Origin of the sequence: Arthrobacter sp. OV608, assembly GCA_900110595.1 — a bacterium.
Classification (GTDB): domain Bacteria; phylum Actinomycetota; class Actinomycetes; order Actinomycetales; family Micrococcaceae; genus Arthrobacter.
In genome coordinates, this window is the sequence record FOEZ01000009.1 from 115,344 (window position 1) to 171,179 (window position 55,836).

Below are 55,836 nucleotides of genomic sequence, written 5' to 3' on the forward strand. Positions count from 1 at the left end.
ACTAACTGGGGTGGCCGATTGCGCGACTCTGAGAACTACTCGATCTGAACAGTCAAAGCGGTGAAGCCATGGAAATTGAAGCCGAGGCGTATCAATCTACAAAGGGATCAGAGACGGTCGCTGACGTTGACGTCTCATTGCGAAGCGCACCGCCGCCGGGAGAACCCGTCATCCAGATCGACCGCATCATGGTCGCGGTTGATGGGGTGCACCGCTACGTCGTTTCTCGGCTCGCGCGGATTGGGCGATCCTGCGATGTCGACGACGTCATGCAGGACATCCGAGTGGCCGTTTGGGACGGAGTTGCGCGGGGACGCTACCGGGAACTGCCCGGCATCCCGTTTGAAGCGTGGGTCCAAGGTGTCTGCAACAAGATCTGCGCTGCCCATATCCGGCGCGAGCTTAGCCATCAAACGTTGCCCCTGCTTGTCGACTTCACGACGACGGAAAGCTCGCCGCAGCTTCTTGCTATCGTCCATACTGGGGCGGCGGGAAACGACGTCGACAACTATGTTGATCAAGCTTGGGCACACGCCATGCTGGGCCTGGTCCAGCGTAGCGTCAGTGAGGACACCTGGAGACTAGCCGTATCCAGCCTTACAGGGCCGAGGCACTACGGACCTCCGTCTCCGAAGGACCGGCGGAGATGGCATGCCGTAACCGTCGTTCGGCAGACGGCCAAAACTATCAACACGGCCTTGAACTGCCACCCCGAACCAGGAATAGGCGTCGACGATCTCTGCCGCTGCGCTGCCAACTGCCTTCCCACAAACGTCCTCCGGACCGTCGCGGAGACTATTGTCCGTCCGGGACTTCGAGGACTGGACAGGTCCGTCCAGATGGCTGCTCTGGCTTGTGAGCTCGGCGTCACCGAGAGATACATCGCGGTGAATATCGGATTTGCCCGCCAGCTGTACCAGGCAGCTTGGCGCGTGCTTCAGCACGAAGTGAACAAACCGGCTCTTTAGTCATGGTTGTCGTTCACCGGAGTTGGCTATGAATTGGTTCCGTAGAGTTGGCCGCCGGGAGTGGTTGGCGGCCGGGCTGGTTGTCCTGCTCATGATTGGTGCAGTCTTCCTGCTTTGGCCTGCCGGCAGCCCCAGTGGATCGCTCCCGCCGACCACGTCCGTAACCGTGCTTCCAACGGCGAAGCCATCAGTTACATCCACCGCACCCGGCAGTAGGTCCGGTGTTGCGGACGAGGCGATCGTTACGGCGGAGGCAACGCCGGACGTTCTGCCACGTACCCGCGATTACCGGGCGCTCGCTCTAGCGGCAGCAAAGGGCATCTATAGCTGGGACAGCCGTTCGTCGTCGTACTCGGATGTATATTCCAAGGTGCGGTCGTGGTGGGAGTTGCTGCCGGATGGATCGAATCCCTTGTCAGTGCTGGTTCGAGAGTTTGAAGGGACAGGCGTGACAGCGGGGACGTTCACCACCCTGGCAGACCAGTCCGCTCGCCGAAGCGGCACCGCTGAGTCCCTGCGCTGCGACCTCGAGTTGGCCAAAGTGCAGGAGTATCCGGCCCCGTGGGAGGGCCTTCACGTGTGTACGGTGACGGTGCAAGTTGTGGACGAGTCCAGCAGCGGCAGAAGTGCCTATGCGGCACCCGTCACGGTGTTGGTCAACTGTCCTCCTGCCACCACCGCTCCATCTGGGCGCTGCGCCATGGTTGGTTTCTACGCAACCGCAGAGAGAATCGTCTACTAGTGGCTGCGCTGGTGGCCGTCGCAGGCCTCATGCGGGGCCGGGCATTGGTGAAGGTCGTATCGGCGGCCGGTTTCCTCGCTCTGCTTGTTGGCGCCATGGCATTTGCCGGAGGCGTGGCGGCGCTAACTGGTACGGCGCGCCAATCTACAGTTGCCTGTACGCCAGCGGGAACCGAAGTGGCCACTGCGCCTGGCATGGCTGGTACTGGCTTGGAAGTTCGGAATGCTGGGCGCTTGCTTTACGAACTGACGCCTCGGCAGGAGAGCGTTGCGCGAACATACATAGCGGTCGGCAAGCAGCTTGGAATACCGCGCTCCGGGCTCATCATTGCCATCATGATGGCGTTGCAGGAGTCAAGCCTGCGCATGCTCGCGAACCCCAGTGTGCCGGCTTCCCTGCATTTCCCCAATGACGGGCTGGGACGTGACCACGACTCGATCGGTTCAGCGCAGCAGCGCCCGGCGGCAGGTTGGGGGACTGTTGAGCAGCTGATGGACGCCTCCTACAACGCGCGCGCCTTCTACGGTGGGCCGTCGGGGCCGAACCGCGGCAGTCCTCGAGGGCTCCTGGACATTCCTGGTTGGCAGGCCATGGACAAAGGTCTGGCAGCCCAAGCGGTCCAGGTATCTGCTTTTCCTGAATTGTATGCACGTTGGGAGCCGGCGGCCACGGCAATCGTTACTGCGCTTGAGGGCGACACTGCTCCTGCCTCCTGTGCAGAATCGTCGTCAGCGCCACGGCCTGCTGGATCTTTACTCAACCTTAGCCAGCTCAGGCAGGAGATCCTGAAGTTCACGCAGGAAGGTATAGGTGGGCGATATGTATGGGGTGGCACTGCCTTCAAAGCCTGGGACTGCTCTGGCTACGTGCAGTGGATTTACAGGCAAGCCGGAATCGAACTCCCGCGAGTAGAACAATGGCGGGTTGGTGTCCGTATAGAGAATCCCCAGCCAGGAGATCTGGTGGTTCAAAATCCGCAGGGCCCCGACAACTGGGGCCACGTCGGCATCTACGCGGGCGACGGCATGATGTGGAGCGCGTTGAACCCTGCTGTAGGGACGTTGTTGCATCCGGTGAGTTGGAACCCTGGTGCGGCGTACTTCGACCTATTGAAGCGCTGACAAACCTACAGTTACCGTTGGCGTCGGCTAATCATGCATCTAACTCAGCAGGAATGGTTTCCGTCAGCTAATTGCCCTGGGTCTTCGTCAAGGGATGTGGTCTTGCCCGGGCGGGCAAGACCACATGCTCATTCCCATACGAGTGGAGGGTCAGGCTCGTGTGGGGCCGTTTTCGATCGGGGCGACGAAAACCTTGATCCCTCGCGCGTCTAACTCGTCAACGGTCCGGACAAGTGTGACCTGACTGAAGCTATACAGTGACTCGGCGCTCAAAGGCTTGCGTTTTCGCCTGGCAATGCCAAATACAACCGCCGGTGGCTTCGATTTGACCAGTTCCGGGTCGCCCCCAGCCTTCGTAACTAAGGCCCTGAGCTTGTCGCGGGCCTCGCTGTCAGACATCAATGTATGTGCTGAGTTGTGTCCCTGGGCGAAGAGGTGACTTGCGGGTGCGGAAGAGTCGATGTTCTTGACGTGCACGAGTGTTCCATCAGGGGTCAGGATGTCGCATGCTTCAAAGCCCCTCCTGTTTTGGCGTGTGTAGATCAGCTTCCGGTCTAGCAGCAGGCCGCCACATGCCTTCGCAGCTATGGCGTTGTAGTCTTTTTCGTGGCACTCATTCTCGCCGGAGTCTTCGGGCCAATGCGGAAGCTCCACATCCCACTGGCGGTCGAAGATTTCTTGGACCCGCTTTGCGAGATGGTTGGCGTAGTCGGAGTCCATGAGATACCAGGTCCCGTTATGCAGGAAGTATCGCTTGCCATCAAGAATGGTTTCGAACGCCACCCATTTACGAAGGGCGATATCGGTACTGATAGCGGTCTCAGCATCCGCGTCGCTGAAAAGTTGGATTTTAACTCGCTCAAGGGAATGAAGAACACCTTTCTGAGCTATAACTCCGATGATGTCTTCGAGCCCCGGGATGCCCGGTCGTATCATCCGGGGCCCGTTGCCTTTTATCACAAATGAGTCAGGAGTTCCGTTTTCGTCCACGTGCTCGTGGGGCCATGCAACTGAGATAGAGCTGTTTGCAGGGTCGACCAAGGCGCCGGCCAAGAGCGCGTCGAGTTTTGTCGCGGTATCACTGGATTTCTTGATAGCCACCAGATGCTCGAGGATTTCGAGTTCCTTGATCGCAGGTTTGGCCAGAACATCCTCGATAGCAGCCAGATCGGACAGGAGTTCTGTCGGATTTTGGGCAAGGGGAACGCTCAGGGCATCCGCCCCCCTTAGTTTGAAGGACTTGCCGATGCTGAGACCGGGGATTTCTGCTGTCGCCACCAGCCGAGTCACGAGCTCTCCGAAACCTCCGATACCGAAACCACGCAATTGTGCCCCCGAGGGAATGGATGAGCGGTCCACCTTTGCCCGATCATCCATGGTCTTGCGTGTTAGGGAGTTCAGATTCTCGCTGTCTGCAGCCCGTATCGCCACCCGCTGTCCGAATCCGGGGTCAATGTGTGCCTGCTCCAAAAGGAAAAAGCCCATGCCGTAGGACAGTGCCCACGTGACCCCACGTTCTGCTCTGATAAGCAGTACGGCTGCGGCGGTCGTGTTTCGTGCACTCACTTCTTGGTCAATGATTTTGCTTACACGCCCGGACCACTTTGTGCGTTCAGTTTCAATATGCCCTTGAATCAGGACGGCTGGGCAGTCACCGACCGTGCACTCCCAAGTTTCAAACCCTTCCATGTCTAGATACTTTTCTCGTATGGCGTTGTGAAAGTCTCCAACGTCTGTAAGGCGATATAGCGTTGTGGGGGTCGGGCGGGAGCCGGATCGAGTGGTCAAATAGCTTTCCGTTCTGGGTATGTCGGAGGGGTCTTGTTGCGGGACAAGGCAGAAGCGGTGGGCCGAGCAAAGTGCATCGCCCATGCTCCTGGGCTCCATCTTTGCGAATCATTATCAATAATGAATCTTACTTTCCGTCAAGGTTCCATCAAGGTTCGGGCGAAATTTTCGGCCGTGTCCAGCTAACGTCCTCGCAGCGACAGACGCCGCCACTAACATCGGTGCCAATCGAGCTTCACACGGTAAGTCATGTCGCTGAGCGTCGTAGCTTCCATGAACCCGTGAGCTCATCTGCTCACTCCATGGAATACAACGGACGGAGCACCCATGTACTTTGCAGCGGTGGACCCGGGGATCACCCCGAACGCGAGCTTTCCTTTCCTGGAATCGCTCAAACAGATCGGCGGCGGCATCCTCGTCGGCGCTTTCATCATCATTGCGATCGTGGCTATCATCGGTGCCGCGATGCTCCTGGCCGGCAAACTTAGCCAGTCGTCACGCCTTGCCTCGGGCGGGGGCGTGATCCTCCTTTGGACAGGGCCGGTAGCTGCCATTCTCGGCGGCATCAACGGCTACATCCTCTGGTCGCAGACCGCCTTCCCGCTTGGGTTTTAGCTCATGCCTGTTGAGTGCGACCTCAATGGGTGGTGGCCGCCCGGCTGCGGTTTGGTGTCACAAGCGAACGACAACGCCATGGGGGCAGTCACGTCTCTCTTCGCCGGCATCCTCCAGAACATGGCGTCCTGGCTTTGGGCCTTCATCACCGGCGCATTCTCAGTGTCGGACATCGACGACTCCCAATGGCTCTCCGTCCGAGGGCTGACGAGCTGGTGGGTGGTCGTCATGATGACGCCTCTCGTCGTCGTGATGATCCTCCAGGTCCTGTCGGGCTTGGTTAGCCAGCAGCCGAGACGGATCGGACGCGCGATGCTCGGTGGCGCGGCCGCCATTCCACTTGTCGGTGCTGCAGTCTATCTGGTCCGGCAACTCACGCGGGCGAGTGACTTAGCCTCAGCCGCGCTGCTCGAATCCATCGGTTCGGACCCTTACCTCGTGTTCATGAGGCTTTTCGGGTTTGAACGGGCACCAGAAGGAAGTGGTCGGGAATGGAACTTGGTCTCACTGGCACCTGGGACGACAGGGGGCCCAGCCGGGGCCGTCGTCGTTACGGTGATGGCAGTCATTGTCGTGTGGATTCTTGCCTTCATCCTGATGTGCTCAATGATCTTCCGCTCCTTTGCACTCGTCGTCTTGGCCGCCGTCGCGCCGGTGGCCCTGATGCTGCTGCCCTGGGACAAGACCAAGTCCTGGGCACGCCGCTGGTGCGAGGTGGTCATTGCCCTCGTATTGGCGAAACCCTTGGCCGGAACGGTCCTGGCCGTTGCGGTGAAGCTCTTCGCGGAGTCGAAGTCCTTTGCCGGATTGGCAGCCGGAACGGTGGGTATGGCGCTTGCCTGCGGCGCACCTTTGATGGCCCTGCGCTTGGTTAGCTTCGCGGGCGGGGAACTGGCGGCAGCTGCCCAAACGGCCGGTGGCGGCCACATCCTGTCCCGGAGCAGCAGCGTGGCCGCTCGCCAGATCAGCCGGCAGACAGGGGGGGCGCCTTACACTCGCGAGCCTGGTAAGTCGTTCCGCAATGACTCGCCCCATCAGCTCAAGTCGCAGTATTTTCCCTACTCAAGTGCTGGCACCCGCCGTCCGGTCCGGGTTGCCGTCACCCCACGGTGACGGCAACCAGTTGGCATCGAGAACCGGGACCGCCACAGGAGTCTCGAACACCCTGCAGGCACCCGCGTCAAAGCAGGGCCTCATTCGCATAAATCCTCAGGAACAAGGCGAGACTGCCCCAGCACCTACGCGGCAGGTCCAGTCAGGAGGCGCCGAACCGCGAGCGCATCCCAACGCGAGCGCACCGGCCCCTTCCAGGGCGAGGCCTCCGAGACCCCAACCACCAAGAATCAACCCTCCGAACGGAGGAAACCCACATGTCTGAAGATGCTCGTGCCCTTGAGGCCGTGAAATTCCCGAGATACGAGCGCCGCGGGTTCTTCCTTGGCCTCAAGTGGTACCAGTTGTTGATAGTTGCAGGGGGCGGGGCAGTTGCCGTCGTTGCTTCTGCGAGTAGTGGGCCGGCTGGCCTTTTTTCCTCCGGACCCCTCTGGCTTGGGCTTATGCTGCTCGGGCTCCTTCAGTATTCCCGTATCCCTTATCCGGTATGGGCGAAACAGTTGGCCGTCTTCTTCTACCGGGCAGCGGCAGGACAAACGCGCTTCCTTGCAAAGCCCCAGGCTCCGCAACTTGCTGGTCGGCTCGCTCTCCCGGGCGGCCTCGGCAATCTGGAGATTCGAACAACGGCCAGTGGTGAGTGCTTCATGGTGGACCGCCCCGGCCGGGAGGCAATCGCGGTGTTGCGCTGCAGCACGAGGTCGTTTGCACTCTTAGACGCAGACGATAAAGCCTGGGCGGTCCAAGCCTGGTCACGTGTACAAGCCGGCATGGCCCAACGGCCAGGCGTGGCCAGGATCGCGGTCCAGGATCACACAGTGCCCTATCCGTCGTCGGCACTCTGGGAGTTTTACAAAGACAACACCGTGCCGGCACAGGCTGGCGAGAACGCTGGGTGGGGACAACGCGCGTATGAGGACTTGCTCGGCGCAGCCGGATCAACCATGAGCCACGAACTCCTCGTGGCGGTTGTCCTGGACACGAGCAAGACTCGACGACGGATCAGGGAGTCGGGTGGGGGACTGGTTGGCCTGGAACACGTCCTGCGGCTGGAAGTGGATGCGATGAAAACGTCGCTCGGTACTCACAGCGTGAAGGTAGAAGAGTGGGTTCGTGAACCGGGACTGCTAAGCATCATCCGTGGGGCATTCGATCCCGCCGCTTTGCCGGCCGCCAAAGCGCCGGTGGCGGCAGCCCCGCCGTCGGACGAGTCGACAAGTAAGGAGATGGATTCCCTCCACCGCCATGGCCCAATGGCCGTGGAAGAATACTGGACCTACCTGCGGACCGACACCGGGTTCCATCAGACCTTCTGGATCGCTGAATGGCCTCGCCAGAAAGTCTTCCCGGGCTTCCTGCATCCGCTGATCTATGTGGGCGAATTCCGCCACACGTTCACGGAAGTCATACGGGCAGTGCCAACCGTTGAAGCCCTCCGTGACATCCGCTCCGCGCAGGAAGCGCACGAAACCCGCCGCCGCATCAACGCCCGCTTCGACAGGCCTCTCACACGGGAGCAAAAGGCGGAGGAAGAAGAAGTCATCCAGAGGGAGGAAGAGATCGTTGCCGGCCACGGCGACGTCCGCCCGGCGGCCTACATCACTGTCACAGCGACCTCACTGGAAGACTTGGCACGGCATCGCCAGGAACTTGAGTCCGCTGCCGCAGGAGCATTCGTTGAGCTGCGGCTTCTCTACGGACAGCAATGGGCCGCGTTTGTCGCCGGTGGCCTGCCGCTTGGAAGGGGACTGCGTTGAAACAAGCAGTGAAAAGCTTCGAGTATCTACCGTCGGGAAAGAAACGGACGGAAAGGAAAGCACGACGCCGACCCGCACCATTCGCTGCAGAGCGGGCGAGTGCCACAGTAGGGGATAGGCAGCGCGACCCCCAGGGATTTCGCCTCGCGGCTGACTGGGGGAGCAACGAGCCGAACTCCCTGCGGGGTCCACATCGCTTGCGGCCCGCGCCCCACCGCGCATCGACCATGACTTTTGCCGCCGCCTATCCATTCCTTACGGAGTCGGGCCTGGGGCACGAGGGAACCTACATCGGCACCGACGTCTTCGGGTCCGGGGCCTTCTCCTACGACCCCTGGATACTGTATGACAAGGGGATCATCAGCGGGCCTTCCATTGTTGTGATCGGGACGGTAGGCACCGGCAAATCAATGTGCGGAAAGTCGCTGGTGACGCGGTCAATCACCCTAGGGCGAAAGGCGGCAGTCGCGTCTGATCCCAAGGGCGAGTGGGTTGCAGTAGCGGAGGCTGTCGGCGGCAAGGTCATTTCCATCGGCCCGGGCCGACCCGCAAGGGTAAATCCCCTCGACGCCGGTCCTCGCTCCACTGCGCTTACCGAGGCTCAGTGGCAAGCGGTCGTGAGGCAACGGCGTCGGCATCTCCTCGGGGCCTTGGTTTCGCTAATGCGGCAGGGCACGCCCCTTCGCCCCGTGGAGCACACCGCCTTGGACATCGCCCTCATGGAAACCATGGCCGAGAATTCGAACCCGACCCTGCCAATGGTGCTGAACCACCTCCTCAAGCCATCGAAGGAGATGACAGCCCTGGTCGGACCTGACGGGGCAACGGCAGTGAGCCATTCCCTGCGACGTACGGTCTCCGGTGATCTCGAAGGTATGTTCGACGCGCCATCTACGGTGGCCTTCGACGCTGATGCGCCCATGATGGTGATGGATACCTCTGCGCTGATCGGTGCGTCCGAGCAGGCGCTTTCACTGGCGGCGGCCTGCGGAGCCACGTGGTTGGAAGCTGCCATCACCAACCCCGAGGGCGGCAAGCGGCTTGTGGTGTATGACGAGGGATGGCGCATGCTCGCCGATCCGTACATGTTGGCAAAGATGAGCGAGCAGTGGCGGCTCGCCAGAACCTACGGGATCGCAAACCTGCTCATCATGCACAAGGTGGCCGACCTCAACGAGATCGGTGACAGCACCAGTGGACACAGACAGAAAGCGCTGGGCCTGCTAACCGAGGCTGACACCAGGGTCATTTACCGGCAGAAGCACGACGCGATGCGGCTGACCAAGGAAGCGCTTGGGCTGACCGAAGCGGAGTGCGAGCATGTTGAGAATCTTCCGAAGGGCGTCGGGCTCTGGAAAGTCGGCAACCGCTCCTTCATCGTTGCCAACCGAGTGACCACTGACGAGCTTGCTGTTTTCGGGACAGATGACAGGATGCTGTGAGACGGCCGGTGAGCTCGCGCGCGGCAAGCGACAATCCACTGATCACCGCTGGCCTTGTGGGCGCTGCAGCCTATGTATGTCTGTGCGCAGTGGTGCAGGCAGCAGCGCATGTAGCCGGCTCTTGGCAGTGCGGCACCATGCCCCCGTCGCCCTTCAACCCTGCGGCCGCCGTCGGCCTAATCGCAAACAGAATGGAATGGATTGTTCTTCACCGGGGTGATTGTGTGCTCGGCACAGACAGCGTCTGGTGGGTTCTGGCTCCGGCTCTACTTCTGGTTGGTGCGCTCGCCGTCGGTGCGGTGGTCCTTTCGCGCCGATGGAAGCAGTCGGGCGGCTGGCTGCGCCAAGACATACTGAACCGCGAGGGCGTTGCCCGCCGGGCCGAAATTCTCCACGACTTTGGGGCGCGCGCCGTTCGGAAAAGAGGAAAGTTCACTCGCCCAGGGCTCGCAAACCCCTCTCTGCAGGATGTGTCGTGGACGCTGGGCCGCTCCCGCGGTGTCACCGTCCATGTCTCCACGGAAGAGTCGATGGTGATTCAAGGTGCTCCGCGATCTGGGAAGGGGCTTTATGTCGTCATCAACGCCATCCTTGATGCGCCCGGGGCAGTCGTTACGACGTCGACCCGCGCGGACAACCTCGTTGTGACGATGAAGGCACGGGGCTCTGGAGGCCGACCGGTCACCGTTTTTGATCCCCAGGGCATGTCAGGACTTCCGTCGTCGCTTCGCTGGTCGCCTGTACGTGGGTGTGAGGATCCTGATATTGCTACCCGTCGGGCGTTGGTCATTACCGCGGACACCGAGATGAAGGGGGAGAACGCAGCGTGGCAGAAGCGCTCGCTGATAGTCCTTCAGTGCCTGCTGCATGCAGCGGCGCTGTGCGGCGAGGGAGTGACGGCTTTCCGACGCTGGTCCTCCAGCCCTGTACTGGCGCGGGAAGCACTAGAGGTGCTGAGTCAGCCGGGGGCTGCACTTGGCTGGCAGGCCGACCTGATGGGCATCCTTGAAGATGACCCGCGGAACACTTCCAATTCGTGGATTGGAGTTTCGGCGGCGGTGGCACCGCTGTCGTCGCCCAAAGTGCTCGCCGCACTGAATCCGCAGGAGGAGTCGGAAGAGTTTGATCCCAAGGCCTTCATTAGGGATCGGGGGACTCTTTATCTCATTGGCACACGAGCCGGGGCAGCTGCTGCAGGACCGTACCTATCCGCACTGATCGATGACATCGACAACGCAGCGAGGGAAATGGCCTTCGTGTCCCCCGGGGGCCGGCTGGATCCGCCTCTTTCGCTGATCCTCGACGAGATCGCCAACCTGGCACCGTGGCCCGGGCTCCCAGTAGCGCTGTCCGACGGCGGGGGAATCGGGATCTCAACATTGGTGGTTCTGCAGTCGCTATCCCAGGCCCGCTCAGGTTGGTCCATCGAAGAGGCATCAACCATCTGGGACTCGGCCATCATCAAAGTGATCTTTGGCGGTGGATCCGACGAAAGGGACCTGCGTTCACTCGCTGGGTTGCTGGGGGAGCGGAACCTTACGCTCACCACCCGATCCTGGTCTTCGCAGGGCCGGCAGGACGGTGAGCAGATACGCGAGAGTCCGGTGATTGCCCTGGATGAGATCCGACGCCTTCCTGTAGGTACGGCACTCATGCTCGGCAGGCGCACCCGGCCCATCCTGCTAGACCTGCTGGAGTGGCACAAGCGAAAGGACGCGGGGGAGCTCCGCCGCCTGAAAGCCGAAATGGAACGGGTGTTGGCTAACGGTCACAGGGAGCGTCAGCAGAAGACCGAAAGGGCCCCTGATGCGCAGCCATAGCGACACTGATGAATTTGATGTGCCGTCCTCGGGTTCCTTCGGGGACGATGAGATCACCGCGCAGCTGTTCAGATCCGCTTTTGTGCCGCCGGCCGGTTCCAAGTCCATTACCCGCCGCTGGCGGGAGATGACCCCAGACCAGTCACAGGACGCATGGAATTCCCTTTTCTCGTGGGTGAGGTGGCTTGTAGCCACATATCAACTGACGACGTCGGTAGTTCCGGACTGCTGGTGGCGTCACCCCGAGACAGTGGCCGAGCTTTATGCGCTGCAGCGCGCGGAGCTTGCCTCCTACACACCAGATGACCCGGGATTTGGCCCACTCGCTTTTCACGAAAGGCTCCCGCACGCCGTCGAACGCTTAAGGACGCACACCAGGACTGCAGGATGCGTGGGGCTGCAGCTGCATAAGGAACCCGCACCGAGGATCCTGGCTAATGATGACCCTGCCTTCCTGGAGTGGTGCAAGGCTGCCCATCAGCTGGTTCCCGACTTCTGAGTCATGTCGCTCGCGCGGCGCATAACCATGAACCGTTGTCTGCGCAGCAATGCTGCGGCCCAAGAAGCATGAAGGGTGGCTGTCGTGGCCGCTAGATCTGAAGTTCCTGCCACCGTCCCGTCTGACCAGAACTCTGCTTCGGGCGGGGTGGGCGGTCGCCGGATGGCGCCGGAGGAACGCGTCGCCGCGTTGATGGATGGTCTGCACTCCATCCTGGAGCAGGCGGTCGAGTCACCGTCCCATTGGCAAGTGTTGCTGGACGCTTCCGCTACTTTATGGCGCTACTCCGGTGGGAACGTTGCCTTACTGATGATGCAGATGGCGCAGCGGGGTACTGACGAGCCGACGCTCGTGGCGGGGTATAAAGAATGGGAACGGCATGGCCGCACTGTCCTCCGGGGTGAGCATGCCCTCTGGGTCATTGCGCCCAGGACCGCCCGCGTTCAACAGCTGCTTCTGCCCGATGGAACACGTCAGCGCGTCCCTGTGGGGGACACGCTTCCCAGAGGGGCAGTTGATGAGGGGAAGAAGACCCTTATTACCGGGTGGCGCGGCCAAGCGGTCTTTGACGTTTCCCAAACTCAGGGTGCTCCTCTATTGGTCCCGAGACCAGCTGGTCATTCGTCTTCCGAGGCGCCCCAGCTGTGGGAAGCATTGGCCGGAGTTGCCCGGGCCCATGGTTTCTCAATCCACGTCACGGACGCGCAGTACGGACTGACAAGCGGCTTCACTGACTTCGCTCAGCGCCAGGTCCAAGTGGGCGGTTGGCTAAACCCCGAGGAACGTATTGCCGTGCTGGCGCATGAGCTTGGGCATGTTCTCCTGCACGGTCCGGACGATGCCGTGGGCAAGCTTTATGGGAGCAGCGTGGACCACCGCGGGCTGGCTGAGGTCGAAGCCGAGTCAGTTGCGTACACCGTGCTTAAAGCGCACGGAATTGACCGGGGTCCCCAGTCAGCAAGCTACCTATCGGGCTGGGCTGACGCAGTTATTGAGGCGGAGCATTCCGCCGCGGGTATCGACTCCTCCGGGAGACAACCTGCTTCTCGAGTGGACATAGCGAAGTCAGTCCTGGGCCGGGTCACTGCGGCCAGCAAGGAGATTCTTGAAGTCAGTGATCCTCCGGGTACCGGTGGAAAGGTTCCGGTGGCTGAAGCCGGTCCTAGGCTCCAGGGCCAGGAAACCTATGCGGGCTTGCAGCAGCCGGGTGCGCCCTCGCGAGGGTTGGAGATATCGGGTCCGTAGCCGACCAAAAGCGTTGGACGGGACCGCCCCGTCTGCGAAGGAAAGGACAGAAGATATGAGTACCAAGATTCCGGTCAACATCGTCGGCAATCTCGTTGCCGACCCGGAGCTCACGTATGGGGAGTCAGGTGTTGCGCACGCTAAATTGCGCGTCGCTGTGAACCAACGGATCCAGGGAGCAGACGGATCCTGGCAGGACGGGGAACCTGTTTTCCACAACGTCTCGGCGTTCCGGGCGCTCGCCGAAAACGCATCGAACTCCTTGAAAAAGGGCGACCCCGTGACTGTGTCGGGCGAACTTGAGTTCCGTGCTTTCGAGAAGGACGGGGAGAAGCGTGAAGCGCGGCGCATTGTTGCTGAAACCATCGGTCCTGACCTCCGCTTTGGCACGGCTGCGTATCACCGTTCTCCACGAGCGGCGGCTGGTCCCGAAGCTGCAATGGGAGCTGGTCTCCAGGCAGCTCCTGAAGCAGCCCAACCCGCCTACAGCGTAGCTACGAAGGGGCCGGTTGCAGTGCCCCCTTTAGGCGGGGCGGTGCGGAACGAGATCAGCCTGTGACTGCTGGGACGCTAGCTACTGAATCGGGGTGGCGCTGCTCCGGCCCGTTACAACCAAAGTGAAGTGGCATCCGGCCTGGTCCTCTTGGGGGCCAGGCCCTTCCGCGTGCGCCGAGGTCTCAACCAGTTCGCTTAGAGCCTGCTACTGCCTTTCCACTCTTCCGGCTGCAACCGTTTAATGCTCGAGGAGTGGGCCCACCCGATGTGGTACTTTCCGGAAGAGTCCAGCCATTCGATGAGACCGTACTTTTGCGTCCACCCCACGGCTTTGCCATAGATACCGCCAACGTAGACCAGTGGTCGGCCGAACTTGGGGAACTCTCGGATGGGTGCCGGGTCGTCAATCGGACGGGTGGCTTCCGCATCCATGCGGGCCATCATGCGCTCGACATCCTCTGGACTGCCACCCTTGATCACGACATCCATTAGAACATACGTTCGAATATCGGTTTGGATCAGAGCTTGAATCAAGGGCGTGCGACTCCTCGCCCGCCCTCGCGAGGACTGATTAGATTGAGGGGTAGCCCGGCTGAACAACCGACGGCGCACGCAGCATGACGGGTCGCCCATCATGTGGCGCCCAAGCCAGGCAATCGGCTGCTCGTATGTAATAGGTGTCCGGCCACGGTGCACCGGGCATAACCTGCGCGCGGTCGGGTGATATGAGCAAGACAGATCCAGGCCAGACCGGATCTGGCAGGGCCTCTATCCAAGCCGACTGAACATGGTCAAAGCGATCCCATCTGATGGTGACCCACGACCCGGTGGGCTGTATTGCATCAACGCTGAGAAGCGTTACCTCTGTGGTGGTGCCACTTGCCAGCTTGGCCTTGTCGAAGGATTTCCATCTTTCCGTTGCGTCAGCAAGCCAGGTATTGCGTTGGTTGACCCGTTTCCGCCAGAGCGCGCCTACAAGCAATGCAATGGCCAGTAGGAGGCCGCCAACAACTACTTGCCACAAGGAGGAAAGTTCGGTGGCAATGACAACTACAAGAAATAGGACGAGAGCAATCAGGACACCTGCGCTGGCCAGTACCAGCCCAGGTGTCACAACTCTGGGTTTCACCGTCGGGTTTACGACCATTGTCATGCCTCTTCATCCAGCTTAAAGCTGCCAGCCAGCGCTGGTAAGGACGACTTGCTGGGAATGAGTCATGTTCTCTGAACTGGAACTTGGCGGGAGCGTACTTGGGCCATTCTTTGCGGCATCGATTGCGTCCTGGAGTCTTTCCCTGTGACCCCGTTGTTCCCATTCATAGTCGGACGGCGGCGCCCCCAATGGCAGGGGAGAATCCGAGATCCCCCATCTGTCCCTGAATAAAGCGATGTCTCGAATCAGTTGCACGGAGCTTCCGCCGCTACCGATGGAATCGATCAGGCTGTTTTTCCACTCGAGGTCATCAGTCATGGCCGCTACGGTTGCGGTATAGGTCCTTTGCCGGATTCGTTGGCGGACCTGATCGACCATCTCCGCTAAGTCGGGACGGGAAATTGCGAGCGCCTCGTCCAAAGGGTTCGGCGCCGCCGTCGGCATCCCCCTTAGAGAGCGGCGCAACCGCATGCTGAGTATAGCTGCGGGATCCTTTGCACCTGCCGTGTCTCGGAGTGTCTGCTCCAGGACACGTTCAGCGCCCGGACGGCTGACGGCCGTCGCCTTGCGCCATGCCGCTACCGCGGCACCCCACGAAGGTGAGTGTTCGAGTCCAAGTGATGAACCGCCGTCGTGCCCGTTCAAGCAGTGCGCGAGGCTTTGAGCGGCTGCAATCTGCGCCAAGTAGTCGTACTCTGCGTAAAGCCGCTCAAGGCTGTCCGCCTTTCTGCGCTCCGCGTCGCGGACCTCATGGGCGGTCCGCTCCGCACCTTCCGCGGCAAGCACCTCGCCCAGAATGCTTCGCCACGACAGCTGCAGGGAGGGATCAACAGCAGGATGATCAGAGTCATCACCTTCGCTGACGTAGGCAAAGTTGCCGGAGCGGCCCCGGGTCATGCTTACGTAGAGTAACTCGCGGGTGAGTCGGCCGTGGGTGACCACGGTGTGACCGGTGTCGACTGTGATGCCCTGCGAGCGGTGTGCGGTGGTTGCGTAGCCTAACTCAACGCTCGACTCGAGGTAGGTGGGCGGGAGTACCACCCTCGCTCCTGTTTCGCGCCGCACCGCCAGAAGCGATCCATCCCGGCTACTGACGCTTTCGACGTCGAACAGTGTCCCATTCCTGACGAAGTCACCCCCGCTGTCCACCAGCCGACGGTTATTGCCCCGGGCGATGATGGTGTCCCCGGAACCGGCATATAGGCCATCGCTGAGCAGGACGCTCAGCTCCGGGTCCACCTGACCCTGGGCCACGAGGTCGGCTTGGGCGCGCTCGTTGAGCATGCCGACGGTGTCATTGTCGGCTGCGATAAGGATGGATGACATACCGGCGAGGGTATCGGCCTGCCACGCCAGGTACGCCTGATCGACCATGTCCAAATAGGTACCGTGCCTGATCCGTCGATGCTGCTCATAGTCTTTGATCGCTGAGTAGTCTCCATTCCGCAGCTTCAGGGATGATGCACCCTCCCACTTCTCATGGAATCTCCAGATGCTGCTGAGCCGGGTGGTCTTACCTTGCCGGTCCAGCCAGCCGAGGACTCCGCCGGCGTCGACTGCGTCCAGCTGGCCTGGATCGCCAACTAGGAGAATCTTCGCTCTAGCCTCCTGCGCCTGTTGAACAAGCGCGGCAAGCTGGAACGTGGAAACCATGGAAGCTTCATCGATGATGACGAGCTGATCCGAGCGGAAGCACCACCGCTGCTGGGTTGCAGCGAGCTGGGCAGCTTCCTGCGCGAGTGCGAGCGTCCGGCGCTCGCCGACGTGACCGCTCGTCAGACGGGTCTGAACGTCGAAGAAGCGTTCAGCCCGCGAACTTGCCCCGCTCCCTACAGACTCGTGCAGCCATTTCGTGACGTTCTCTGTAGCCATAGCGAGTTCGCGGCCCAGCACTTCCGCACTCGCCGCTGCTGGGGCAAGTCCTATGACGCTGCCTATGCCGTGCTCGGCTTCCCATATCGCCTTGACGGCGCTCAGAGTCGTAGTCTTTCCCGTGCCGGCTGGGCCGACGATGGCATCGAGACGGTTGCCGCTCAGAAGGACGCTCGCGACGGCGGCGCGCTGATCGGAGTGCAGCTCTGGCTTCCCGGGCTTTCGGACTCCGTCTAGCGAATCCATGATGACGTCGGCGCGGACGACTGGGCCGCCGTCGTCGTTTCTTGCCATCATGATCGCGTCCTCGCATGCGAGCGTAGAGGTGTCTGTGTAGAGGCGGGCTCCTTGGAAGTCGAAGACGTTGCCTCGCCTGAACCGGAGTTCCGGTCCGGCATCTGGCGCGGCGGCGTACCGGTACTCGTTCAGCGGCACGGACTGATGCTCGGCGGCGGTGGCGACGGCATCCATCAGGTCATTCCGGTCTGAAGCAGATTGGCAGCGAATCTGAGCGCAAACCCTTTCGGCTTCGGCGAGGAGGTTCCAGCGGTTCCAGGTTGAACGTTTGCCGGCGACGCGTTCACGGGCAAGGGTGGCGACCGCATCGATCCAGTCAGGAGGGAGATCCGCGAACGCAAAGGGGGAAACCCGGGAGCGGTTGATGGTGGCAGCGAGGACGTCGGCCGGTTGGAAACCTTTGGCGATCGCTCGATCCCGCCATTGGCCCGAGAGTTGATGTAGAGGTGTGGGCAACTCGGCCTTGGGGATACGGGTGGTAAGCGTGGCTTGCTGACGGAGCTTGATAATCGTTGCTGAGATTGGGGGATGACCGTGTGCCGTGACCCATTCGGCGACGAGGCGATCAGTTTCCACATTGATGAGACGGGACCGGTTCGAAAACTCGCGGATGAGTTCTTCGTCTATGCCTGTGAGCTGCTGGCTCGGGTTCTGGGTGCTGGCGACGGGGCTGCGGATATCGGTGTCGGATCCCAGTTGCCGGTGTAGGGCGTCAAAGAGGAGTCCGTTGTAGTGCTCGCTGGCGGCCACAGCGGCCCTGTACAGCGTGCGGGAATCGAGGGTGACCCAAGCCCCGTCAGTGATGCGCTGGAGGCGGTTGGCAATCACCAGGTGCGTGTGAAGCTGCGGGTCGCCGGTGCGGGATTCCCAGTGGTCGAACGCAGCCGCGATGGCACCCATTGTGACGAGGTGGGCCACGCCGTTCCGTCCCGCGCGGGTGTGGATGACGTTCTCTTCGAGCCAGGCAAGAGTTTGCTCGACGGCGTCGTGATGGGTTCGAAGGATGCGGTCCTGGGTGCTGCGAGGGCTGAGTGCCCATAAGACGGACACCGACTTCGGCACGCTGAAGGTTAGGTCGAAGCCGACGACGGCGTGCCTCACCATGGGCGGGCCAGTCTTGGCGTCGACGGCGGTGGGCTGGCTATGCGGGCGGCCCAACGGGTCGCCCGTGTCGGGGTGGATTGCTAAGTCGAAGACTGCTTTCGCGTCCGTCTCGGAGACCCGCTCAGCGGGAGCTCTGTTGATCCCTTTGAGCCCACTGCCCATCCATCGGCCTTCCGGAGTGCCGGCCTTCATGTAGTAGGAGGTGGCATCCGGGGGCGTAATGGAGAGGTCGTCCATCATGGTCGTCTTGAACAGGTAGCGCAGGCCTGCTTGTGCAGAGAGCCGCGCAATGGACATGGTCATAGCCGCGGCGTTCCAGTCAGGCGCCTCGATGGATCCCATCCGCGGCGGCCGAATATTTCGAGGGTTGCTCGATCGAGCGCGACGCCTTTTGCCTCGGCAAGGGAGACCAGCCAGGCAGAGATATGTGCCAGGTCCTGGACATTGATTCTTTGAGCACGTTTGAGGCGGGCGACCTCTGACTGGAGGAGGTTGTTGCGGGCTCTCTGTTCGGAGTTCTCTGCGTTGAGCCGATCGATTTCGCTGGCTTGGGAGCGGAGCTTGGACTGGAGTACTTCCCGGTGCCGTTGGCACGACCGCTTCTTAGACTCTAGTTCTCGCTTGGTTGCTTCCAACTGGGCCGCGATGTCAGTGGCTGGCGAGTCTGCTTTCGGTGACAGGGCAGGGCTGCTGCGAGCACGACGTCGGCGGCGGTCCCGTTGCCTGTTGGCACAGCGCGTTGAGCAGAAGCGCTGTGTCTGACGGGAAGACTTGAAGCTCTCGGGGCACTCTTCGCATTTCTTGGTGGTCACGTGTGTTCATCTGTGCGAGATGGTCTCCCGACATGACTCGACGGGGGCAGCTCTCACGCTGACGGCCTTGGATGCCAGAGGTGTGAAGGATTGAGAAGGATTGAGGGAGTCGATGGACGGTCGGCGTGAGCCTGTTGTTTTGGGCAGGAAAAAGATTCGTTGACTGTCCGGATGCTTGTGCTCGGTGATGGCATGCATGGGCCCGGCGTTTGGACAATTCGCGCACTACTGCCTATATGGCTGGGAAGTCTTCTTTCGGTGCTCAAGGGCACGTTCGCCGTGCTCGATGACTGATTTATCGTGTGCGCTGAGCAGTTCCCGCACTTGGGGGTTAGCCATCTCGCAATCGCGAATCTCCACGAGGCGTCGATGAAGCTGGGTTTCGACGTGGCGGCAGAAGAACAGAAATAGGGTGGCGCGTCGATCCTGCAGGACGAGCTCGCGTCGGCCATAATACCTTGTTCCAGATGGGCCTGATCTCCATGAGGAGCATCCTTAAGCGCAGTCCGAAGAGGTCCTGTTGCGGGCTGCCTGCAAGGCGGGGGAGGAGTAGCCCGAGACTGACAAGTAATACAGCGCAGGTCTCGCCGGTCCAGTAAAAGGTGTTCAGGGCGGCGGCAGCCGGGCTGTCAGCGTCCTCAGCCTCGGACAGGATCCCGTAGAGCAGCCGGTCGACCAAGACCAGGGCAAACAGAATACAACCGCCCGCGATGAGGGTGAATGCCGATCGGAATGCACGGGCCCGCATGTGCGGAACGTGGCTGCGGCAAACCCGGGCTATGTCGAGGCAGACCCACATGATGAAGGCTGATCCCGCCCATAGGAAGACTGCCATTCCTGGCTGGTCACCGTAGGTCAAAGGGAGGTTCGGATCTGTCTCCTCTACCCGGCTTCCGAGAAAACCCGCCGTAACCGCCGTGCACACCACAAAGGTGACCCGTTGGCCCAAGGCGAGTTGCCGCCGTCGTACGTTGGCGTCCGAAACCGCGGCTAGCAGTATCGCACTGCGAAACTGCCAGAACCCGAGGAGTAACGACAACAAGGTGACCAACCCTACGCGGTTGTGTCCCCCGAGCAGGGGATCGACCCCGTGGTAGACGGCGGGGACGTAAAGTGTGCAGGCTATTGCGGCCAAGATAGTGGCACGAAATACGCTTCCGCGGTCTGAGTCGAATGCGGCCGGGAGGCGCAAGACAGTAAGAATCCAGAGAGCGGCGGCCGGCACTACTTCCATCAGCCGAAAACGCGGCGAAAAGCTAAGGGCTCAGCCGGGGCACCGACGTCGCTGTTGATAATTCGTGTTGCGAGCTGGTCAGCCAGGATTTCTGCCGTCAGCTCGGCGTCATCGGTGTAGCTGCTGCGGCCAAGCACTCGGACTATGTCAACGTCGAGGTCGGGCAGGAGGGTGGCCGCCAGTTCTTGGCTGGCCCTTTGTAGGTCATGGTGGAGAATCATGTGACTGAACTCGTGCAGGATTATCTGCTGCCGGTGCCAGGAAGATTTCACTGGCGCGTGCAAGACCAGGTCGCGGTCGGCGCAAACCAGCCAGATGCCGCATAGTTCAGTTCCCGACAAGCCGGGAAGTTCATCGACCTGTATGTCCCTGCCCCGCTGTGACTCCAGCTTGTCCTGAATGAACTGGAGAGTGGCGTCCCTCGGTAGGCCGAAGCCATGCTCCGCCCTGCGAGCTATTCTTCGGGCTTCACGGTAGTTCATTGCTTTTGCCGTTTTGCGGGCGGGGAACGTTGATCGGGCCGATCTGACTCAAGGAGTATCCGTCCGGGTACAACGATGAGCCGGATTTGCCCGGAGTGAAGTGCGGCTTCTGTTGCAGGGGTCGACGCCGGTGGAAGGTATTGCGAATGCGCAGTCCTCCTCCGAATGCTGCTCTAGAAACCCATCCGGACCGAGGAAGTCCTAGGGCATCGACAAGACGGTCATCCTCAAGCATCGCGCTGATGATTCTTCCCGCGAAGGGGCGTAGTGGGAGGGGCAGCCGGTTTCGGAACACCTGAACGGTGGCGTCCATCAAGTCCCGGCCCTCAGCTGATTGAGCAACGTGCGTTGATTCGTAGCTGTCGAAGAATCGTTCGGCTTCGGTATAGGTAGCGGGCATACCGGCGATGTTCATGCCAGAACCCAACTCACCGAATAAGCGCGAGGCAGCAGCGAGCTCTGCACTCGTCGGCGGACGCCAAGCATGCTGCTGGCACCACCGAATCGGGACTACCAGCAACGTGAGCAGGACGTAAAGAAAATCGTCCTTGCTCCCAGGAACATGCCGGTGGACCTGATTGAGCAAGGTGACCAGTTGCCGGCCACGATCACTGTCAAGGCCGTTGGAGATGAGTTCATAGATGACTATTGCTGTGTCGTAGGAGCGCTTCATCGGGCGTTCTTGAATTTCGCCGTTGGCGTGAAGGGTTGCTGCGATGCTGGGAATGGCGAAGTTTCTGTAATAGGAGAGGAAGAAGCCAAGCTCCATGTCCGCTGCGAGGTCGTAAAGGACCATATTTCGGAAGGTGGTTTCCCAGTCTTCCGGGGGCGGGGTTTCTTGACGGCGGAGGCTGGCCGAGAGACTGGCGTGAATGCTCATCGTTTCCCCCGTCCTTTGTGTTCCAGCAGTGCCCGAAAGGGGGTTCATCGCGGATCCCCCAACTCGGCTGGTTCCATACTAAGACTGTCTCGAACGGCTGCCTAGAGTGGTGTAGACGGGTCGACAGGACTGTTTCTGTTCGCCTTTGCCAAGGCGCTGATCAGCCCCCTTTCGCCTTGGTGCATCAACAAGGCATGGGCTGCGGTAAAGGCTGGCCCCGCGATAGGTGTCAGCAAATTCATCCAGCGCTTAGTGGGGCGCACCCTCCACTCGATGTCCATGCGTGTTGCTTGGTCTTGTTCTTCGGGAATCAGCGTTACACGCCCGCTGCCCTGGAGGTCGCCGCCGGCGTCGAAATCTATCTTGCGCGGCGTGACGACATCGGTTGGGTGAATGCTGATGGTGAGGGAGTAGCCCAAAATGGCTTTGAACCTGAGGTACGCAGTGGTGGCTTTCAGGATGTCCTCGTTGGAGCTACTCGTGGTCTTTCTGCGGGTTATCGGGGCCGCGAAACGGCAATGCGGCCACCACTGCGGCCAGCTCATGTCGATGTCCGCGATGATCGCCCACACTTGCTCCGTGGTCGCGGGGAGATGCCAAGTGGACTTGAGGTCGAAGAGCCGTGACTGCATGTTGTTATCTTGACACCTTCATGCTGGTGGGGGCTCAACTTGCCAATCACTTCCTCATTAGAAGCGAAGCTGTCTGATTCGAGGCCCCTCTTCGCCGCTCTAGTTGGAGGCCGTCCAATTTTGCAGCGGCTTGTAACGGAAACCGGGTGGAACTGCCTGGTCTAGGTGTGAGACTCAGGAGGTACTTGATGTGGTCAGTAAGTTCAGGAAATCAGGTTCGATACCAGCACGAAGGGGAGGTAATAGTCCGTCCCTGTACGCGCCGAGGGCAATTACGCTCCCCGCGGGGGACAATGTGGTTACGGACCGGAACCTGCTGGAAAGCGAGGAATTCGGTGATTTGACGTTCGGCCCGAACGGGTGGGGCCTGGAGCGCCTCAGCCCGGTCGAGCGGGCCGGCATTGCCATCAACGTCGGCGTCGACCAGTTCGGCGGCGACCGAAATCCCGCCCTTATCGAGGATCTCGTCGACAGCGGCATAGTCCGCGAGTCACGGATCGACGAGTCCGTTCGACGCCTGCTGCGCGAGAAGTTCCCTCTCGGTTTGTTCGAGAACCGCAGGGTGAGCGTTGACCAGGCCAGAAATCTATGCGGCTCGCCTGTCTACGTCGAGAAGGGCAAAGCCGCGCAGCGGGCATCTCTCGTCCTGCTCTCCGACGACTTGGCCCTAATTACCCACAACGCCCGTCTCTTCGTGGAGGGTATCGAGGAGGTTGACGGGTTCGAAACAATGGCAGATCCAGCCGCTGCCGACGCCATCCTCGTTCGCTTAGACGCACCATTTTAGAACGGCCGGGGGTCGGTTATTGTCGAAGCGTCGCGCGAGGACGTCCCATTCGACACCGCGTTCAAACGATTCCGAGCAGGCTTCGGCCACATCCGGGACATCCGCACCTCTAATTCCCAGCGTCTAGCTACGCCCGCAAGTATTGGGCATGCTGGTGTGGATGCATGTGCTGTCAGCGCACGTGCCCGTCTGCGCAGATCGCGAGAAGGGTCAAGAGGCGGAATCCCGCCCGGGACGGGCGGGGCGACGATGTCAGTAGGGCGGCAACGGACTCAGGGACCCCCAGGCTTAGAGCGATTCCCCCAGGCCGTGGGCGATGGCCATGGCAGCCTTCACCAACATTTCCCCGAACTTGTCTTGCAACTCAGCAGACATTCGATGAACCGGGGTTGAGATGCCTATTCCGGCGACTCCTACCCCGGCGACAAGGATGGGCGCTGCAATACCGTGGACGCCTTCTTGCCACTGCTGGTTGTTCACTGCGTAGCCCCGGACCCGGGTTTGATGAATGGCAGTGGCAAATGTTTCAACATCCGTGATTGTAAATGGTGTGTAGGCGGTCAATCCCCGGAGCAGGACTCGTTGGACCTCGCTGTCAGACCGTGTGGAGAGAAGGGCTTGCCCGTGGGCGGAGGCCAACAGTGGAATCGACATACCTGGAGAGACGTGCGCGCGCACCGCTTGAGGGCTGTCGAGAGTCTCAAGGACAAAGACTGAGTCCCCTTTAACCGTCGCAAGATGTATGGTCTCCCGGGTCTCCTCCCGAAGCTGCTCCATCACCGGTAGCGCTATCGTGCGGAGATCATTGCCGGCTTGATGTCGCTGCCCCAACTGGAACATCTTCGGGGTCAACGTCCAGCGTGTCACTTGGCCGTGGACCTCGACGGCCCAACCTCCCTCCTGTAGTGTGCGGAGCATCCGCTGTACGGACGACTTCGGGAGTTCCAAATCTCTGGCCAGCTGCGATACGCCTACCAGGCCGGGCTCGGTAAGTCGCTCCAGCACGCGCATTGCCGTCAACACGCTTCTCACGCCGTCACTGGCCACCCGGTTCCTCCCATTTAGCCGACACTTCAGATTGTCTCGCCAGCTTACTGCGTCCCGAAGTACCAGCCGGGACGTCGCACTCCACCTGCGCGGATGCCTCGACTATTCAGGGCTTTCGTCGCGTCGGTTGCTCGTATGGACTTGGTGGCGAGGAGCCAACGGAAATGTATCTGTGAACCCTGCTCGGCATTGAGCGAGGACCCAGGTGCCCAGTCAGCGCGCTCAGGAGCGCCCGGTTCCTCTCATAGTTTCGAGACTGCTTCGGAGAAGCGGTCGGGCCGAGGATCTTTTGCCCGACGCTGCCCGGGTGAGCGAGCTCAGCACAAGACAACCGGCGAGGTGACCCCCACTAGGAATCCCTATTTCCAGCATGATCTCTCTGTGGCGTGCAAAAGCTATGTAGCCAACTCCCTCCGCTAAGCAATCGAGTGCCTATGCCTGTCTCTTGACGCGCCCCCGACTTGGGGAGTACTCATGATAGGCAGGTACCAGACCTTGGCGGTCATTGTGGCATTGAACTGATTCGCGTTTTTTAGAAATCCGATTCAGGGAGAGCAAGCGATCGCAGATTTCGGAAGCGTGAATGAAGGTGGCGCGTTCTATCAGGAGCTGACGTCACCCCTTGTAGGAGTGGCCACTGAAGCCGAAAGTAGGATCCGATGGTTATGCCCGGTAACGGATCCAACTTCCGACCTCGCGGCTTAGCCCAAGCACTGACGGGGGGCATCAGCTACAGCGCACCATCGCCGGGCCGCGCGCCAACGGTGAATCGAACGCTACAACCGCATCCTCGTTGAAAAATGGGCCTACGCCCCTACACCTCAGAAACCGACGTCGCCGATAGTCTTTGGAGTTAACGATAGAAGCGCCCCCGGACCTTGTCGGCGCCAGGACGGGCTGCATGCACCTGAAATACTGGAAGGCCAAGGCACCTGTTCAATCGTGGCATCCCTATCGGCTAGCGAGTGTACGGGGTACTTGTATTACCTATGTGTCGATGTGGCGTAGCCTTTCTGTGTCCGGTCTATTTATCAAACCTCCGTCATCAGCGATTGGTCCGCTTTAGCGGTGGAGGGCGGCGTTGTCCGGCCGCGCCAGGCAGCGAACACGAACAAAATGCCTCCGATTACGAACATGCCAGAAACGGCGACCGTGCTATCGGTCCCGGAGGCCGTTATGAGTGCCAAAGCCAGCACTGGACCGAATCCGGCCGCAACTGCGCCGCTCGATTCCTTGGCCACGCCTATTCCAGTCACACGGGTTTTGGTCGCAAATTGGCGTGCCATAAAGGGGCTTGCGGCAACGGAGAGAAGTGGCGCAAGAAGGCCCGTGCCGAGAATCAAGGCGATCCATATGTACAGCGGGACTCCTGTGTTGAGTAGCCAGAAGAAAGGAAACGCATAGAGGATGACCAGCAGGCCGCCGAACGCCAAGACTCTCTGAACAGGGATCCTGTCGCAGAGCCGGCCGCAAATGGGTGTCCAGAAGATTGCCACCGCGCTGGCCAAGGTTATGCCGAAGCTACTGACAGCACCACCTATGTCTTTGAATTCAGCAAGATAAGAAATGGAGAACGTCTTCCACAGAGTGGCGATGAGTGCGTAGCCCGCGTAGGCAGCAAATACGATGACTAGGCCTCTCCAATCGGACCTGAAGAGGTCGGCCAGAACGCGCAACCAGCTTCTCCGGGTTTCTGCCACTGGCATTGCCTCGAAATCGGGGCTTTCCGGCAGCTTCAGGCGAATAACATATCCCACGACGGCAACGAGAAAGCTTATTACGAAGGGAATGCGCCAACCCCAGGAGTAGAAAAAGTCATCGCCGATCAGGGCCAACCCGGCCACCGCGAGTGAGGCGAAGAAGACACCCAAGTTGACTCCTAGTGTCGGGAGCGAGCCGAACCGCCCGCGCTTGCCTTCGGCGGCATGTTCGTAAGAGACAGTTATCGCAGCGCTGAACTCTGCGCCTGCGCCAACGCCTTGAAAGATGCGAAGAAGGACCAGCAGAATTGGCGCTGCCACGCCAATGGAGTCGTACGAGGGAATCAATCCCATCAGTCCCGTGGATCCGCCCATCAGGATAAGACTCCAAGACAACACCATTTTGCGTCCGAACTTATCTCCCAAAATGCCAAACACCAGCCCCGCAAGAGGCCGGGCCAGGAACCCGACGCCGAACGTCGCAAGGGCGGCCATTGCGCTTGCAGTCGAGTCCGATGAGGGGAAGAACGTGGGGCCAATGACGAGTCCAGCCATTGCCGAGTACAGAAAGAAGTCGAAATATTCGAGAGCGGTGCCGATGACAACCGCTGGCCCGACGCGGCGATGTTCAGCCTTAGCTGTTTGCGTTTTGGCCGCATTAGGCGGCGTTGGATAACTCACTGGATAACCTCCGATTAGTCCGGGTGGTCGATGTTCCCCCCGTTACTGCATTTGGCACAGCGTTCCGCTAGGCGGCACAACCTATGATGCCCGTCACATACATTCGTGTCAATGCTCTGGCACTTCTAAGCTGGGGGAACAGGAGAAGGTGTCGATGAGATTCTGTTGTCTGTTTTTGACGACTTCAGTGACCTGCGCGAGCCGGCGGCTAGCGTTGACCGATTCGGAGGGCTCGTTTGCGCACTCAGTAGTCACTTCTGCACGGGCGTTACGAGCGCAGTGAATTATTAGTGGGCGGGCATTACGCCAGAGTGTCCGACACGCGCTGCCCTGCAACTCTGCCGGTGTCGGCTACTTGGGTCGGCCGCGCATGGATACCCGGCACTCGATTCCGACGATCAGGATGAATGGCGGTTCGCCCTGGTGCGCCGGTCTAACCCAGGGAGAGTGCTCGTAGGCGTCGCCTCCTCGCGCTCGCGTGCAGTTCCGGCCAGAGACGTGCTCCCCAAATGGCCGCGTCCGTGTTTGCCTTTTTTGGCATCGCTCGGCTTGGTCTACGAGCACTGGCCCTTATCCTGTCCCGGCGGTGGAAGGTTATGTCTGGGTAGCCCTTGATCAATGGGAGGGAGTTTCATGTCCTGGCCAAGGTTCAGACGCGTCATCCGCTGAACATCTCGCGGGACCATGAGGTGATTCATCACCCTCGGCTCCGTGTCCTCATGCACAAGTCCCAGCCGAGGTGGTGGCCCCTCTTGGAAACGCAAGAGTCGACCCGGCGCTGCTTCCCGCCCGTGGCGGCGGCGAAATAGTCAACTTTCTGGGATGGGAAGAGGTCGGGTTCGCCTTCAACGCTCCCGTTGTCCGCGACATTCTTCGCCGCAGTCTGGGTTTCAACGGCATAGCGGTCACGGACTGCAGCCTGCTCGAAAGCGAGCAAATCGGTGATCTGACGTTCCGCCCCCATGGTTGGGAAAAGTTCCGTGTCGGCCTGTTCGAGAAACGACGAGTAGATGTCGACCGAGCGCCTGTTCGTCGAGGGTATCGAGGACACTAACGGGTTCGAGTCGGTGCCCGACCCGGCGGACGCTGACGCAATTCTCGTTCGCTTGGAGACCCTTTTCGAGAAAGGGCGGGGTACGATCATCGGAGAATACTTCCACGGCGGCACTCTCGTGTTTCCACCCCAAACCATAAAACGGCTGGCCGCCTACGCAGCCCAGGCACCACTGTATATGTCGGTATTCCTTGAACGCCCCGCTATCATTGGCCCTCCGGTCGATCTCGGTGCCACAGTCATCGGCGAGTTTGGTGCGAGCGATGGCGTCGTGCTCGACGCATTCCGCGGCCGCTTATCCCTGAGCGGACGCCTTCCGTTCGACATTCCTTCGTCCATGGAAGCCGCCGAAGCGTCAAGGGAGGACGTCCCGTTCGACACCGCCGCACCGGGCTTCCACACTGGATTCGGCCTTACCCGCGGCAAGCGCACAGCTGATCCCGGGTCACTCGTTTAGCTGTTTGCTGTTTGGCAGTCCTACGTGCAGACACAGCCTGCACGTAGGACCTCCGGGCATGTGGTGCCATGGCAGCGCGCCATGCCCGGGGGCCTCGTGTGCACAGGAAAGTTAAGCGTCAGATAGATCTCGGACGAACGTCACCTGGAATGGTGGACAAAATCTTGGAAGTCCCTGACTTGCGGATAGCGCTTTGGAGGCTGCGATCTTACCTAAAGGACGCCGCAGTTTCGCCATGGGACCGGAATTATGATTAGCCGGACGGGCACGGCTGCTACATCGTTCGCGCACTATGCGGGCAAGCACCAGCTTTGGAACTTCCGCCGGGGAACTGACCCTCGTCGGTGGGACCCCCGATTACTGTGCAGAGTCGGCTTGATCCCACCTTGAACGTGGATAAAGACTGGTCCAAACCTCAAAGCCGAGGGAAGCATCAACAAATTCCCGCTGACACAAACCCTCCGGAGCCATCCAGAGACCGCTACCGTCGAGCATTGCATCGTCAACCAGTCCGCAGCGATATGGGGCTCCGTCCAGCCAGACCTCGACGAATTCGCCGATGAGGGACTGCCATTTGTCCGTGCGGTGCATGCTGGAGTGACTACCTGGCTGGGACCGCATAAATGTAATGTCTCCTTCTCTCGGGTCGACCACTTGGGTATGGATCGCTTCTTACCAAACTGGAGCGAGACGCCCAACCGTCTAGAAAGTGTGTTCGGGGCCAGGGAACTGCCCGGATCGGACCTCGTCGCCGTAGGCTTTGGCCGCGTCGCTGAGTGTGCTTCGGATGTCGGCATACTGCTTGACAAATCTCGCCATCCTGCCGCCGCGCAGCCCCGCCATGTCGGGCCACACGAGGACTTGTCCGGTAGTCCCATTCCCGGCACCGATACCGACGGTCGGAACGGAGATCGCGGCATCTACTGCCGCCGCGACTTCAGCTGGCACCATTTCCATGAGCACGCAAAAAGCACCAGCCTCCGCCAGGGCGACTGCGTCTTGGATCAGCCTGTCGGCGTCATCTCCACGTCCTTGGACCCGATACCCACCAAGGGCGTGTTCGCTTTGCGGTGTGAAGCCGATGTGCGCCATGACGGGGATGCCCGCCTGGACCATTGCCCTTACCGTTTCCGTGAAAAAGCTGCCCCCTTCGATTTTCACAGCGTGTGCCAGACCTTCCTTGAGGAAGCGCACACCCGTGGCCACGGCCTGGCCCGCCGACACCTCGTAACTCCCAAAGGGCAGGTCGGCAACCACGAGGGCGTGCTTGGCAGCACGTGACACTGCTCGGCATAACGGCAGCAGCTCATCCACGGTAACTGGCAGGCTGTTTTCGTTGCCGAAGACGTTATTGGAAGCCGAATCACCCACGAGCAGTACCTCAATACCGGCCTGGTCGAAGATTTCCGCGCTGTACTGTTCGTATGCGGTGAGCATGGCAAAGCGTTCACCGTTGTACTTCGCCAGCTGCAGATGATGGGTCCGGATCCTGCTCCCGGGACGCCTAGGCGTCCCGGGCTCCGGAACCCCGATCCTCGAGAGACCCGTCCCGTTGGGGGCCAGAACCTCACCTGAGGTGCCTTCTTCAGGGCTGCTGATGGGGCCCATAAATTACTTCACCTCGCTGTTGTTCAATGCGAAGGGTGGACGGGTCAGTCCGGGGGTAATGCCTTCGGCAGGGTCGTTGCCGAGCCGGAGTATCCTGTTGTGCTGGTCCACGTGGACAACCCTAGGGTCGTAGACCTTGGCTTCTTCGGTGGTCATATTCGCGTAGGTGATGAGAATGACTATGTCATTTTCATGAACCAGGTGTGCGGCCGGCCCGTTGATGCCGATTACGCCGGAACCACGTTCGCCGGCGATGGTGTACGTCTCCAGACGTGCGCCATTAGTGACATCGACAATCGCTACGACTTCGCCGGGGAGGATGTCGGCCGCCTCCAACAGGTCCAGGTCTACGGTGACGGAGCCTACGTAGTGCAGGTCCGCATGCGTGACGGTGGCGCGGTGGATTTTGGACTTAAACATCGTACGAGTCATCAATTGCATGGAGATTACCCCTAGGGGTTCGTGCGACACAGGCCTGCTACCTGGATAACACCGGTGGCCGTGTCAAGGATGGAAAAGGCTTGGCGATTGCCCAAGACTCCAGTCTTCGTGCGCACGGTCTTTGACCGTTTGGAGCGAGGCAACGCTTCAACCGGCGGTGAGGCGCCGTAATCGTTGCGAATAGTAGATGATCCGGGTGATCATCCGGCGCCTCACCGCTGGAATTGGGGCAGCAAATGCGGCCAGCTACATGGAACGTTGCTTGTGACCGTTGTACTCGCTCAGCGGGCGGATGAGTGAGTTGTCTGACAGCTGTTCCATGATGTGTGCGGTCCAACCGGTAATGCGGCTGGCGACGAAGATAGGAGTGAAGGTTGGGGTGTCGAAGCCCATGAGATGGTAGGTGGGGCCAGCGGGGTAGTCGAGATTGGGTTTGATGGACTTTGCCGAGTCCATGGCCTGCTCGAGACCGTTGTACAGCCCAAGGAGTTCCGGCCGTCCGTAGTGGGCGATCATCTTGTCGAGCGCGGCTTTCATGGTGGGCACCCGGGAGTCGCCGTGCTTGTAGACGCGGTGTCCGAAGCCCATGACCTTCTTCTTCTGCGCGAGGGCGTCTTCCATCCAGGCATGGGCGCGGGTGGCGGCTTCCTCCAGGGTTTCCTCCCCGCGTATACCGATTTCGTCAAAAGTGTGCATTACGGCTTCGTTGGCTCCGCCGTGCAGTGGTCCCTTCAGCGCGCCGATCGCCGCAGTGACCGCGGAGTGTAGGTCCGCGAGGGTGGAGGTGACCACACGGGCGGTAAAGGTGGAGGCGTTGAAGGAGTGTTCTGCGTAGAGGATCATCGAGACGTTGAACGCCTCCACCACGTCGTCCGCGGGGTCTTCGCCGAAGGTCATCCAGAGGAAGTTGGCAGAGTAGCCGAGGTCATCCCGGGGTTCAATGACATCCTGGCCGTGGCGGCGACGCTGGTCGTAAGCGACGACTGCGGGCATTGCTGCCCAGAGGTCGATGGCCTTTTTCATGTTGGCCTCGGGAGTGGAATCCTCGGCCAGTTTATGGCGGGCGCCGAGTACGGATGCTGCCGTACGGCAGACGTCCATGGGGTGCGCCGTGGTGGGCAGGCTATCGATGACGGTCTTGACGTCAGACGCTAGTGCCCGACCCGCGCGCTCCACGGCAACAAGAGCTGCGAGCTCCCGGTCGTTGGGCAGTTCACCGTTCCAGAGCAGATAGGCGACTTGTTCAAAGCTGCATTTGGCCGCCAGTTCCTGGACCGGGTACCCGCGATACAGTAGCGAGTTGGTCTCGGGGTTGACCTTCGAGACGGCGGTGTAGTCCACCACAACTCCTGCCAGCCCCTTGCGGATCTCTGGTGTCTTTACGGTTTCTTGCTGAACAGTCATCGCGACTCCTTCGTCGGGCTAAACAGGGAGGGCACTTCAAAATTGAAGATGCCGGTGTCGAAGTGGTTGTACGCCTCGTAGTCGACGAGTTCGTAGAGGCGTGCACGCGTAAGCATCTGCGGGACTCGAACTTCCTGGGTGCCCAGCTTCTTGATTGTTTCCAGGGTGGCCTCTGCAGCGCCCATGGCAATGCGGAGGAGTGTGACAGGGTAAATAACCATGTTCACGCCTACCTCCTGCAACTCCTTGACAGTGAAGAGGTCGCTTTTGCCGAACTCGGTCATGTTGGCGAGGATGGGCACGTTGACGGCGTCGCGGATGGCCTGGAACTCGCTCAAGTCATTCATGGCTTCGGGGAAAATCGCGTCCGCTCCGGCATCCACGAGAGCGCGGGCCCGGTCTTGCGCGGCTTGAATTCCTTCGACGGCGCGGATGTCGGTGCGGGCCATGATGAGGAAGTTCTCATCACGGCGGGCGTCGGCTGCGGCGCGGATGCGTTTGGTGGCAGTGTCGATGCCGACGACGTTCTTGCCGTCCAAGTGGCCGCAGCGTTTGGGGTTGTACTGGTCTTCGATGTGGCAGCCCGCCAGCCCCGCGTTTTCGAGTTCCTGGATGGTACGGGCCACGTTCATGGGCTCCCCAAAGCCGGTATCGGCGTCCACCAGTGAGGGAAGGTCGGTCATGCGGGCGATCTGCCCGGCCCGGATGGCTACCTCGGTGAGCGTAGTGAGGCCGATGTCCGGCAGGCCGAGGTCGTTGGCCAGGACGGCCCCGGAGATGTAAACCCCCGCGAAGCCCTTTTCCTCGATCAGCCGGGCCGATAGCGGGTTGAACGCGCCAGGGAATTGCTGCACACTCCCCGAGTTGAGCAGCTTCCGGAGCTTGATCCTCTTCTGTTCCGGTGTGACTTTGGAGTACAGCATTTAGAACAGTCCCTTGGGTGCGGCATTGAGGTCGATGACGCCCGGGGCAGCGGTGATGTTCAGCTGGTCCAACTCACCCGCTGCAAGTTCTGGGAGGCGCTCGACGGCGGCAAGGAACCGTGCAATCTCGTCCTCCTCCACCAAACCGGCCGCCAGTGCACAGAACTTGTTGACGTACTGCTCGCGACCAAACGGGCGGGCGCCTAGGGGGTGGGCGTCGGCGACAGCGATCTCATCGGTGATGACGGTGCCGTCGATAAGGGTGATTTCCACGGACCCGCCGAAGGCTTTCTCCGAAATGTCGAGGGAGTGGTAACGGCGGGTCCATTCCGGATCTTCCTCGGTGGACACCTTCTGCCAGAGCTCCACCGTGTCCGGGCGGGCGGCGCGTTCGGGGGAGTAGGAGTCCACGTGGTGCCAGGACCCGTCCTGCAGCGCGACGGTGAAGATGTACGGGATGGAGTGGTCCAACGTCTCCCTCGAGGCGGTGGGGGAGTACTTCTGCGGATCGTTGGCGCCGGAGCCGATGACGTAGTGGGTGTGGTGGCTCGTCCTGATTAGCACGGACTTCACGTTGGCAGGGTCCGTGATTTCCGGGTGTTCGCGGTGGAGTTTGCGTGCGAGGTCGATCCAGGCCTGGGCCTGGTACTCGGCGGAATGTTCCTTGGTGTAGGTGTCCAGGATGGCGCGCTTTGCCTCACCGGGAGTAGGGAGCGGAACCATGTAGGAGGCGTCCGGGCCATCCAGCATCCAGGCGATCACGCCGTCCTCACCTTCGTAGATCGGCACCGGGGACGTCTGCCCGCGCATTGAACGGTCCACGGCTTCGACCGCCATTTTTCCTGCGAAGGCCGGGGCGTGGGCCTTCCAGGTGGAGATCTCGCCCTTGCGCGACTGCCGGGTGGCGGTGGTGGTGTGCAGTGCCTGGCCCACGGACTGGAAGATCGTCTCAACGTCAAGCCCCAACAACGTCCCGATACCGGCAGCGGCCGAAGGGCCGAGGTGAGCGACGTGATCGATCTTGTGCTTGTGCAGGCAGATGGCCTTGACCAGGTTCACCTGGACTTCGTAGCCGGTGGCGATGGCGCGGACCAGATCGGCGCCGTTGGCGCCCACGTGTTGGGCGACGGCCAGGATCGGCGGGATGTTATCCCCGGGGTGGGAGTAATCGGCGGCCAAGAAGGTGTCGTGGTAATCCAGTTCACGCACAGCCACACCGTTGGCCCAGGCGGCCCATTCGGCGGAGACCAGATCGCTGATCCCGAACACGGGGGCACCCTTGCCGGTCGCGGACGGTGCGTGGGTCAGTGCCTGTGCCCGAGCCGCGACGATCGGGGCCCGGTTCAGCGAGGCAATCGCCACGGAGGCGTTGTCGATGATGCGGTTGATGACCATTTCGGTCACCTCGGCACTGACGGGAACGGGGTCGGCGGCGACCACTGCGATCTTGTAGGCCAGCTGCTCCTCGCGGGAGAGGTGCTCTTCGCTCTTGTAGACACGGACGTGGTGTTCCTTGACCATGGGGCTCCTTCTAAGCAGGGGTGTGGTTGTCTTTGACGTGGGTGAGGCTGCGGTGCAGGTGGACTGTGGTTGCAGCTTCTGCAAGCCGGGGGTTGCCGGCGGCGATGGCCTCGGCAATCGCCGCGTGTTCCGCGGCTGCTGCCTGGAGCCGGGTTGAGTCGTCGGCTGCCAGGCGGCGGACCCGGACCAAGTGGACGCGCAGGCTCCGCATGGCATTGGCCAGGTATGAATTGGAGATCGCAGTATCGATCGCGTCGTCCAAACGGCTCACCAGGGCGTAGTACTCGTGACGCGCGGGGTCGTCGTCGCTGAGGAGTGCAGGGGCCCGCAGCAGTTGCGCGTGCAGCTCGGCGAACACTCCCGGTTCCCCACGCTGGGCGGCGAGGGCCGCGGCCCTGACTTCGAGGGTTTCGCGTAGTTCGAACAGTTCGTCGATGCTGTCCAGGGAGATATCTGTGACGACGACTCCGCGGCCGCCTGGCGCCGTCAATCCCTCAGCGGTGAGCCGGGCCAGCGCCTCCCGGACGGGAGTCCGGGACACTCCGAGGCGTTCGGACTGCTCGACTTCTGCTAGAACTGTTCCCGGCCGCAGGCGCCACTCGATGATGTCTTCCCGTAGGGCGTTGTAGGCCCGATCACTGGCGCGCATTCTTCGAGTGTATACGCTGACGGGAAGAATTTTTCGACTATTGCCAAAAAATGCCCCCCATGTATACAGAATTGAGAAATCAGATCCTTGTCCTTGATTACGAAAAAAGGCTGACCCGCAGTTACCTGGAAGGCAACCATCGAAGTACCGGGCCGCAGTGGAAGGACTGTTTAAGTGGACGTGTGAACGGTTGCTCTGGTGCATATGGCGGGGGAGGAGCCGCCTACAGTAGCGACATTCGCCACATGGGATGTTCCAAAAGGGAGGTCTTATATGGCGCGGACCCCAAACCGCTTCCTGCCGGAGGTTATGTTGGGAAAGGCCGAAGCTGCTCAAGGATTCACGACTCTTCTTCAGGCTAGGCGCTGTACTTCTTGATGGATACCCGGGCTGTGTCTTCGTTGGTACCGGTTTACATGGGAACAGTGTCCACGGCCTGGTTCAGGCTAGAGCCGTGCGCCGCCGCCAGCTCCCTCATTGGAGCCGTTGAAGCTGCGCTCCTTGCCCTCCCGGCGGGAATGGCTGGACCTAAGCATGGGTGCGGCGTGCTCAAGAGGCTTGATCACGTGGATCCGAAGTGCGGAATCCAGCAATATCCAATCGCCGCTGTGCTTCTGCATATACGTCCTCCGGCAGACCTCCTCGAGCTGCAGCCTTGGCATTTTCTCGGACATGCTCCGGAGACGCTGTTCCCACGATCACGGTGGACACTTCGGTGCGGGACACCACGAAGCGAAGGAGGAATCCCTGCAGGTTGTCGCCATCCAGCAGGTCGTCCACGTCAAGATCCACGGGTGACGCATGCCAGCTGTCCTGTGTCCGTTTGGCACGCGCCGCGCGTGCTGTTCCTCCGCGCACTATGACGCCCGCGCCGGTTGCGTTGATGAGCGGAAGACGCTGTTCAAGAGAACGGTCGAGTGCGGAATAGGGGACTTGAAATGTCTCGAATACGCCGAGGTCGATGTGCTCAAGGAGTTCCGGAAAAGTCGAAGATATGCCAATCGCTCGCACCTTGCCCTCGTCCCTGGCGCGTTCCAGGGTCCCCAAGACGTCATCTCGTTGAAGAACCGCCACAGAGGGCCCAATGTGAACCTGCGCCAGGTCCAAGTAGTCGGTGCGCAGACGCGAGAGACTTTGCTCGATTCCTGCCCGGATATTCGTTGGCGAATAATCATGGACGAGAGGGCCGTTGGTCGGGCCACCAGGCTGATGGTCCAGCGGACATCCCACTTTGGACGCAAGCAGATACTCCGACCGACGATGACCTATATATCGCCCGATCAGCTCCTCACTCTCTCCATAGTCGATCGAAGTATCGATAAATTGGATACCTTCGTCCAGCACCGTATTGAGGAGTATTTTTGCAACTCCCTCCTCCAGCAGTCGAGGCACGCGGTGCGAGGCCCCCCGTAGCTCCATGGCGCCGAAACCCAGCACTGTGCTACGCAACCCTGAGCTTGTGAGGTTGCGTTCTTCAAAGCGATGCATGAACTAAGTACCTGCCTTCCGGCCTCATTGTTTGGAGGCTCTATATCTTCACAAGTTCGAGCTCGGTCGTGGCCGTCTGCGAGTGGTTCATCGTGGGATCTTCTTCTTGTTCTAAGGCGGTTAAAGTCCGGATCGAGTCGGAGATGGTTATACCGAAAGCCAGCGTGTTGTCATCACGGTCTGCGACCGTTGGCAATCTGCCCTTGCCCTGACTGCTGGTCACCCCACGGGTCCGTCTCCAGTCGACTACTGCTGTCCGGTGCTCCCAGGCCACGTAGCTGCTGCTTGGGCTCCAAAATTCTTTGGCGGCTTAGATACTCCAAGAATGGCGTCCAGGCGCCCCGTCTTAGTTCATCTCGAAATTAGGGTCATCGAGGCTGTGGAGACGTCCCATTGAGGTCCGCGGCTGGATAGCCAAGAGGCCCTCTCGGAACGATCAGATTCGCTTTCCGTGATCAGCCTCCGAATGAGAGACCAGGGTGCGAGGCAGTTCCGCTAAATCGAGGAGGTTGTTGGTGTCCTGGGTATCCACCAGGTACTGAGCCTCTTCTCTCGTTTCCACGTTGGGCATGGACCCATTTAGTGGCTTTCTACTGGTTTCCTTGAGGAAGAAGACGGAAATTAGTCCCAGAACGGCAGCAGCCATCAGGTAGTAGGCAGGCACCATCTTGTTCCCGGTAACTCCGATAAGCGCTGCAACAACCAGGGGAGCTGTGCCGCCAAAGGCAGCATTTCCCACATTGTATGCGAGCCCGAGAGCGCTGGAACGCGATGGGGTAGGGAACTGCTCGGGCAGCGAAGAAGCGTAGCTCGACGAAAAGAGGGTCGCGCAGATCATAATGAAAAGTGTTCCGAGCTGTGCGCCCCAGACCTGACCGGACCCCATCATCATAAACGCCGGAATCGGAAGTATGACGCCGAGGATGGCGCCGATGTACAAGATCCGCTTCCTGCCTATCTTGTCCGAGAGCGAGGCAAAGAACTGGGTTGCAAAGGCTGCGAGGACGAACAGGGGAAAGATCACGAGCGTGCCGAGGGATCCTTGGAACCCAAGCGTCTGGTTCAGATACGTCGGAGTGAACGACGTCATGGTGTAGGCAATGACATTGCCCGCGGCTGCGACGCCCATTACCGGCAGAATGAATCGCCCGTGGGTCCGAATGACCTGCACGATAGCCGGGTTTTTTGCCAACTCACCGGTTTTCCGGGATTCCTTAGCCCGCTCTTTCAAGACGGCACTGAAGGTAGGTGACTCTTCGATCCGATAGCGGAAATACAGGGCTATGCCGGCAAGCGGCCCAGCGATGAGAAACGGAATACGCCAGCCGAAGGACTGCATTGCGTCCTGACTAAGGCTCAGCTGTAGTAGAGCTACCAAACCGGCTCCAAAGGCGAATCCGAGGTAACTGGAGCCCATAAATCCAACATAGAAACCCCGTCGCCGATCCGGTGCATATTCGCTGAGGAAAGTCGCACCACCGGTGTATTCTCCGCTGGCCGAGAACCCTTGCAGCAGTTTTAGGAACACGAGAAGCGCCGGGGCCCATAGCCCGATGACGGCGTAGCCCGGGAGCAGGCCGGTAGCAAACGTGGCGACGGACATCAGGAGCAGTGTGAACGTGAGGACCTTCCGTCGCCCGATCCGGTCTCCCAGCCACCCGAAGAATACGCCGCCCAGCGGTCGGGCAACGAACGTTACTGCGAATGTGCCATATAGGTACAGGGCCTGGACTGTCGGGTCGGCCTGCGGCAGGAAGACGGGGCCCATGACGGTGATGAGGTAGGCAAATACTCCGAACTCATACCATTCGATAATGTTTCCGACGACGGTTCCGGCGACAGCGCGCCTCAGCGCGGCCTTGTTGACGATGCGGATGTCGCTTACTGCCAAACGCTGTTTGCCAAGAGGGGCGCCGGTGGCATTCCCAAATCTCTGGTCTCCAGTGGACATTGGTATCCTCCGTTGATTCACTGATGCTAGGTGAGGTCGGAATGGACTGTTTGTAAGGCCTAAAGGCCGCGGTCTTGCATCGCTAGGGATACTCAAGCAGTTATATTCAGGGTGATCCATAAGACATTCGCCAACAGAACAGTCGCAAGGTTGTAGAGCCCCCGATTTTCTGCGCGGTGCCGTGTGAGTCTCGTCCCTTGCTTCGCGCGCCGAGGATGGATCCTGCAGTGACTTCGAGAGAGGTGAATGCCGTCTCAATCCTGCTTCTCGTCACGCCGAACTCGTGGTCGGGTTCGGCGAGGTCGCCGGCCGAGTGCTCGGGCGAGTCCACAACGCCTAACCATCTCCTCCAACTGAGGACACGAGCGAGGTTGCAGTCGAAACACGTCGGGGCTGTGTTCTACAGGCCAGCTACGGAATCGACCGTACTTGGGCTTTAACGTTCTGGAAACGCGGAACGTCAACAGTGGAAATCTTTGGCTCATAGGTTGAGCTAGCGCCGGAAGGGCCGCAGACGTGAAGAGTGACCGCACTGGGAGAGGGCTGAACAATGAAATCTCGAAACTCGGCTCCCAATGAATCAGGTGCGTTGCAATCAGGAGGAAGAGAAACAGCCGACGGTGCGCGGACGCTGATAGGACCCTATGACGAAGCCTGCCAGCGACCTGGATGTTTCTGTCTGGAATCCCGTTAGTCGCTGCTGAAATGGATTCTAGGCCGAGCCCCCTAATCCCGCAGGCTTCGACTAAATCCAGGTAGGAGCAGGATGCGAGAATTGAAGTCGGCTGATACGCGCCTCCGCCTCTGGCCCTGACATTGGGGCAAGAAGCGATCCGTGTCCGAGGGGCAGCATGGTGGCCACGCTGGATCATCTCCACCCGGCCGTTGTCACTGTTGGCCAGGAGACCTCGACGCTCAGTGAGAGTGGCTGGCGCCGACCTCGACCACCAAAACTCCGGCTCCGATGAGTAGTATCCCAAACGCCATGAGTGGTGTCAGGGGTTCTTTGAAGAAGACACGGGCCGATAACGCTGTGAGCGCGACACCGCAGGCAACCCAGATTCCATAGCCCACTCCGAGTGCAAGCCCTTCGGCCAAGGCTAAGCTGAGGAAGACAAATGCACAGATATAGCCGGACACGGTGGGAAAAAGCCACAGCTTCTTCTTCAGCCCTTCCGAAGCCCGCAGGGACATCGTGGCACCAACTTCAGTAGCGATGGCCAAGCTCAGGAAAACCCAGCTCATTGCGCATCCTTCGCTTGTCGGAGGCGCTTGGCGTTTTGCGATCCGAGCTCGACTGTTACGACGCCTGCGAGGATAAACATCATGCCTAGGCCCATCAGCCAAGTCAGGGTTTCGTCAAAGATGAGGGCGGACAAAAGCGCGGTAATGGTCACGCCACCTGCGCCCCATGCGCCATAGGCAACGCTAATCGTCATGCCCAGCCGCAGGCAGACTGTGAGCAGGCTGAAGGCGGCGATGTATCCGACGACGACCAGCACATACCAGCCCGGCGTTTCCATGGCGGCTTTGAGGGCGAGGGTAGCGCTTACCTCCGTCAGGACGGCACCGCCGAGCGATAGCCATTTCTTCACTCTGCTTCTCCGTCACGGGTCAAGTCGATCAGTTGCGCCAGGATTACGGATCGATCGGCCGCGCTTGGCCTAAGTACACCGCTGGCTTGGGCGGCCCATAATCCATCCGCTGCCAGGCGCGCGGTCAGGAGCCGGGTGCGCTGCCAGGCAGGCGTTCCGTCGGGCAGTGACAACCAGGGTTCAAGTTGGCGGGTCCAAGCCGATTGCAGTTCGGGCCAATATGCGGACTGAAACCAAAGGGCCCATTCCGCGCGCATGTTCTCCCCATCGGCCGCAGCCTGAATGTAGGCGCGGTACCGGTCAGCTATCGTTGCCATCTCCAGGCTCGTGCTGAGGAGCTTAATCATTCTTCGCCGCAGCTGGATGGCTGCATGTTCGACCAAAGCAACCATGAGTGCATCACGGTTCGGAAAATGGTACATAAGGCCGGGTTTGGTTAGCCCAGCTTCAATGGCAACCCGTTCGAGGGTGATGGTGGCACCCTCGCCGGAGCCCGCTATTCGCAGGCCTGCGTCAAGGATTTGGGGGCGTTGGCTTTCTCGCACCGTCAAACTTTACCATCCGGAAGGTAAGTCTGATGGCCGAGAGAGGATTAGCGCATGAGCGGCTGGAGCGGGGTGCACGGTCAGGCTTCGGCGAGAACGACGACCCTCTTTCCGGGGCGATGACCGGAGTCAAGGTCTTGCTGTGCTTCTGCCACCTTTTCGAGGCCTGCGTAGGTGCCGGAAACAACGATGTCGAGTGAGTCGGCTTCGATGGCGCGAAGGTACTTTGCCAATACGGCTGCGGGGAGGTGTTTGGCTTCGCCACTGTAGCTGGCTAGCCGGACGCCCGTGGGGATGGTGAACGGCGAGAAGTCAGGGATGGTCCAGTCTCCGTTGAGGGCTCCGACGAAGCACACTGTCCCTCCGGGTCGAATAAGGGAGAGCGTGTCAGGCAGGGCCGTGGCGCTGACGAATTCGAGTGCGGCGTCGAGGCCGTCTGGTGCAATCGTGCGGATTGCGTCAGGCAGGGTGTCGTCATCGAGCAGGGCATGGTCGGCGCCCACCCGGGTGAGGAGTTCCAGGCTCGCTGGGTTTCGCGTGGTCGCAACTACTGTCGCGCCGAGCAGGTGGGCGATTGCACTTGCGGCGAGCCCCACCGTTGAGGTGCCGCCGTGAACAAGGACGTGCTGGCCGGCCTTTAATTCCAGTCCGGCTGAGATCGAACCGTGTGCGGTTTGAAGCATCTCCGGGAGCGCCCCGACGACGCCCCACGGCAAGTCAGAGTCGAATGGAATGATATTGGCCGCGTCGACCACGACATACTCCGCGTAGCTGCCGTCGATGGCGCGACCGAGTCCTCCCATCATTGTGGCGACTTTTTGCCCATGGACAAGATCAACACCTTCGCCGACGGCGTCGACGACCCCAACGGCTTCGATGCCCAGGATCCGGGGAAAGGAGAAATCGGGCCCGGACTGCCCTTTTCGACTGGTGACCTCGGATTCGTTAACGCCGAACGCCATCACGCGGATGAGCGCCTGACCAGGCCCGACGTCGGGGATTGGAACCTGGGAAACGGTGAGGCCGCTGGGCGCGACGGGGCCGGCCAGTCGGATGGCGCGCATCGTTTCAAGCATGTTTCTGCTCCTTTTCGTGGAATGGGTGACCGGGGGCGGGGATGGCGACCAAGGCTCCGAAGGCTTGCCGCACTGCTACCTCGTCCAGTTCCGTGTCCGGGTGTGCCAGGCGGTGGCTCCACCAACCCCACAGCAGAGCATTAACAGCAATCGCAGTGCTGGTCGGCAGCACCCGATGGAGCATTACGAGGGCATCGTCCTCAACTGCCTGAAGGACGGCTGCCACCTTCGCGTTCCGCGCGCCGTAGTGACGTATCTCCTCATAGAGGCGGATGTCGTCGAGGCTGGGGCTCGTCGCGCCGATCGTCGCCTCGACGAGTGCATCAACGACATCGGCCTCAGTACGCGCTTCACCGAGAGGGACAGCATAACGGGGTTCGAGATCAACGCGGGTTGCATCCAGGGCACTCAAGATGAGGCCCTCAAGGGTGGGGAAGTAGTACGTCATCGACCCCAGCGGCACCCCTGCGTGTTCAGCGATCCCCCGGTAAGACGCGGCGCTCATGCCCCCGGACCTGATTACATCGAGCGTCGCTTGCAGAATCCGGAAACGGCGTTCCGGGTCGTTCGGCTTCCCTCGGCGCATACTCTTCTCCAATGTTTGACCTAGTGCGTACAGCTGTGCGTACACTTGCGCGTAGAGGAAATGCGTACGCGTGTACGTACTTTCCTACAATTTACTACAGGACGGAGGTCATCCCGTGAATGGCGAAAAGCTGCAGGCGCTTGCTCGGGCGAGGGTGCAAGAACTACCCGGCGCGAATCTGGAGCACCCGTTCGGTTCAGAGTGGGACGTCTACAAGGTACGGGGCAAGCTGTTCATGTTGATGACCGAGGTCACGGGCCAACCCATAGTGATCATCAAGGCCGACCCTCAAGACGGCAAGGCGCTCCGCGAGGAGCACGACGACATTACTCCCGGCTATCACATGAACAAGCAGCACTGGATCACGCTGCACCCGGGGGGAACCCTGAAGAAGACCCTCATTGAGGAGTTAGTCACAGAATCCTATCTGCTCGTCGTCGAAAATCTGCCCAGGGCGAACCGTCCCGTGGATCCCGCCCAGTTTGGCAGGGCAGACAGATGACCCTCTCCGGCGACACCCTGCAACAGACCGCCCGCGATACTGCAATGGCGTTGGGGGAGGTCAGCAGTGGCCGGCCGTTCGCGCCGCATTTGGATGTATGGAAGGTGCGTGACAAGGTGTTCCTCATCATCACCGAGGACCAACCGGATCAGCAGATCATCACCGTCAAGGCCGATCCGAATCACGCAGACGCGCTCCGCCGCGACTTTGACACGATCACCCCCGGGCACTACCTGGACAAACGGCATTGGATCTCTGTCGCATCCGGACCCGGCATCACAAAGCGGTTCATCGAAAACCTAGTTCAGGACTCCTATGATCTCGCCTTCGGCCGCCGAGCCGAGGAGCGATCGTGAGCGAGCAGCCCCCGTCGCTGTTTGAGATGGACGATTCCTCCAGGCCCCTTGCCGACCGACTGCGCCCGCGCACCCTGGTCGATGTAGTCGGCCAGGACCACCTCCTTGCCGCCGATGCCCCGATCGGGCGCATGGTGGATACGCAACGACTCGTCTCGATGATCCTGTGGGGCCCTCCCGGCTGCGGGAAGACCACCATGGCCCGCCTCCTCGCAGAGCAAACCAACCTGGTGTTCGAGCTTCTCTCGGCCACGTTCTCCGGGGTTGCGGACCTTCGCAAAGTCTTCCAAGCAGCCCAGCGCCGACGGGAGATCGGGCAGGGAACATTGCTCTTCGTCGACGAGATCCACCGTTTCAACCGCGCCCAGCAGGACTCGTTCCTGCCCTACGTCGAAGACGGCACGATCGTCCTTGTGGGCGCAACCACCGAAAATCCCAGCTTCGAACTCAACGGCGCATTGCTGTCCCGTTGCCAGGTATTTGTCCTCAAGCGCCTCGGTGATACAGCGCTCAGCACCATCATTAATCGCGCAGAAGACACCCTCGGCGCACGCCTGCCACTGGACGGGAACGCCCGACAGGCGCTCATCGCCATGGCGGACGGAGACGGCAGGTACCTGCTGAACATGATCGAACAGATCCAGTCGCTCCCGGTGCCCATTGATCCGGCGACCCTCGCCACGGCCGTACAGAAGCGCGCACCCCAATACGACAAAGCGCAGGAAGGCCACTACAACCTCATTTCGGCGCTCCACAAGTCGATGCGCGGTTCGGACCCGGACGCCGCACTGTACTGGTTAGCCAGAATGCTCGACGGCGGCGAGGACCCGCTGTTTATTGCCCGCCGCATCACTCGCTTCGCCACCGAAGACATCGGCATGGCAGACCCGAACGCGGTACAGCAGGCGCTCGCCGCCTGGGACGTTTATGAGCGCCTCGGCTCCCCGGAAGGCGAACTGGCAATCGCGCAAGCCGTGCTTTACCTTGCAACTGCCCCGAAGTCGATCGGCGTGTATCGCGGCTTCAACAAGGCCCGTGCCGCAGCGCAGCGCACTGGGTCACTGATGCCACCTGCGCACATCCTCAATGCTCCCACGCGGCTGATGAAGGACCTCGGCTACGGCAGGGACTACCAATACGACCCGGACACCGACACCGGATTCTCCGGCGCTGACTACTTCCCCGACGGCATGCCCCGGCAGACCTTCTACGAACCCACAACCAACGGATACGAACGCGCCATCGGTGAACGGCTCCGTCACTGGGCACAGCTCCGGGACGCCATCCCAAACGCTTCTACCCTCAACGACTCCACGACACCAGACTCCGACTGAGCTCTTGGAAAGGACTCACCTGTGACCGACACCAGCAGCACCCTCACCAATGAACACGCAGTTCGCTCCTGGCTGGGCATTCCATACGCCGCCGCCGAACGGTTCCGCCGGCCCACCCTGCTGCCCTTCAACCCCGATCTGCCCTACAACCAGAAGGGGCCGGCACCACTCCAAGCGGGGGACACCAGCTGGCTCGAAGCCGATAACGGATTCAGTGAGGACTGTCTGAACCTCAACGTCTGGGCGCCTGAAGACGCCGGGGAGGCGCCCCTCCCTGTCGTCGTTTACATCTTCGGCGGCGGTTGGATGCTCGGCGCGAACACCCAGACCACCTCGAACGCATCCGGACTCGCCGCGACTGGACAGGCCATCGGGGTGTCCCTGAACTACCGGCTCGGAGCGTTCGGAGCGCTCTCCCTCTCCAAGTACGGGGGTGCGCTCGAGGAAGCCTCAAACCTCTGCCTGCAGGACATCATTACAGCCCTGCAGTGGGTGCGGGAAAACATCGCCCGCTTCGGCGGAGATCCCAACAACGTCACTCTTACCGGCCACAGTGCCGGCGCCTTCTCCGCCCTTGCACTGCTCGCCACACCGTCGGCCGACGGGCTCTACCACCATATCGCCGCCTTCTCCGGCATGCCCTCAAGGCTGGTGCCGGCTTGGGGGGCAGAGGAGCGCGCACTAGCGGTCCTCACTGCGTTCGGTGTCCAGGACGATCCAGCACAGCTCCTGAACATAGACGCGGAGCTCCTCGCCGCGACGATGAGTAAGACCCAATCGTCAGACCCTGGCGCGGCGCACGGCGTCGACAATGAGGTCATCGCCATAGTCGATGACCGCACCCAGCCGAACGGGATCCTCGCCGATCATCCCATGCGAGCCCTCGAGTCCGGGCGACATCGCGACGTCGACATTCTGTTCAGCAGCACCACCCACGAGACCGACTGGTGGGTCCTGCACCGGACCAAAGATTTCGATCCCGGCAGCATCGAGGACCTGGTCGAGGAATTCGCCACCCGCAACCGCCTACCCCGCAGCCGCGCTCAAAAAATCATCGCCGCATACAATACCGACGCGCTCACCCCAGTCCAGGTTCGCGGCGCCTTGCTCACCGACTACTCTTTCACCCTGCCCCAGGCACGCGGCGCGCTTGCGCACGCGGCTGCCGGAGGACGGGCGTATCTACTCTCTGTCGGCCCTGTTCAAGGCGCGCATTCCGTCCACGGCACGGAAATGTACGGCATCGTTGGTCAGAGGCGACCTGGCGCCAGCCAGGATCAGGTTCTCCGCGACACATTTGTTCGGGACGCCCTCCTCGCCCTCGCATCGGGCGACACCGACCGCTTGTGGGAACCCGTCACTGCCCGACCCACCACAAAGGGCATCGGCAGCATGCCCTACGACGCCACCGCCCATGCCAAGAACGTGCTCGAGATCTTCACGGACATCGACCGACCGTAGCCACCGCAAGCGGACTCGAATCTTCAGGACGCAGCTTCAGCGCTTGCGTCGTCCCAGCCGGGGACAGGCATCGCCTGGCTTCTCGGCCCGGTCCTGCGGTTGAGTTGTCGCCAGGCCAGCACATACTCTTACAAGGGAACGCGCTGCACCTGAATTGGACGCCTTGGGCTGTTGAGTGGATCACGTTTCGGAACGATCGAGGGCAGGGAGTGCCGTTGTCCTCTCGGCCGGGATCAGTGTTGCTTCAGTGACCTTTGAACTCGATGGTGTCGAGGTCTTCTTTGCTATGAAAAGCGCTAACTGCACGTTTGTGGTCGTCAGTGGCAGCGAGGACTCCCTGCGCAAGACCCTCACGGTCCAGTGCATCGCGGAGGGTGCCGTCCACAGAGCGGTTGGTAAGGAGCTTGGTCAGTCCCAGGGCCAAAGGGGCTCGTCGGGAGAGCGTTGCACAGTACGTCACGGCTTGGTCATCGAACGACTCACCCTCCAGCACCTCGGCAACGAAACCTAGCTGTTTGCCTTCATGCGCGGAGAACCTGCGCATGTTCAGCACCGCGTCCTTGGCACGGTGTAGCCCGATGGATTGGGCGAGAAAATAAGTTCCCCCCATGTCGGGCATGAGTCCCATTTTTACGAAAGACTGCTGGAACCAAGCGTCTGGTGCCGCCAAGATGAGGTCGCAGGCGAGGGCAAGGTTGAAACCTGCTCCCGAAGCGATGCCATTCACGGCGGCTACGACGGGCTTCTGCAGGTTGGACAGGCCTTCAGTGATCTGGCGGCCGTAAGTCAGCACTTGGTTCATCTCGGCGGGAGTGCGTTTCCCCATGCCTTGAATATCGCCACCGGAACAGAACGCGCGGCCAGTACCCGTCAGCATCAGGACCCGCACCTCAGGATCTGAAGCCGACCGGAGAATTTGCTCCAACAAGGCACGCTTGACTGGATCATCAAGGGCGTTCAAAGTCTCCATTCCGTCCAACCGGCAGCGGAGGACCCCCGGTGCTGGGCTGTCGGTCCTGAGCTCTGTCATGGCTGCACTCCCAAATGAGAGCCTCGCTCTATGTGGTTAGGGTAGTGGTGCAATCCGGCGGGGGAATTGAGCGGATTTCGCATTCGGTCGACGCTGCCGAGTAGGCGGTCCGCACCTCGGACGGCCGCCGCGGTCGGAGCTTTCCACGCCGCCGAATGGATCCTTGGTGCTACTTCGGCATAGCCGAACGCGTAATTTTGTAGCCCCGTCACAGCTTCCAAATCGCTCAGCTCCAACAGCATCGCTACTACCCCTTCTCGTGGAATGAGCGAAATTCGGGAATCTGGCAGGCAACCTGGTACTCGATGCGCAGGCGTTGAACCAGTTCAGATACTGAAGGAGCATCGTCTATAAGGTCGATGCCTTGGCCGGCGCTCCAGATGTCACGCCATGGTCGGGTGTTGGGTGGCAGATGGTCATAATTGCCGCGGCCGGATGAGACCGGAAGTTCCTCGGGATTCAAACCGATTGAGGCGAGCGAGGGCTTCAACCAATTGGCCGGAACGGCAGTGACACTGCTTGTATAGATCAGGTCAGTCGACCTCGACTCTACAAGCATCCGCCGATAGGCGGGGTCAACATTAGCCTCCTTTGTCGCAATAAAGCGAGTCCCCAGATACGCAAGATCGGCCCCGAGGATCTCAGCGGACCTTATCGCGGCGCCGGTTGAAATTGCCCCGGCCAAGAGTATTGTGCCATCGAACATGCTTCGCACCTGCGGAATAAAGACGAATGGGCTGAGTAGCCCCGAGTGACCACCTCCTCCGCCCACAATGCAAGTCAGGCCGTCGACGCCGGCAGAGATTGCCTTCTCTGCGAAACGCATGCTCGTGACGTCATGAAAGACCTTGCCACCCCACCCGTGCACAGTCCTGGTGAGTTCGGTCGGATCGCCCATGGCACTGACGATTACGTCTACACCGTACTGAGCGCAGAGATCAAGGTTTGCTCTCATTTCATCATCGGTCCAGCGTCTAGAGAAATTCACTGCCAGGGGACCGATGATCGCTGAGGGATTTCGTTGGTGGTGCTCGTCAAGGTCGCGGCGGATCAGACGGAGCCAGTCCCCGAATTGCGTGATGTCAGCGGCGTTGTGTCGGGGCAGAACGCCCATGATTCCTGATTTGCACGCTTCGCGGACCAACTCCGGCCCTGATACCCACGCCATGGGTGCGCACACAACTGGGAGAACGAGCGAGTTGCGTTGGGTTGGATCCAATGACATTTTATGCCCTCTGCTCTTCTAGTCCAGGAGACTTGGTCGGCGGTTTCGGGTCGCACCGATGAAATAACGATGCACCTACGCTAACATAATTGCGGATCATAAAGTAAGTTTCTTCGGAGTCTCAGCCAAAAGGATGCGGTAACCGGTCAATGCGGGCGAGGACCTCTTGTTCCCACGCTTTCGATTGCCAAAGCCTGGCCGGCAAGGGGTTTATCGACGGGGCCGCGATGGTCAGTCACTCTGACGTATCATGCGGACAGCGGAGCCACGGCTGAGTGAAGCACACGAAGATCAAGACGTAGATGCATTGGAATCTTGCCCGTAGGTTCACGTCCCCGTGGAGGACCGGCTTGTCAGGTTTCGAAGGAGTTTGCTCGTGTCAGCAATCTGCACCAACGGCAGCGAGGACTTGGCTTGCCGCTAAGATGCTAGCCCTTGCGGCGTCGATCGGCTTGGTCTACCAGCTCCGTGATCCATGGCCTGTGCCCGCGATGAAAAGTCAAGTGTGGGGGTAGTCCCTGCACTAATGGGGCGGAGTTCGAGATGTCGATGGTGATCCTGCCGCCGGCCATGGGTGCATTGGTGATGTGGACGTCGCCAAAAGATGCGGGGAGGGCTGGGTCCATCCATACTCCGCCTTGGGATACGTGTGCGTCGTACCGCATGAGGCTTGTCACCAGTAGGATGGGCGTCGTTGATGCCCAGGCCTGAGGCGAGCATGCTGTCGGGTAGGGCAGAGGCACGGCGAATTGATCCCGGCTGAAACCGCAAAACAATTCCGGGAGGCGGCCACCGGAAAACTCGGCCGCCTCCAGCAGAGCGGTTGAGATCCGTTGCGCCTCGTCCACGAACCCGTACCGGAGGAGTCCGGCTGCGATGATGGCGTTGTCGTGTGGCCAAACGGAACCGTTGTGATAGCTGGCGGGGTTGTACGCGCCCATATCCGTGGCCAAGGTTCGGACTCCCCATCCGCTGAACATTTCGGGGGACATGAGGTGCTTTACCACCGACGGCGCCTTGTCCTCATCCACAAGTCCGAGCCACAGGCAGTGACCCATGTTGGAAGCGCAAGCGTCGACCTGGCGCTTCTTGCCGTCCAAGGCCACGGCGTAATAGCCACGTTCCGGCATCCAGAATTCCTCGTTAAAGCGCTTCTTCAACTGCACCATAAGATCGGCGTACTTGTTCCCCAGGGCATCGTCTCCGGCGTCATAAGCCATCCAGGCGCGGGCTGCGTAGGCTCCATAGACATACGCCTGCACCTCACACAGGGCTATCGGTGGCTCGGGCATACTGCCATCTGCGAAATTAATACCGTCCCAGGAATCCTTCCAGCCCTGATTGATCAACCCTCGGTTGTTCAGGCGCTCATATTCGACGAAACCGTCGCCGTCTTTGTCCCCGTATTTCTGAATCCATTCCAGCGCGCGGTCTGCGTGAGGCAGCAGAGCAGCAATGGTGTCCGCGGCGAAGCCCCAACGGCTAACCGATCCGAGAACCATGACGAACAAAGGGGTCGCATCAACGCTGCCATAGTAGGTGGCCTTTCCTCCCAGCGCCAGTGCGCTTGAGACATCCAACCTGACCTCGTGCAAAATCTTGCCGGGTTCTTCTTCACTAATTGGATCCACTGCGCGGCCCTGGCGGTCGGCGAGCGTTTGCAGCGTCCCCAGTGCTAGGGAGGGATCAATTGGAAGCGACATCTCCGAAGCCCATAATGAGTCCCGGCCAAAAAGGGTCATGAACCACGGTGCGCCGGCGGCCACGACAACCCGATCCGGGTGGTTAGGATCTTCGATCCTGAGTGCACCCAGGTCGTCATAACTACGCCGCATGGTCCGTTCAATTGACCGGTTCCCCATCTGCAGGATCGGAATCTTGGCCACCCACTGTTGTCGGCGAAGGTCACTGGGGGAGAGTTCGCCGTCGGTGTGGACGAAAGACGGTGGACGACTGCCGCCCTGGGTCTCGGGCATCACCGTCAGGGTTGTGCTCCACCGGCCGTGCGGTGGGATGGTCACCCTATATGTCAGGGTTTTGGGCGTGACCTGTGCTCCGGGAGCACGAATAACAACGCCCTTACGGACATCTTGCCAGATGGCTTGAATAACCAGCTCATCGCCCCGGTTCTGGCGGGTTTCGTCCCAACGTCTTTTGGGTCGCGCCTCCTTCACTTCGAAAAGATCAGCGAAATCAGCAGCAACCCTCAGCGAAACCAGGCAGTCCGCACTCTCCGGCGAGTAGTTCCGAACCGTTATCTGTTCGTGGATTCCGGACCCCACTTCACGCAGCCGCTCTACAATAAGGGGGCTATCGGCATGCCCATTAAGACTGAGGACACGTCCCGCAAATAGCGCGCGGTACGGCTCCTTCGTTTCAGCCCCCAACTCTTCTACCACCTGGCCGTTAACGGTTAAGCTCCAGTGCGACAGGATACGAGTGTCTTGGACAAAAAGACCATGTGGATTCTCGGGATGGATATCTCCATTCCCCAAGGAGATACAGAAGGACGAACCCTCAACCAGGGTTACCGTGCCTGCACCTAGAGGCCCCGCAGCGTTATCAGCATTCCAACCGGACATTCCTGCCCTCCGAATAAACGCCAGCCGTTTAGCGCCGGATGCGCCACACGGTCGCAAGTGAACATTCTTCAAATGGACGCTACTCTCACCTGTGCTCTTGGGCCAGAGCGTGGAGGCGGGAAAAGGACCTTGTCCCAGGGGGCACATTCATCCGGCGAAGGACCGTTGGGCGAACTAAGGAGGAGCACGAGGCGCTCAGATGGCCTGAACTTTCTCGTCCAGCGACAGTTTCTTGTCTTCTTCAATTCTCGTCATTCTCCTGTCATACCACCCTCTCCGGACGGCTGCCGATTCCTTGGAGACGTGGGCTTCGGGCACCATCAGATCGGAACCATGTATTGTGCCCGCCCATTGGTGCAGGTCTGCTGTGCCACCGGAACGCCAGATTGCCTGGGCAAAGGCCGTTGTGTCGTCTCGGAAGGCATCACTGGCGCCGCACATGAGAAATACGGGTGGAAAGCCGGAGAAATCTTCGTCGATGAGTCGGCCAGCAGCGAGGTGTGGATAATCCTCAAGTATTGAGGGCGAGGCCTTTCCCAGGACGGCGTCCCACATCACGCGGTACATTTTGGCGAGGGCTGCAGAACTGCTGTCCAGTTGTCGATAGGAGAGCGATTCCATCCGATCGTCAATCATGGCCCCATCGATGACCAAGCCGGCATGGTCCAAGCCGACCGCCCGCGCTTCAAACGCGACTGAAGCGGCTAGATCGGCACCGCCGCTGAGTCCATGCAGGAACAAGGGCGTTCCGTGGATAGTTAAGCTCGTCTGCATGAGCTGCGACCCAACTAAAGGCATCAAGGGAATCCAGCATTCCGGCCGCGCGGGATGCTCGGGCGCACGGCCGTATTCCACTGCAACGACGAGCAAGGACTGGTCTTCAGCGATGTCCAAAACTTGGGGAAGGTCCAGTGAGAGAGCCGCCCCGGAAACCATCCCGCCGCTATGCAACCAAACGATGGCACCACGTGCCGGTTGGTGTGCAGGACCTATTAGATGCGTGGTCACCGAGCGTCCCTGTTGGCCCTGTATGACCTTCGTGCCAACGGTGAACGTCCCATTACGAGTAATCTGATCCTCACCTAGAACGCCTTCCCTCTGTTGAATCATCGCTTCGAGCGCAGCCTGTTGGTCTTCATAGGCTGGAAGGCTGGCCATGGACCGCGCAATTTCTGGATCATAGGGAGGGGGCGGACGGCAGAGGACTGAATTGACATTGACTAATCCGTTTCTTCGGGCCGAATGCGGTACGAGTAATCGGGTGCAGGGATGAACCGCGCGCATAGCCAAAAGCAATGGGCCAGCATCTTAGTGGTCCGGCACCAGCATGGGCGGTGTGAGCACATCCAGCTCAGGAATATCGCCTGACCATGCTTCGACTTCCACGAGCGCGTGCTGGGCAGTAGTGGCCTGGGAAAGACTTGAGGACGGCCTGTCGGATGTCAGCACATTGGGATTGCCGTGGCGGCAGAACGATGGATCATCGGGTGCGGGATCGTACCAGGCCCCTGCTGAAAGCTGGACAACCCCCGGACGTATGGCAGCGGATATGACCAGGCCGGCCAGACACCTTCCACGGTTGTTTCGAACCAGGACAACCTGTCCGTCCGAAAGTCCCCGGGCAGCGGCATCTTCAGGATTCATTCGAAGGGGTTCGCGTCCCTGTATTTTGGACTTTTGACTGGTGGCCCCTATGTCCAGTTGGCTGTGTAGCTTGGTCTTGGGTTGATTCGCTATTAGGTGCAGCGGGTAATCGCCAGCTGATCCAAGCCATTCGTCGGGCTCAATCCAAACGGGATGACCGGGACAATCAGGGTAGGCGAAACTTTCGATCGTCGAGGAAAAAATCTCAATCTTGCCGCTAGGGGTGGCCAGTGGATTCTCAATTGGATCGTGCCGGAATTCAGAAAAGAGAACCTGATCCGGCTTTATCACCGGGATCTCGATTTTCTCGCTCGCCCAAAATGTGTCGAAATCCACGACGACAGTTCCCTTGTCAGCGAGCCTCTTTTGCCACCCGTCGTATAGATGGCGAAGCCAGCCCATAGTGTCCCGGTTTTCGGTGAAAGCTTCACCCCGTCCCATCTTTTCCGCCACAGAGGCGAAGATATCGAAATCATCCCGTGCTTCTCCAGCGGGTGCCGTTAGAGCGTGCATGGGAAAGAACGTAGGGTCGTTACGACCGGCCCCATAATCGTTCCGCTCAAAGGTCATGGTTGCAGGGAGAACTATATCGGCGTGCCGCGCGGTACTCGTCCAGAACTGCTCATTGACGATGACAGTTGCCGGTTTTGACCATGCTCTACGAAATTTTGCAAGGTCTTGGTGGTGATGGAAGGGGTTGCCCCCGGCCCAATAGATAAGCTCGATTTTGGGCAGAGTTAAACGATTGCCATTGAAGTCGATCTGGCTACCCGGTTCGAGCAGCATGTCCGAGATCCGCGCTACGGGGATATAGGACGGTTCTTGGTTTCGCCCCTGGGGAAAGGAGGGCGCGCTCGACACTCGCAAGGGCAATCCGACGTCTGCTGAGGAGCCATATCCATGCTGGAAACCACCACCAGGCAGCCCGATCTGGCCCAGCATGGCTGCCAGCGTCACACCGAGCCAAACAGGTTGCTCGCCATGTTGCTGCCGTTGCATTGACCAACTGATGTTGATCATCGTCCGTGAGGCTGCCATCTCCCGCGCGAGCCGGACGATTCGCTCAGCAGGTATCGATGTCAGCTTTTCTGCCCATTCGGGGTTCTTGGGCGCTCCGTCAACTTCACCGCGTACGTATGACAAGAATTTATCCGCCCCAACGCAATAGCGGTCAAGGAATTGCGAGTCAGTGAGGTTTTCAGCATCCAAAACGAAGGCCAGAGCCAGCATCAAAGCGGCATCACTGCCCGGAACGGGGGCGATCCATTCGGCCTGGGCCTCCCCATAAGTATCATCTGCGATTGGTGATACATCGATGAAGCGGCAGCCGCGCGCAACCGCGTCCCTGATTGCGTTGCGGGCGACATGGCGGCCAATTCCACCTGGGCCTATTCCACTGTTTTTTTCTGACAACCCGCCAAATGCAACGAACAGTTGCGTATTCTGGCTGACCACGTCCCAGGATGTTGCCCTCGCCATAATTTCAACCGGGGGAGCGATGACGTGAGGAAGCAGGACGCCGGAGGCCCCGTAACTGTAGTCCGTCACACCGGCAACATATCCGCCGAGGGAGTTCAGGAATCTGTGGATTTGGCTTTGGGTGTGATGGAAACGGCCGGCGCTGGCCCATCCATATGAGCAGCCGTATACAGCCATGGGGCCGTAGTCCGCGTAGACCCGACTGAGTTCGGCACTTACCAGCTCTATGGCCCGTTCCCAAGACACCTCCACGAAGGGCTCAGAACCACGGCCTGATCCACTCCCCGGTCCGTGCTCCAGCCATCCTGAACGAACGGCCGGGCGCAGCACGCGAGTTGGATGATGTTGCGCTGAGGCGACATTATCGAGAATGTCTCTGGGGTCCGGATCTCCAGACCATGGTTTGACGGACTGTAGAGACGTTCCGTCGCTCTCAGCTTCGAAGGCTCCCCAGTGTGTCAAATGCGTGCCCATGCTTTGGGTCCCCTTGCGTCGTGTCCCGTACGTCGATCTGGATCCCGTTTACATCGTCAGACGTACCAGGCCACTTTGTAAACAGGCTAGGGCCAGAAACGGAGTGGTGAACATTGGAGTAGAGCCGAGAGCCGGTTCGTGTGCTCGGGGAAACTCCAACCCAACGCACAGGCATGGCTGGAACAGCAACGAAACCATCGACCAACCTTGGTGATTTGGCCAGTTCCGGAGGCGTAATCGTTGGGGCCAATATCGTGTCATACCGCTGAACTTTGTGTCCACACGACGCCTGGAGCGGCGGTTCCGAAATCACGTACCGACGCTGCGCGGCAGACGACGCAAATCGCCTCTTGCGTGGAGAAATCACCTATTCGGTTCGTGCGGCAACAACGCGAAACGCTTTGTCACACCAAGCTTGAATAACGCACGTGGCTTACCTCGATCATTGGTGATGCAAGAAGCGTGAACCAAGAAGGGACATTGAATGGATTTGACGATTCCGGCGGCCGCTGAGCGGTCCACCCAATCGCCGCACCTCACTGGCAACATGGGCTTCTTCCAGCTGATCTTTAGCGTAATGGCCTACAACGCACCGATGGTAGTCGTCATCGGAATTATCCCGATCATGGTCATGGAGGGGGCCGGTATCGGAACTCCCATCTCATTTGTCGTGGCCGGCATTATCCTCGCTCTGTTCTCAGTCGGATTTACAAGAATGGCAAGGGTACTGCCCAACCCCGGCGGCTTCTATGCCCTTATCACTGCAGGTCTTGGCCGCCATGTAGGCCTGGGCTCCGGTTATATCGCGTTGCTCGCTTACTTCTGCGTCTATGCCGGCACTTTCTCGTTCGCCGGTATCGTAGCGGGAGATCTCATTACAAACACTCTGCACGGTCCGGAGCTTCCCTGGTATGCCTGGGCGGCCTGTTTTTGGCTTGCTTCCGCGGTCCTCAGTTACTTCAAGGTCGAGTTGTCAGCAAAGGTTCTCACGATCTTTCTCTTCTCCGAACTGACTGTCATCGTTATCTACTGCGTCTTGGTATTCCTCAATGGAGGCGCCAATGGTGCTGGAGTTTCTTTGGAGCCTCTTAGCCCGGCGCATTGGTTTGACGGAAACTTCAGTCTGGGAGTTCTCCTGGCGATCGGTATGTATGGTGGATTTGAGGTTACGGTGCTTTTCCGGGAGGAAGTACGTAATCCAGTCCGCGTCATCCCCCGGGCCACCTTCGCAGTCATTGCGATCGCGATGGCAACTTACGCTTTGTCGTCGGTGGTATTCATAGGTTCTTTGGGCATCGATAAAGTAGTCGGGCTGGCACAGGAAGACCCGACCGGGGCAATGAATGCCAGTATTGACTCCTCCGGCGGAGACGTGCTCGCCACCCTGGCAGCGGTGATGGTCGTTACAAGTACTTTTGCGGTGATCCTGGCTGCACACAACATCACTGCTCGATATGTTTTCAACCTCAGCGCCGATAGGATCCTGCCTGAGAGCATGGCCTCGGTCCATAAGCGCCACGGATCGCCGCACATCGCTTCCATCACGACCAGCGCGGCTGCTCTCGTTCTCAATGGTGCCGCGGTTGTTTTCGGACTGGATCCTCTCGTCTTCTACACGGCGGTACTTGGCATGACCAGCTTCATCGCCCTGGTCATCATCTTTGTCTGCAACATTTCCGTGGGAACCTATATGCGTCGTAACGGCGGTCGGCTCGCCTCGGCCTGGGCTACCGTCGCTTGTCCGATTCTGGCTGCAGTAGGTCTGGGCAGCGTCCTGGTGATGGCGGCAATAAACTTCCCCATGCTGGTTGGAGGTTCCGACGCGCTCGCTGCCGGACTCATGGCTTTTATCGTCGGTGTGTTCCTCTTGGGCGTTGTGACGGCGGGCGTCCATCGCCGTAAGAACGCTGATATTTACAGCCGAATCGGCCGACAGTAATCGTCATGTTCCCCAAGTAATCACGACGGCGACGCGCACCACGAGAGGGAGCGTCGCCGTCGTCGTTTACCCACCGCTGTTAGCTGCCAGATGGGGCGACTGGCTGGCTCCGCCGATAATCCTCAGCCGCACTTAGTGGCTCTTCGCGGTTGATGGGGAATGAGTTCGTGTCGTTGAAGACAAAGGGGCCCGTGGCCCTGCTGGGATGAGGGTGCCTAGCATTCAACCT

The 55,836-nt window shown here is 60.2% G+C and carries 45 protein-coding genes; 18 read left to right on the plus strand and 27 right to left on the minus strand.

Going from position 1 to position 55,836, the window contains the following annotated elements; genetic code table 11:
• Positions 1-68: 68 nt before the first annotated feature.
• The 3 genes from BMX78_RS13590 (at position 69) to BMX78_RS23440 (ending at position 2,831) form a co-directional block, all read left to right on the plus strand.
• Entirely contained in the window at positions 69-968 is a 900-nt protein-coding gene (locus BMX78_RS13590) for a sigma factor (RefSeq protein WP_091420167.1), read from the plus strand.
• A gap of 448 nt (positions 969-1,416) precedes the next feature.
• A complete protein-coding gene (locus tag BMX78_RS22760; RefSeq protein WP_139204929.1) occupies positions 1,417-1,710 on the plus strand; it encodes a hypothetical protein in 294 nt (97 codons plus the stop codon).
• A 233-nt stretch (positions 1,711-1,943) separates the two neighbouring features.
• Entirely contained in the window at positions 1,944-2,831 is an 888-nt protein-coding gene (locus BMX78_RS23440) for a C40 family peptidase (protein WP_139204930.1), read from the plus strand.
• 150 nt (positions 2,832-2,981) lie between these two features.
• Here the strand turns inward: BMX78_RS23440 and BMX78_RS13605 are convergent, their stop codons facing one another.
• Positions 2,982-4,718: a DUF6119 family protein gene (locus tag BMX78_RS13605; protein ID WP_091420171.1), complete on the minus strand. Its 1,737-nt coding sequence runs from the start codon at positions 4,716-4,718 to the stop codon at positions 2,982-2,984.
• 228 nt (positions 4,719-4,946) lie between these two features.
• Here BMX78_RS13605 and BMX78_RS13610 point away from each other — a divergent pair, with 228 nt between their 5' ends.
• The 8 genes from BMX78_RS13610 to BMX78_RS13645 all read left to right on the plus strand — a co-directional run bounded on the left by BMX78_RS13610 (position 4,947) and on the right by BMX78_RS13645 (position 13,666).
• Entirely contained in the window at positions 4,947-5,234 is a 288-nt protein-coding gene (locus BMX78_RS13610) for a hypothetical protein (protein ID WP_056393728.1), read from the plus strand.
• Between the two features lie 54 nt (positions 5,235-5,288).
• Positions 5,289-6,347, plus strand: coding sequence for a type IV secretion system protein (locus BMX78_RS13615; protein WP_170850807.1), 1,059 nt, complete (start codon positions 5,289-5,291; stop codon positions 6,345-6,347).
• A gap of 257 nt (positions 6,348-6,604) precedes the next feature.
• Entirely contained in the window at positions 6,605-8,101 is a 1,497-nt protein-coding gene (locus tag BMX78_RS13620; protein WP_353615440.1) for an SCO6880 family protein, read from the plus strand.
• A 227-nt stretch (positions 8,102-8,328) separates the two neighbouring features.
• Positions 8,329-9,543, plus strand: coding sequence for a putative type IV secretion/conjugal transfer ATPase (locus BMX78_RS13625; RefSeq protein WP_091420176.1), 1,215 nt, complete (start codon positions 8,329-8,331; stop codon positions 9,541-9,543).
• 224 nt (positions 9,544-9,767) lie between these two features.
• Positions 9,768-11,363, plus strand: coding sequence for a type IV secretory system conjugative DNA transfer family protein (locus BMX78_RS13630; RefSeq protein ID WP_170850809.1), 1,596 nt, complete (start codon positions 9,768-9,770; stop codon positions 11,361-11,363).
• Positions 11,350-11,862: a hypothetical protein gene (locus BMX78_RS13635; protein WP_091420179.1), complete on the plus strand. Its 513-nt coding sequence runs from the start codon at positions 11,350-11,352 to the stop codon at positions 11,860-11,862. Before BMX78_RS13630 ends, BMX78_RS13635 begins: the two co-directional genes overlap by 14 nt.
• Positions 11,863-11,946: 84 nt before the next feature.
• Positions 11,947-13,107 (plus strand): ArdC-like ssDNA-binding domain-containing protein, encoded by a 1,161-nt coding sequence (locus tag BMX78_RS13640; protein WP_139204933.1) that lies wholly within the window; start codon positions 11,947-11,949, stop codon positions 13,105-13,107.
• A 55-nt stretch (positions 13,108-13,162) separates the two neighbouring features.
• Complete coding sequence (locus BMX78_RS13645; RefSeq protein ID WP_170850810.1) at positions 13,163-13,666, plus strand: single-stranded DNA-binding protein; 504 nt, start codon at positions 13,163-13,165, stop codon at positions 13,664-13,666.
• Between the two features lie 131 nt (positions 13,667-13,797).
• Here BMX78_RS13645 and BMX78_RS13650 read toward each other — a convergent pair whose 3' ends face one another.
• The 6 genes from BMX78_RS13650 to BMX78_RS13680 all read right to left on the minus strand — a co-directional run bounded on the left by BMX78_RS13650 (position 13,798) and on the right by BMX78_RS13680 (position 22,068).
• Positions 13,798-14,136, minus strand: a complete 339-nt coding sequence (locus BMX78_RS13650; RefSeq protein WP_091420184.1) for a hypothetical protein — start codon at positions 14,134-14,136, stop codon at positions 13,798-13,800.
• A 37-nt stretch (positions 14,137-14,173) separates the two neighbouring features.
• Positions 14,174-14,755 carry a hypothetical protein gene (locus tag BMX78_RS22765; protein WP_139204935.1) on the minus strand — a complete coding sequence of 194 codons (582 nt, stop codon included), beginning with the start codon at positions 14,753-14,755 and terminating at the stop codon, positions 14,174-14,176.
• 15 nt (positions 14,756-14,770) lie between these two features.
• Complete coding sequence (mobF, locus tag BMX78_RS13655) at positions 14,771-18,370, minus strand: MobF family relaxase (RefSeq protein ID WP_091420185.1); 3,600 nt, start codon at positions 18,368-18,370, stop codon at positions 14,771-14,773.
• Between the two features lie 1,703 nt (positions 18,371-20,073).
• Positions 20,074-20,556 carry a hypothetical protein gene (locus BMX78_RS13670; RefSeq protein ID WP_091420190.1) on the minus strand — a complete coding sequence of 161 codons (483 nt, stop codon included), beginning with the start codon at positions 20,554-20,556 and terminating at the stop codon, positions 20,074-20,076.
• The gene (locus BMX78_RS13675; protein ID WP_091420191.1) at positions 20,543-21,436 is read right to left on the minus strand and encodes an oxygenase MpaB family protein; all 894 of its coding nucleotides are present in this window, start codon (positions 21,434-21,436) and stop codon (positions 20,543-20,545) included. Before BMX78_RS13675 ends, BMX78_RS13670 begins: the two co-directional genes overlap by 14 nt.
• Positions 21,437-21,537: 101 nt before the next feature.
• Positions 21,538-22,068 (minus strand): SRPBCC family protein, encoded by a 531-nt coding sequence (locus BMX78_RS13680; protein ID WP_091420193.1) that lies wholly within the window; start codon positions 22,066-22,068, stop codon positions 21,538-21,540.
• Positions 22,069-22,258: 190 nt separating this feature from the next.
• Between BMX78_RS13680 and BMX78_RS13685 the strand changes: the two genes are divergently transcribed.
• Positions 22,259-22,855 carry a glycoside hydrolase family 3 protein gene (locus BMX78_RS13685; protein WP_139204937.1) on the plus strand — a complete coding sequence of 199 codons (597 nt, stop codon included), beginning with the start codon at positions 22,259-22,261 and terminating at the stop codon, positions 22,853-22,855.
• 288 nt (positions 22,856-23,143) lie between these two features.
• Here BMX78_RS13685 and BMX78_RS13690 read toward each other — a convergent pair whose 3' ends face one another.
• Both BMX78_RS13690 and BMX78_RS13695 read right to left on the minus strand, forming a co-directional pair.
• A complete protein-coding gene (locus BMX78_RS13690) occupies positions 23,144-23,902 on the minus strand; it encodes an IclR family transcriptional regulator (protein WP_091420196.1) in 759 nt (252 codons plus the stop codon).
• Positions 23,903-24,933: 1,031 nt separating this feature from the next.
• Entirely contained in the window at positions 24,934-26,283 is a 1,350-nt protein-coding gene (locus BMX78_RS13695) for an MFS transporter (protein WP_170850811.1), read from the minus strand.
• Positions 26,284-27,293: 1,010 nt separating this feature from the next.
• Between BMX78_RS13695 and BMX78_RS13705 the strand changes: the two genes are divergently transcribed.
• Positions 27,294-27,794, plus strand: coding sequence for a hypothetical protein (locus tag BMX78_RS13705; protein WP_091420202.1), 501 nt, complete (start codon positions 27,294-27,296; stop codon positions 27,792-27,794).
• 702 nt (positions 27,795-28,496) lie between these two features.
• Here BMX78_RS13705 and panB read toward each other — a convergent pair.
• From panB to BMX78_RS13780, 13 genes are all read right to left on the minus strand, one after another.
• A complete protein-coding gene (gene panB, locus BMX78_RS13715; protein ID WP_091420206.1) occupies positions 28,497-29,402 on the minus strand; it encodes a 3-methyl-2-oxobutanoate hydroxymethyltransferase in 906 nt (301 codons plus the stop codon).
• 3 nt (positions 29,403-29,405) lie between these two features.
• The gene (panD, locus tag BMX78_RS13720; RefSeq protein ID WP_170850817.1) at positions 29,406-29,834 is read right to left on the minus strand and encodes an aspartate 1-decarboxylase; all 429 of its coding nucleotides are present in this window, start codon (positions 29,832-29,834) and stop codon (positions 29,406-29,408) included.
• Positions 29,835-30,089: 255 nt separating this feature from the next.
• On the minus strand, positions 30,090-31,247 hold the full coding sequence (locus tag BMX78_RS13725; RefSeq protein WP_091420210.1) for a bifunctional 2-methylcitrate synthase/citrate synthase: 1,158 nt from the start codon (positions 31,245-31,247) through the stop codon (positions 30,090-30,092).
• On the minus strand, positions 31,244-32,170 hold the full coding sequence (prpB, locus tag BMX78_RS13730) for a methylisocitrate lyase (protein WP_091420211.1): 927 nt from the start codon (positions 32,168-32,170) through the stop codon (positions 31,244-31,246). Before prpB ends, BMX78_RS13725 begins: the two co-directional genes overlap by 4 nt.
• On the minus strand, positions 32,171-33,691 hold the full coding sequence (locus BMX78_RS13735) for an MmgE/PrpD family protein (protein ID WP_091420213.1): 1,521 nt from the start codon (positions 33,689-33,691) through the stop codon (positions 32,171-32,173). It lies immediately after the preceding gene.
• 10 nt (positions 33,692-33,701) lie between these two features.
• Complete coding sequence (locus BMX78_RS13740) at positions 33,702-34,340, minus strand: GntR family transcriptional regulator (protein WP_091420215.1); 639 nt, start codon at positions 34,338-34,340, stop codon at positions 33,702-33,704.
• Positions 34,341-34,889: 549 nt separating this feature from the next.
• Positions 34,890-35,828, minus strand: a complete 939-nt coding sequence (locus BMX78_RS13745) for an aldo/keto reductase (protein WP_091420217.1) — start codon at positions 35,826-35,828, stop codon at positions 34,890-34,892.
• Between the two features lie 436 nt (positions 35,829-36,264).
• On the minus strand, positions 36,265-37,779 hold the full coding sequence (locus BMX78_RS13755) for an MFS transporter (RefSeq protein ID WP_170850812.1): 1,515 nt from the start codon (positions 37,777-37,779) through the stop codon (positions 36,265-36,267).
• 915 nt (positions 37,780-38,694) lie between these two features.
• Positions 38,695-39,024: a DMT family transporter gene (locus tag BMX78_RS13760; RefSeq protein WP_091420222.1), complete on the minus strand. Its 330-nt coding sequence runs from the start codon at positions 39,022-39,024 to the stop codon at positions 38,695-38,697.
• Positions 39,021-39,374 carry a DMT family transporter gene (locus BMX78_RS13765; protein WP_091420224.1) on the minus strand — a complete coding sequence of 118 codons (354 nt, stop codon included), beginning with the start codon at positions 39,372-39,374 and terminating at the stop codon, positions 39,021-39,023. The genes BMX78_RS13760 and BMX78_RS13765 overlap by 4 nt, the downstream gene beginning before the upstream one ends.
• A complete protein-coding gene (locus BMX78_RS13770; protein WP_170850813.1) occupies positions 39,371-39,919 on the minus strand; it encodes a TetR family transcriptional regulator in 549 nt (182 codons plus the stop codon). Before BMX78_RS13770 ends, BMX78_RS13765 begins: the two co-directional genes overlap by 4 nt.
• A gap of 80 nt (positions 39,920-39,999) precedes the next feature.
• The gene (locus tag BMX78_RS13775; RefSeq protein WP_211482573.1) at positions 40,000-40,995 is read right to left on the minus strand and encodes a zinc-binding dehydrogenase; all 996 of its coding nucleotides are present in this window, start codon (positions 40,993-40,995) and stop codon (positions 40,000-40,002) included.
• Positions 40,988-41,581, minus strand: coding sequence for a TetR/AcrR family transcriptional regulator (locus BMX78_RS13780; protein WP_091420227.1), 594 nt, complete (start codon positions 41,579-41,581; stop codon positions 40,988-40,990). The genes BMX78_RS13775 and BMX78_RS13780 overlap by 8 nt, the downstream gene beginning before the upstream one ends.
• Positions 41,582-41,651: 70 nt before the next feature.
• Here BMX78_RS13780 and BMX78_RS13785 point away from each other — a divergent pair, with 70 nt between their 5' ends.
• The 4 genes from BMX78_RS13785 to BMX78_RS13800 are packed head-to-tail and all read left to right on the plus strand — an operon-like array spanning position 41,652 to position 45,234.
• A complete protein-coding gene (locus tag BMX78_RS13785; protein WP_502686295.1) occupies positions 41,652-42,083 on the plus strand; it encodes an MmcQ/YjbR family DNA-binding protein in 432 nt (143 codons plus the stop codon).
• On the plus strand, positions 42,080-42,439 hold the full coding sequence (locus BMX78_RS13790; RefSeq protein WP_091420229.1) for an MmcQ/YjbR family DNA-binding protein: 360 nt from the start codon (positions 42,080-42,082) through the stop codon (positions 42,437-42,439). The genes BMX78_RS13785 and BMX78_RS13790 overlap by 4 nt, the downstream gene beginning before the upstream one ends.
• Positions 42,436-43,773, plus strand: a complete 1,338-nt coding sequence (locus BMX78_RS13795) for a replication-associated recombination protein A (protein WP_286138979.1) — start codon at positions 42,436-42,438, stop codon at positions 43,771-43,773. The genes BMX78_RS13790 and BMX78_RS13795 overlap by 4 nt, the downstream gene beginning before the upstream one ends.
• 21 nt (positions 43,774-43,794) lie before the next feature.
• Positions 43,795-45,234: a carboxylesterase family protein gene (locus BMX78_RS13800; RefSeq protein WP_091420231.1), complete on the plus strand. Its 1,440-nt coding sequence runs from the start codon at positions 43,795-43,797 to the stop codon at positions 45,232-45,234.
• 244 nt (positions 45,235-45,478) lie between these two features.
• On the opposite strand, the gene BMX78_RS13805 is transcribed toward BMX78_RS13800, so the two are convergent.
• The 5 genes from BMX78_RS13805 to BMX78_RS13825 all read right to left on the minus strand — a co-directional run bounded on the left by BMX78_RS13805 (position 45,479) and on the right by BMX78_RS13825 (position 53,668).
• Positions 45,479-46,264, minus strand: a complete 786-nt coding sequence (locus tag BMX78_RS13805) for an enoyl-CoA hydratase/isomerase family protein (RefSeq protein WP_091420232.1) — start codon at positions 46,262-46,264, stop codon at positions 45,479-45,481.
• Positions 46,265-46,511: 247 nt separating this feature from the next.
• On the minus strand, positions 46,512-47,489 hold the full coding sequence (locus BMX78_RS13810) for an NAD(P)H-dependent flavin oxidoreductase (protein ID WP_091420234.1): 978 nt from the start codon (positions 47,487-47,489) through the stop codon (positions 46,512-46,514).
• A 428-nt stretch (positions 47,490-47,917) separates the two neighbouring features.
• On the minus strand, positions 47,918-50,071 hold the full coding sequence (locus tag BMX78_RS13815; protein WP_091420236.1) for an amylo-alpha-1,6-glucosidase: 2,154 nt from the start codon (positions 50,069-50,071) through the stop codon (positions 47,918-47,920).
• Between the two features lie 195 nt (positions 50,072-50,266).
• The gene (locus tag BMX78_RS13820) at positions 50,267-51,229 is read right to left on the minus strand and encodes an alpha/beta hydrolase fold domain-containing protein (RefSeq protein ID WP_170850815.1); all 963 of its coding nucleotides are present in this window, start codon (positions 51,227-51,229) and stop codon (positions 50,267-50,269) included.
• 150 nt (positions 51,230-51,379) lie between these two features.
• Positions 51,380-53,668, minus strand: a complete 2,289-nt coding sequence (locus BMX78_RS13825) for a molybdopterin-dependent oxidoreductase (protein WP_091420239.1) — start codon at positions 53,666-53,668, stop codon at positions 51,380-51,382.
• A 484-nt stretch (positions 53,669-54,152) separates the two neighbouring features.
• Between BMX78_RS13825 and BMX78_RS13830 the strand changes: the two genes are divergently transcribed.
• Positions 54,153-55,607, plus strand: a complete 1,455-nt coding sequence (locus BMX78_RS13830) for an APC family permease (RefSeq protein ID WP_091420241.1) — start codon at positions 54,153-54,155, stop codon at positions 55,605-55,607.
• Positions 55,608-55,836: the final 229 nt, after the last annotated feature.

Coding starts and splice junctions, on each gene's coding strand:
- BMX78_RS13725 (WP_091420210.1), bottom strand. CDS start 31,247: ATGACTGTTCAGCAAGAAACCGTAAAGACACCAGAGATCCGCAAGGGG.
- BMX78_RS13790 (WP_091420229.1), top strand. CDS start 42,080: ATGACCCTCTCCGGCGACACCCTGCAACAGACCGCCCGCGATACTGCA.
- mobF (WP_091420185.1), bottom strand. CDS start 18,370: ATGGGATCCATCGAGGCGCCTGACTGGAACGCCGCGGCTATGACCATG.
- BMX78_RS13760 (WP_091420222.1), bottom strand. CDS start 39,024: ATGAGCTGGGTTTTCCTGAGCTTGGCCATCGCTACTGAAGTTGGTGCC.
- panD (WP_170850817.1), bottom strand. CDS start 29,834: ATGACTCGTACGATGTTTAAGTCCAAAATCCACCGCGCCACCGTCACG.
- BMX78_RS13825 (WP_091420239.1), bottom strand. CDS start 53,668: ATGGGCACGCATTTGACACACTGGGGAGCCTTCGAAGCTGAGAGCGAC.
- BMX78_RS13705 (WP_091420202.1), top strand. CDS start 27,294: ATGTCGACCGAGCGCCTGTTCGTCGAGGGTATCGAGGACACTAACGGG.
- BMX78_RS13740 (WP_091420215.1), bottom strand. CDS start 34,340: ATGCGCGCCAGTGATCGGGCCTACAACGCCCTACGGGAAGACATCATC.
- BMX78_RS13590 (WP_091420167.1), top strand. CDS start 69: ATGGAAATTGAAGCCGAGGCGTATCAATCTACAAAGGGATCAGAGACG.
- BMX78_RS13805 (WP_091420232.1), bottom strand. CDS start 46,264: ATGACAGAGCTCAGGACCGACAGCCCAGCACCGGGGGTCCTCCGCTGC.
- BMX78_RS13675 (WP_091420191.1), bottom strand. CDS start 21,436: ATGAGCATTCACGCCAGTCTCTCGGCCAGCCTCCGCCGTCAAGAAACC.
- BMX78_RS13645 (WP_170850810.1), top strand. CDS start 13,163: ATGAGTACCAAGATTCCGGTCAACATCGTCGGCAATCTCGTTGCCGAC.
- BMX78_RS13635 (WP_091420179.1), top strand. CDS start 11,350: ATGCGCAGCCATAGCGACACTGATGAATTTGATGTGCCGTCCTCGGGT.
- BMX78_RS13735 (WP_091420213.1), bottom strand. CDS start 33,691: ATGGTCAAGGAACACCACGTCCGTGTCTACAAGAGCGAAGAGCACCTC.
- BMX78_RS13680 (WP_091420193.1), bottom strand. CDS start 22,068: ATGCAGTCACGGCTCTTCGACCTCAAGTCCACTTGGCATCTCCCCGCG.
- BMX78_RS22765 (WP_139204935.1), bottom strand. CDS start 14,755: ATGACAATGGTCGTAAACCCGACGGTGAAACCCAGAGTTGTGACACCT.
- BMX78_RS13780 (WP_091420227.1), bottom strand. CDS start 41,581: ATGCGCCGAGGGAAGCCGAACGACCCGGAACGCCGTTTCCGGATTCTG.
- BMX78_RS13605 (WP_091420171.1), bottom strand. CDS start 4,718: ATGGAGCCCAGGAGCATGGGCGATGCACTTTGCTCGGCCCACCGCTTC.
- BMX78_RS13820 (WP_170850815.1), bottom strand. CDS start 51,229: ATGGCCAGCCTTCCAGCCTATGAAGACCAACAGGCTGCGCTCGAAGCG.
- BMX78_RS13810 (WP_091420234.1), bottom strand. CDS start 47,489: ATGTCATTGGATCCAACCCAACGCAACTCGCTCGTTCTCCCAGTTGTG.
- BMX78_RS13755 (WP_170850812.1), bottom strand. CDS start 37,779: ATGTCCACTGGAGACCAGAGATTTGGGAATGCCACCGGCGCCCCTCTT.
- BMX78_RS13775 (WP_211482573.1), bottom strand. CDS start 40,995: ATGCTTGAAACGATGCGCGCCATCCGACTGGCCGGCCCCGTCGCGCCC.
- prpB (WP_091420211.1), bottom strand. CDS start 32,170: ATGCTGTACTCCAAAGTCACACCGGAACAGAAGAGGATCAAGCTCCGG.
- BMX78_RS13620 (WP_353615440.1), top strand. CDS start 6,605: ATGTCTGAAGATGCTCGTGCCCTTGAGGCCGTGAAATTCCCGAGATAC.
- BMX78_RS13670 (WP_091420190.1), bottom strand. CDS start 20,556: ATGAACTACCGTGAAGCCCGAAGAATAGCTCGCAGGGCGGAGCATGGC.
- BMX78_RS13625 (WP_091420176.1), top strand. CDS start 8,329: ATGACTTTTGCCGCCGCCTATCCATTCCTTACGGAGTCGGGCCTGGGG.
- BMX78_RS13815 (WP_091420236.1), bottom strand. CDS start 50,071: ATGTCCGGTTGGAATGCTGATAACGCTGCGGGGCCTCTAGGTGCAGGC.
- BMX78_RS13745 (WP_091420217.1), bottom strand. CDS start 35,828: ATGCATCGCTTTGAAGAACGCAACCTCACAAGCTCAGGGTTGCGTAGC.
- BMX78_RS13610 (WP_056393728.1), top strand. CDS start 4,947: ATGTACTTTGCAGCGGTGGACCCGGGGATCACCCCGAACGCGAGCTTT.
- panB (WP_091420206.1), bottom strand. CDS start 29,402: ATGGGCCCCATCAGCAGCCCTGAAGAAGGCACCTCAGGTGAGGTTCTG.
- BMX78_RS13830 (WP_091420241.1), top strand. CDS start 54,153: ATGGATTTGACGATTCCGGCGGCCGCTGAGCGGTCCACCCAATCGCCG.